The organism is Bacteroides sp. AM54-2NS, from assembly GCF_003602935.1.
Lineage (GTDB): Bacteria > Bacteroidota > Bacteroidia > Bacteroidales > Bacteroidaceae > Bacteroides > Bacteroides xylanisolvens.
The window spans coordinates 1-52,147 of sequence record NZ_QTMZ01000042.1 but is presented as its reverse complement, the minus strand read 5'-3'; the positions used below and the strand labels follow the sequence as shown (position 1 = coordinate 52,147).

General features: G+C 40.7%; 34 protein-coding genes and 8 pseudogenes. 20 read left to right on the top strand and 22 right to left on the bottom strand.

The features are described from left to right. The coding region (locus DXA05_RS20435) for a DNA replication protein DnaD (protein ID WP_128859565.1) at positions 1–597 on the top strand (597 nt) is incomplete at its 5' end. 127 nt (positions 598–724) lie between these two features. Here DXA05_RS20435 and DXA05_RS20430 read toward each other — a convergent pair. Beyond that, positions 725–1,687 (bottom strand): glycoside hydrolase family 18 protein, encoded by a 963-nt coding sequence (locus tag DXA05_RS20430; RefSeq protein ID WP_120067776.1) that lies wholly within the window; start codon positions 1,685–1,687, stop codon positions 725–727. A 273-nt stretch (positions 1,688–1,960) separates the two neighbouring features. On the opposite strand from DXA05_RS20430, the pseudogene DXA05_RS20420 reads away from it, so the two are divergent. The 4 genes and pseudogenes from DXA05_RS20420 (at position 1,961) to DXA05_RS20405 (ending at position 6,554) form a co-directional block, all read left to right on the top strand. After that, positions 1,961–2,829 (top strand): annotated as a pseudogene (locus DXA05_RS20420) (helix-turn-helix transcriptional regulator). 211 nt (positions 2,830–3,040) lie between these two features. After that, positions 3,041–3,745, top strand: a complete 705-nt coding sequence (locus tag DXA05_RS20415) for a succinate dehydrogenase/fumarate reductase cytochrome b subunit (protein ID WP_004298481.1) — start codon at positions 3,041–3,043, stop codon at positions 3,743–3,745. A gap of 37 nt (positions 3,746–3,782) precedes the next feature. Next, on the top strand, positions 3,783–5,762 hold the full coding sequence (locus DXA05_RS20410; protein ID WP_004298483.1) for a fumarate reductase/succinate dehydrogenase flavoprotein subunit: 1,980 nt from the start codon (positions 3,783–3,785) through the stop codon (positions 5,760–5,762). A 36-nt stretch (positions 5,763–5,798) separates the two neighbouring features. Continuing rightward, entirely contained in the window at positions 5,799–6,554 is a 756-nt protein-coding gene (locus tag DXA05_RS20405) for a succinate dehydrogenase/fumarate reductase iron-sulfur subunit (protein WP_004298485.1), read from the top strand. 624 nt (positions 6,555–7,178) lie between these two features. Here DXA05_RS20405 and DXA05_RS20400 read toward each other — a convergent pair. The 13 genes and pseudogenes from DXA05_RS20400 to DXA05_RS20330 all read right to left on the bottom strand — a co-directional run bounded on the left by DXA05_RS20400 (position 7,179) and on the right by DXA05_RS20330 (position 21,530). Then, on the bottom strand, positions 7,179–8,018 hold the full coding sequence (locus DXA05_RS20400) for an AraC family transcriptional regulator (RefSeq protein WP_128859564.1): 840 nt from the start codon (positions 8,016–8,018) through the stop codon (positions 7,179–7,181). A 264-nt stretch (positions 8,019–8,282) separates the two neighbouring features. Next, the gene (locus tag DXA05_RS20395) at positions 8,283–9,248 is read right to left on the bottom strand and encodes a fimbrillin family protein (RefSeq protein WP_118407087.1); all 966 of its coding nucleotides are present in this window, start codon (positions 9,246–9,248) and stop codon (positions 8,283–8,285) included. 54 nt (positions 9,249–9,302) lie between these two features. Continuing rightward, a pseudogene (locus tag DXA05_RS20390) lies at positions 9,303–10,261 on the bottom strand (DUF5119 domain-containing protein). Positions 10,262–10,318: 57 nt separating this feature from the next. After that, a complete protein-coding gene (locus tag DXA05_RS20385) occupies positions 10,319–11,596 on the bottom strand; it encodes a DUF3575 domain-containing protein (protein WP_128859563.1) in 1,278 nt (425 codons plus the stop codon). Between the two features lie 415 nt (positions 11,597–12,011). Further along, positions 12,012–12,365, bottom strand: a complete 354-nt coding sequence (locus DXA05_RS20370; RefSeq protein ID WP_128859569.1) for a HepT-like ribonuclease domain-containing protein — start codon at positions 12,363–12,365, stop codon at positions 12,012–12,014. A gap of 16 nt (positions 12,366–12,381) precedes the next feature. Beyond that, a complete protein-coding gene (locus DXA05_RS20365) occupies positions 12,382–12,675 on the bottom strand; it encodes a nucleotidyltransferase family protein (protein ID WP_055234474.1) in 294 nt (97 codons plus the stop codon). Positions 12,676–12,889: 214 nt separating this feature from the next. Beyond that, positions 12,890–14,176 carry a hypothetical protein gene (locus DXA05_RS20360; RefSeq protein WP_087317421.1) on the bottom strand — a complete coding sequence of 429 codons (1,287 nt, stop codon included), beginning with the start codon at positions 14,174–14,176 and terminating at the stop codon, positions 12,890–12,892. A gap of 12 nt (positions 14,177–14,188) precedes the next feature. Then, positions 14,189–15,796, bottom strand: a complete 1,608-nt coding sequence (locus DXA05_RS20355) for a hypothetical protein (protein WP_087317438.1) — start codon at positions 15,794–15,796, stop codon at positions 14,189–14,191. Beyond that, complete coding sequence (locus tag DXA05_RS20350) at positions 15,793–16,800, bottom strand: hypothetical protein (RefSeq protein WP_087317423.1); 1,008 nt, start codon at positions 16,798–16,800, stop codon at positions 15,793–15,795. Before DXA05_RS20350 ends, DXA05_RS20355 begins: the two co-directional genes overlap by 4 nt. A gap of 68 nt (positions 16,801–16,868) precedes the next feature. Continuing rightward, entirely contained in the window at positions 16,869–17,450 is a 582-nt protein-coding gene (locus DXA05_RS20345; RefSeq protein WP_004298500.1) for an LPP20 family lipoprotein, read from the bottom strand. Positions 17,451–17,480: 30 nt separating this feature from the next. Next, positions 17,481–19,357 (bottom strand): annotated as a pseudogene (locus DXA05_RS20340) (LPP20 family lipoprotein). Positions 19,358–19,368: 11 nt separating this feature from the next. After that, the gene (locus DXA05_RS20335; protein ID WP_055234485.1) at positions 19,369–20,631 is read right to left on the bottom strand and encodes a DUF6175 family protein; all 1,263 of its coding nucleotides are present in this window, start codon (positions 20,629–20,631) and stop codon (positions 19,369–19,371) included. Then, on the bottom strand, positions 20,628–21,530 hold the full coding sequence (locus tag DXA05_RS20330; RefSeq protein WP_284515635.1) for a penicillin-binding protein activator LpoB: 903 nt from the start codon (positions 21,528–21,530) through the stop codon (positions 20,628–20,630). Before DXA05_RS20330 ends, DXA05_RS20335 begins: the two co-directional genes overlap by 4 nt. A gap of 347 nt (positions 21,531–21,877) precedes the next feature. Here DXA05_RS20330 and DXA05_RS20325 point away from each other — a divergent pair, with 347 nt between their 5' ends. Then, positions 21,878–22,273 carry a helix-turn-helix transcriptional regulator gene (locus DXA05_RS20325; RefSeq protein WP_004312261.1) on the top strand — a complete coding sequence of 132 codons (396 nt, stop codon included), beginning with the start codon at positions 21,878–21,880 and terminating at the stop codon, positions 22,271–22,273. A gap of 169 nt (positions 22,274–22,442) precedes the next feature. On the opposite strand, the pseudogene DXA05_RS20320 reads toward DXA05_RS20325, so the two are convergent. Continuing rightward, positions 22,443–24,216, bottom strand: a pseudogene (locus DXA05_RS20320) (oxaloacetate decarboxylase). A 307-nt stretch (positions 24,217–24,523) separates the two neighbouring features. Between DXA05_RS20320 and DXA05_RS20315 the strand changes: the two are divergent. Both DXA05_RS20315 and DXA05_RS20310 read left to right on the top strand, forming a co-directional pair. After that, on the top strand, positions 24,524–25,651 hold the full coding sequence (locus DXA05_RS20315; protein ID WP_128859560.1) for an ATP-binding protein: 1,128 nt from the start codon (positions 24,524–24,526) through the stop codon (positions 25,649–25,651). 100 nt (positions 25,652–25,751) lie between these two features. Further along, a pseudogene (locus DXA05_RS20310) lies at positions 25,752–26,940 on the top strand (AAA family ATPase). Between the two features lie 223 nt (positions 26,941–27,163). Here the strand turns inward: DXA05_RS20310 and DXA05_RS20305 are convergent. The 4 genes and pseudogenes from DXA05_RS20305 to DXA05_RS20290 all read right to left on the bottom strand — a co-directional run bounded on the left by DXA05_RS20305 (position 27,164) and on the right by DXA05_RS20290 (position 32,576). After that, positions 27,164–29,646: pseudogene (locus DXA05_RS20305) on the bottom strand (DEAD/DEAH box helicase). 87 nt (positions 29,647–29,733) lie between these two features. Continuing rightward, a complete protein-coding gene (gene dprA, locus DXA05_RS20300; protein ID WP_165861540.1) occupies positions 29,734–30,855 on the bottom strand; it encodes a DNA-processing protein DprA in 1,122 nt (373 codons plus the stop codon). Then, a complete protein-coding gene (locus DXA05_RS20295) occupies positions 30,852–31,253 on the bottom strand; it encodes an acyl-CoA thioesterase (RefSeq protein ID WP_128859559.1) in 402 nt (133 codons plus the stop codon). Before DXA05_RS20295 ends, dprA begins: the two co-directional genes overlap by 4 nt. A gap of 33 nt (positions 31,254–31,286) precedes the next feature. Next, positions 31,287–32,576: a peptidase U32 family protein gene (locus DXA05_RS20290; protein WP_074704331.1), complete on the bottom strand. Its 1,290-nt coding sequence runs from the start codon at positions 32,574–32,576 to the stop codon at positions 31,287–31,289. A gap of 124 nt (positions 32,577–32,700) precedes the next feature. Between DXA05_RS20290 and dusB the strand changes: the two genes are divergently transcribed. Continuing rightward, positions 32,701–33,696, top strand: a complete 996-nt coding sequence (gene dusB, locus DXA05_RS20285; protein WP_128859558.1) for a tRNA dihydrouridine synthase DusB — start codon at positions 32,701–32,703, stop codon at positions 33,694–33,696. Positions 33,697–33,785: 89 nt separating this feature from the next. Here the strand turns inward: dusB and DXA05_RS20280 are convergent, their stop codons facing one another. Both DXA05_RS20280 and DXA05_RS20275 read right to left on the bottom strand, forming a co-directional pair. Continuing rightward, positions 33,786–34,751: a phosphatase PAP2 family protein gene (locus DXA05_RS20280; RefSeq protein ID WP_128859557.1), complete on the bottom strand. Its 966-nt coding sequence runs from the start codon at positions 34,749–34,751 to the stop codon at positions 33,786–33,788. Continuing rightward, a complete protein-coding gene (locus DXA05_RS20275; RefSeq protein WP_128859556.1) occupies positions 34,742–35,749 on the bottom strand; it encodes an NAD(P)-dependent oxidoreductase in 1,008 nt (335 codons plus the stop codon). The genes DXA05_RS20280 and DXA05_RS20275 overlap by 10 nt, the downstream gene beginning before the upstream one ends. Before the next feature lie 44 nt (positions 35,750–35,793). On the opposite strand from DXA05_RS20275, the gene DXA05_RS20270 reads away from it, so the two are divergent. From DXA05_RS20270 to DXA05_RS20220, 11 genes and pseudogenes are all read left to right on the top strand, one after another. Further along, positions 35,794–36,396, top strand: a complete 603-nt coding sequence (locus DXA05_RS20270) for an RNA polymerase sigma-70 factor (protein ID WP_128859567.1) — start codon at positions 35,794–35,796, stop codon at positions 36,394–36,396. Positions 36,397–36,458: 62 nt separating this feature from the next. Then, positions 36,459–37,622, top strand: a complete 1,164-nt coding sequence (locus tag DXA05_RS20265) for a FecR family protein (RefSeq protein ID WP_128859555.1) — start codon at positions 36,459–36,461, stop codon at positions 37,620–37,622. Between the two features lie 151 nt (positions 37,623–37,773). After that, positions 37,774–41,363: pseudogene (locus tag DXA05_RS20260) on the top strand (SusC/RagA family TonB-linked outer membrane protein). A gap of 23 nt (positions 41,364–41,386) precedes the next feature. Further along, entirely contained in the window at positions 41,387–42,955 is a 1,569-nt protein-coding gene (locus tag DXA05_RS20255) for a RagB/SusD family nutrient uptake outer membrane protein (protein WP_128859566.1), read from the top strand. Between the two features lie 22 nt (positions 42,956–42,977). After that, a complete protein-coding gene (locus tag DXA05_RS20250; RefSeq protein ID WP_008023438.1) occupies positions 42,978–43,874 on the top strand; it encodes a putative zinc-binding metallopeptidase in 897 nt (298 codons plus the stop codon). 12 nt (positions 43,875–43,886) lie between these two features. Beyond that, positions 43,887–45,203 carry a DUF4302 domain-containing protein gene (locus DXA05_RS20245; protein ID WP_008023439.1) on the top strand — a complete coding sequence of 439 codons (1,317 nt, stop codon included), beginning with the start codon at positions 43,887–43,889 and terminating at the stop codon, positions 45,201–45,203. Positions 45,204–45,210: 7 nt separating this feature from the next. Then, positions 45,211–46,251, top strand: coding sequence for a BACON domain-containing carbohydrate-binding protein (locus DXA05_RS20240; RefSeq protein WP_128859554.1), 1,041 nt, complete (start codon positions 45,211–45,213; stop codon positions 46,249–46,251). A 3-nt stretch (positions 46,252–46,254) separates the two neighbouring features. Continuing rightward, a complete protein-coding gene (locus DXA05_RS20235; protein WP_128859553.1) occupies positions 46,255–47,388 on the top strand; it encodes a fibrobacter succinogenes major paralogous domain-containing protein in 1,134 nt (377 codons plus the stop codon). Positions 47,389–47,424: 36 nt separating this feature from the next. Continuing rightward, a pseudogene (locus tag DXA05_RS20230) lies at positions 47,425–48,572 on the top strand (FISUMP domain-containing protein). A 350-nt stretch (positions 48,573–48,922) separates the two neighbouring features. Next, positions 48,923–51,079, top strand: coding sequence for a ribonuclease R (gene rnr, locus DXA05_RS20225; protein WP_008023447.1), 2,157 nt, complete (start codon positions 48,923–48,925; stop codon positions 51,077–51,079). Between the two features lie 189 nt (positions 51,080–51,268). Further along, positions 51,269–51,748, top strand: coding sequence for a pyridoxamine 5'-phosphate oxidase family protein (locus DXA05_RS20220; protein ID WP_004317010.1), 480 nt, complete (start codon positions 51,269–51,271; stop codon positions 51,746–51,748). A gap of 120 nt (positions 51,749–51,868) precedes the next feature. On the opposite strand, the gene DXA05_RS27950 is transcribed toward DXA05_RS20220, so the two are convergent. Then, entirely contained in the window at positions 51,869–51,991 is a 123-nt protein-coding gene (locus DXA05_RS27950; RefSeq protein ID WP_255299338.1) for a hypothetical protein, read from the bottom strand. Positions 51,992–52,147: the final 156 nt, after the last annotated feature.

Below are 52,147 nucleotides of genomic sequence, written 5' to 3'. Positions count from 1 at the left end.
ATTTTGCTGACGTCAGCAAATGGTTATATTAGGTTCAGCGCTGAAAGAGAAGTAGATAACATCTTTCTGACCCGTTATGCCTGCTATCTGGTAGCACAAAATGGAGATTCTCGAAAGCAAGAAATTGCCTTTGCTCAAAACTACTTTGCAATACAAACGCGCCGTGCAGAATTAGTAGAGCAACGTTTAATAGAATATGAACGTGTCCAAGCACGTACCAAACTAGCCGAGACAGAGAAACTTCTCTCGGGTGTTTTATATGAAAGAGGAGTTGACAATCAAGGATTCGCCATTATACGTTCCAAAGGAGATAAAGCACTGTTTCACATGGACACCAAAATGCTAAAACGTAAACTTGGCGTACCTGATAGCCGACCATTGGCTGATTTTCTTCCGACCATCAGCATAAAAGCCAAAGACTTTGCCGCAGAAATGACCTCTGTGAATGTTCAGCAAAAAGACCTATACGGACAAACTGCCATTGAAAATGAACATGTTGACAATAATGTCGCAGTCAGAGATATGCTTGTTGGTAGAGGCATATTTCCTGAACAAATTCCTGCAAATGAAGATATTGCGGCAAGGGTATTTCTCTAAAGAAAAACGTTTTAACACATTCTTTATAAATCTGATTTATAATCAAGGAGGGGAGGAACCTATTAAAAAGAGCCTGTTAGACAGCATCTACAAAAAGAATCTACAAGCAGCAGTCGTGCGAACTAAGTCATTCCCTCAATTCTTCAGTCATTGTTTTTAGTAATGACCTGCTGTCACTTAATGGCAAATCCGTAGCTAAATCCCAACTCATCATACCTTTCAGCTTCTGTTCCTTTGCATAACGGGTTTTGATACGAATGTTATCCTGACCGTCAAACACATAAGTATCTCCCTGATAGATCACTTCATTCTGTGCAGGACTCGTAACCAATCCATTCTGTACAAAATTGAAATAAGCCTCTGTCTTCTTTGAATTATCTTTGGTCGCCCCATAAAAAGGAACTCCTGCCACCAGTTTTTCCTTCGGAATGCCATACTCCAATACCATCTGTATATCCGAACAATATTTCTCTATCGGAAAGCGAACCGGTGAAGGACCATAGCACTGAAGTGAAATAAAATCAACTGCTTCAATAGCTTCCTTACTAATCTTATAACAAACAGGATGCAGAGATACACTGAAAAGATACTTGTTTCCCAACACTTCCCGCATCTTCAGGATAGCCAAACTATAATCTTTATATTCTTTCTCATTTTCTGCCCACTCAAAATCAAGATCAATGCCATCCAGTTTATTCTTTTCCAGTACAGTCTTTATGTTCTTTGCAAACGTCGTACGAGCGGCCTCATCGGCTATCATCGCTTTCCATTCGCCACTGGAAGCTCCCAAACGTATTTTCACTTTTGTACCTTTTACTTTTGCACGAACCGATTTAATCAAACCTTCCCAAGTGGTCACCCCTTTTCCCTGAAATGCACGTGGATTCTCAAATGACAATGATCCGTCTTTATTAGGATGAACATTCAAGAAAATAAGGTCGTCACTTGCCCGCAAGCTTTCTGTAGAAATACGACCACGGTTGTAAAAATTACCCCGCACATAAGAACTGACCATATAGTCTTGTTGTGCAAACAATGATAATCCAACAAACACAAAAAGGAAGAATACAATTTTTCTTAGCATTAGCATAATGATTGATAATTAAAACATTTAGATCGCAAAAATACGCATATCAAAAGCAAACAGATGTTCAAAAACAACTATAATACTTCCAAAAATCAACATAAAGTTTTCTATTCAGAAATTTACAACAGATAAATATTGAATTCTCTAACATCATCCAAAGGGATAAGAATAATATTTGCAGGTTTCTACTAAAACATAAATAAAAGAAAGAGTTCCATTTTCCGCAAAAAAAGCCTATCTTTGTTCCGTTAAGATAATAAATCACGCATAAAACTCATGCCAGGAGATTCATTTTGCATACAATATACCAACTGTACGGGATGTCCAAAAAATGTTGAGAATATCCTTGTATATAGAAACTTACCTAAAGGAGAGCATATCCCCAAGGATAAGTGTACGCAGAATTGTATGCTTTTTATGATAAAGGGCGAATTACTTATCAATAGCGAAGAGCATCCCGGAATAACGTTACGCGAGAAACAAATTGTTTTGCAAGCTATTGGCTCCAAGGTCGAAATACTGGCACTGACAGATGTTGAATATGTTGTCTACTGGTTCAACGAACTGCCTTTGCTTTGCGAAGACCGATATAAGGAAATGATGGAACAGGCGGAAGCTCCTTTGACCTACACTCCACTGATTATGAGTGAAAGGCTTTACCACCTTGTCACCAGTATGCCCGAATTCCTCGCTGAGGAAAACCCTTGCAGCAAGTATATCGACTTAAAATGCAAAGAACTGGTTTTCTTGATTACTAACTTCTATCCGCTGCCCCAACTGGGTTCATTCTTCTATCCGATCAGCACTTATACGGAAAGTTTCCACTATTTCGTCATGCAGAATTACAGCAAGGTGAAGAACGTGGAAGAATTTGCGCATCTGGGAGGATATACGACCACTACTTCCGCCGACTATTCAAAAACCTCTATGGTGTGCCCGTATACGAATGGATACTGGAAAAGAAACGGGAAGGAATCCTGGAAGACCTACAGCACACCAAAATGCGAATCACTGAAATCTGTAACAGATACGGATTCGACTCTCTGTCTCATTTCGCACACTTCTGTAAAGACTCTTTTGGCGATACCCCACGCGCTCTACGCAAAAAAGCAGCCGGCGGTGAGAAAATCGGGAAAGTACAATAAACAGCCTCATCCTACTAATGTGCCAATCAGTTGCACCATGCGTACATACTGGCTGGCATATTGACACATTGGCGCATTGATCCATTATTAAAGAATTATTTCTTTAATTCCTTGCTCAATCAATCTATTTCCCCTATTTTTGCAGTCCGTAAGAGGTGTAAAACGTCGAAATTTTAGTTCTAACAATTAAATAATTTAAATTCAATCATTTATGTGGTTAAGTAATTCATCTGTAGGAAGGAAAGTGGTGATGAGCGTTACCGGTATCGCCCTTGTCCTGTTTCTAACATTTCACATGGCGATGAACTTGGTTGCAATCATCTCGGCTGATGGTTACAACATGATTTGTGAGTTCCTGGGAGCAAACTGGTATGCGTTAGTGGCTACCGCAGGACTAGCCGCTCTTTTTGTGATTCACATCATCTACGCATTCTGGCTGACAATGCAGAATCGCAAAGCGCGTGGTAGCGAACGCTATGCAGTGGTTGACAAACCAAAAACTGTAGAATGGGCATCTCAAAACATGTTGGTGCTGGGTCTGATCGTTATCGTAGGTCTTGGTTTGCACCTCTTCAACTTCTGGGCAAAAATGCAGTTGCCGGAACTGATGCACAACATGGGCATGCACGCTGATACACTGACGCTGGCTTATGCCGCTAACGGTGCTTATCACATCCAGCAGACTTTCTCTAGCCCGGTTTACGTAGTTCTTTACCTCGTTTGGCTGTTTGCTTTGTGGTTCCACCTGACTCACGGTTTCTGGAGCTCTATGCAATCACTGGGATGGAACAACAAAGTATGGATCAATCGTTGGAAATGTATTTCTAACATCTATTCTACGATTGTTGTACTCGGTTTCGCACTGGTAGTAGTGGTATTCTTCGTGAAAACACTGATTTGTGGCGGTGCTTGCTAAATAGTAAATTGTAAATGATTAAATTGTAAATAATATTATGATCAAGATAGATTCAAAAATTCCAGAAGGCCCGGTGGCTGAGAAATGGACCAACTATAAAGCTCACCAGAAATTGGTGAACCCCGCTAATAAACGTCGTTTGGACATCATCGTTGTGGGTACGGGTCTGGCAGGTGCTTCTGCCGCTGCTTCACTTGGTGAAATGGGTTTCAGAGTATTCAATTTCTGTATTCAGGATTCTCCCCGTCGTGCACACTCTATCGCTGCACAGGGTGGTATCAATGCTGCAAAGAATTATCAAAATGATGGTGACTCCGTTTACCGTCTGTTCTACGATACTGTAAAAGGTGGCGACTATCGTGCCCGTGAAGCAAACGTATATCGTTTGGCTGAAGTGTCTAACGCTATCATCGACCAATGTGTAGCGCAAGGTGTTCCTTTCGCTCGCGAATATGGCGGTACACTGGATAACCGTTCTTTCGGTGGCGCACAGGTATCCCGTACTTTCTACGCTAAAGGCCAGACTGGTCAGCAGTTGCTGCTGGGTGCTTACTCTGCATTGAGCCGTCAGGTAAACGTAGGTACTGTTAAACTGTATACCCGCTACGAAATGCAGGATGTTGTCATCGTTGACGGACGTGCCCGCGGTATCATCGCAAAAAATCTTGTAACAGGCGAATTGGAACGTTTCGCCGCTCACGCTGTAGTAATCGCTACTGGTGGTTATGGTAACGCTTACTTCCTGTCTACTAACGCTATGGGTTGTAACTGTACAGCTGCTATCTCTTGCTACCGCAAGGGTGCTGTATTCGCAAATCCTGCATACGTTCAGATTCACCCGACTTGTATTCCGGTACATGGTGACAAGCAGTCTAAGCTGACTTTGATGTCTGAATCTCTCCGTAACGACGGTCGTATCTGGGTTCCGAAGAAGAAAGAAGATGCTGTAAAACTCCAGAAAGGCGAAATCAAAGGAAGTGATATTCCGGAAGAAGACCGCGACTATTATTTGGAACGCCGCTATCCGGCATTCGGTAACCTGGTTCCGCGTGACGTTGCCAGCCGTGCCGCTAAAGAACGTTGCGACGCTGGTTTCGGTGTAAACAACACAGGTTTGGCCGTATTCCTCGACTTCTCCGAAGCTATCAACCGTTTGGGTATCGACGTTGTTCTTCAACGTTATGGTAACCTCTTCGATATGTACGAAGAAATCACTGACGTTAATCCGGGCGAACTGGCTAAAGAAATCAGTGGTGTGAAATATTATAACCCGATGATGATTTATCCGGCTATCCACTATACAATGGGTGGTATCTGGGTAGACTACGAACTGCAAACCACTATCAAGGGTCTGTTCGCTATCGGTGAATGTAACTTCTCCGACCATGGTGCAAACCGCCTCGGTGCTTCTGCATTGATGCAAGGTTTGGCTGACGGTTACTTCGTATTGCCTTACACTATCCAGAACTATCTGGCAGACCAGATCACTGTTCCTCGTTTCTCTACCGATCTTCCTGAATTTGCTGAAGCTGAAAAAGCAGTTCAAGCTAAGATTGACAAGTTCATGAGCATCCAGGGTAAAGAATCTGTTGATTCTATCCACAAGAAACTGGGTCATGTCATGTGGGAATATGTAGGTATGGGACGTACGGCAGAAGGCCTGAAGAAAGGTATCGCCGAACTGAAAGAAATCCGCAAGGAATTCGAAACGAACTTGTTTATCCCCGGTTCTAAGGAAGGTATGAACGTAGAGCTTGACAAAGCAATCCGTCTGTACGACTTCATCACTATGGGTGAGCTTGTTGCTTACGACGCATTGAACCGTAACGAAAGTTGTGGTGGTCACTTCCGTGAAGAATACCAGACTGAAGAAGGAGAAGCAAAACGTGATGACGAAAACTTCTTCTATGTAGCATGCTGGGAATATCAAGGTGATGATGAAAAGGCTCCGGTATTGCACAAAGAACCGCTGGTATACGAAGCTATCAAGGTTCAGACTCGTAACTACAAGAGCTAATCGGTGAAGTTAAACATTTAAAAGAATTAGAAGAAAATGGATAAAAATATATCATTTACACTGAAGGTATGGCGCCAAGCTGGTCCGAAAGCTAAAGGTGCTTTTGAAACCTACCAAATGAAAGATATCCCCGGTGATACTTCCTTCCTCGAAATGCTGGATATTCTGAACGAACAGCTCATCAGCGAAAGAAAAGAACCGGTAGTATTCGATCATGACTGCCGCGAAGGTATCTGCGGTATGTGTTCTCTTTACATCAACGGACACCCGCACGGTCCTGCAACAGGTGCTACTACTTGCCAGATCTATATGCGTCGTTTCAACGACGGTGACACCATCACTGTTGAACCTTGGCGCTCGGCTGGTTTCCCTGTCATCAAAGACTTGATGGTAGACCGTACTGCATACGACAAGATTATGCAAGCTGGTGGTTATGTAAGCGTACGCACAGGTGCTCCGCAGGATGCTAACGCTATCCTGATCGCGAAACCTATCGCTGACGAAGCTATGGATGCTGCTTCTTGTATCGGTTGCGGTGCTTGTGTAGCTGCATGTAAGAATGGTTCTGCTATGTTGTTCGTTTCTGCCAAAGTCAGCCAGTTGAACTTGCTGCCGCAAGGTAAACCAGAAGCTTTGCGTCGTGCAAAAGCTATGTTGTCAAAGATGGATGAACTGGGATTCGGTAACTGTACAAACACTCGTGCTTGTGAAGCTGAATGTCCGAAGAATATTTCTATCAGCAACATCGCTCGCTTGAACCGCGACTTCATCATCGCAAAATTAAAAGACTAGAAATTGCTAGATTTCAATAGCGAGAGCTTAATTTGATTAATGACAGAATCCCCTGCCGGCTAGTTCGACAGGGGATTTCTTTATATATGAGTAGATCACAATTATTATTAATACGGATCAGTAACATGAACTTTTAATTCATAAGTTTCACCGATTTCACCTTATAGCCAAAACTGGTATGAATGAGAGAATTACGGGTGAAAGCGAGGACTGAAATAAGGTAAAATCATTCGTTACCGCTTTCACCTGTCTTATTAAAATATCCCTTGAGCTAAAACAATTATCATTATAGCTAATCCGGATATGCTTATAGCAAATCCGCTTTCAGGTATTAATGAGTGAACTGTACGGATGTAATACTTTGGCCGCCAAGTCTTAACACCTTAGTTCTCATGTGTTAATACTTGAGTTGTTGCATCTATATATCCAGCATCTTGGAGCTATATATCCAACACCTTGGAGCTATATGTCCAACAGTCGGTATGAATAAACTCAATAGGTGAAACCAAGAAGGTTCAGTTTCACCTGAATTTCTCCCTTGCTTTCACCCGCTGTTACCTTATTCATCGGCATTTAGAGAATTGGGTGAAACCGGTGAACCGCAATTATCTTACATAGTTGCATTTATGAAATGTCTTGCCTACGTAAATTACGTGGAGAGGCACCAAAAGATTTCTTGCAGAAATTAGAAAAATGGGGTAAAGATTCAAAACCATATTTATAGCATATCTCCGAAATGCTACATTCAGAGTTGTTCAAGTCGTCCCAAATGCCCTCTTTACGTCTCGCCAGCATCCATTCATAAACAGGTTCATGAAAGACGTTATTGAAGATACGACGGAATGTACTAAGAGTATATCCACCCAATTGTGCCAGTTCTTCCACTGTCTTTACTTTCTTATAGTTTTGAATAATGAAATATTGGAAACTGTTTACATATTTAGAGAGTGGATGCACCAAGCTCGAAAGATCATAATCGGAATAATAGTATCCCAACACGAACGCTAATTCTTTTCGTTTCAGAGATAGCAAATCCCGACAGACTTTATCCCCTTTCAAATAAGTAATAGACCCATTGAGGAAATATTGTAGTTCTGGAATTATTTTTAATGGAGTATAAATAAGTGGAGGAGATACTTCCTTCATGATATGATTGAAACGGAAATCACAAAACAGTTCGGGCTGAATAAAACGATAATAAATGCACTCACATTCAGTCATAGCAAGCATCTCAAACATAGAACCAATAGCCTGAAGAATAAATTCACCTTCTTTAAGCATAGTCCCCGCATATTCTTTACTATTGACCAGTATTTCTCCCTTCATCAAAAAAAGGATAAGATTTTCTTCACACTTTTGAGCCGGTTTATGAAAACCACGCCGATAAATCACATGAGTAATGGCATTACTCACCGCTTTTGGACATATTTGACAATCCCAGGTTCCTTGACAAATAGATGGCATACGCTGACTGTGTTTGTTTTTGTTTATGCTGCCAGCAAAAATATATGAAATCTTTCATATTGCCATAAAAAAAGAGAGAAAAGTGAAAAAGAGGTTAGGTAAGAGAAAAAAGGTATCCACTACAAAAATGTAAGTAACATATAGAATTAAAATTCCCAGTCTTTTTCTGGAGAAACTAGGTTATATTTTCTATCATAATTCCAAAACACAAGAAGAACCGATGTAACATACAAATTACATCGGTTCCATAGATTTAATCTTGTGTTAGTCAACAGTTGGAGTTACAGGATCTTCAGCATCCCAACTAGTAACAGTTGCAGTGATACCAACTTCTTGAGCACCAATAGGCAATGTTAGTTTATATAGTATTTTCTTTCCAAACGCCCATGCAGCAGTACTTGTCAAAGATACTTCCTTACTATTTTCAGCAATCTTACTTCCATCTTTCTCTACGGTATATTCTATAGATATTTTTGCATCAGTAAGAGCTTGCGGTATTAACATCAACGCATTACCTGCTTTTACAGCTGTCTTATCATCTGAAAAATCCCCAAGTTCATATGCATAAGAGACACTTGTCTCTGTACCTGCAGTCCAAGTCCCTGCGTTAACACCTGCATATGTAAATGTTCCACTTCCCTTAATTCCAGTCAATTCCACTTTAGATATAGTATAGGTATAACCAGCCTCTTTTGTCACCTCGATATTTACTTGAGTCAATGCATGTTTAAAAGTTAAAGAAACATCTGTTGCTGCTTCATTTGTCTTCTTTTGAGCATTTGCCACAGATGCAATCACTAAGTCCTTTTGAAGGGCAGCTGTATTTCCCACTGTATAAGTAAACTTAGGATATCCTTTATCAGTAGTACCATTCGGAGCTGTATATGTAACTCCGTCTTTTGGAGAGTATGCAAAAAATTGCAGTTTTTCTGCAAGAGGCCAATAATATGGACCTCCAGATACCGTCCATTTAAAATCCGAATAAGTAGCAGAACCATTTATCCATGGTGTCGAAAGAGTCACCGCAGCACTCATCTCCTCTGCCTTCGTATTATACGCATAAACCTGAAAGCCAGAACTCTCTAAACCGCCTGTATCCAGTTCAGTAGCTCTAGTTACCGCCGTATTAAAATTAATTTCGGCCTTCTGTGAAGGGGCTTCAAACTCTTCATTCTGTGAGCAACCCGTAATTGCCAAAGCAGCTGTTACTGCCAATAAAATCTTCTTCATAACTGTATTTTTTTAAGTTTATAATATTGTTATATTTTGTTTATAGCATCTATTTCATTTCACGGGTAACTCAACATTATCTTCGGGTCCCCATCCATCAACATTGCCACCCATTCCTCCACCTCCATCAGGATTCGGTGGTGTTTCCGGCTTATCAACTTCAATCTTATCATCAGGCGGTAACTCAATCTCCGGTGGTGGGGTTGGTTTTCCATCTTCCCCTGTTCCAGCATTTTCAAGTGTACCTATTATTTCAGTAACATCAATTGTTGCTTCCTGAACTGTATTATCTGTTTTGATAAATTTCAATATTAATATTATAGCATCTTTCTCACTAGAAGTTTCCCTCTCTGATATTGACATTCGCGTCGGCATTGTCATTTCCTTTACTTGTTTGAAAGCGGTGAAAGATGCCGTTACCTTATTGTCTCCCTTCTTTACCTCAAAGTAGATAGGTTGTGAGCTACACACTCCACGACCTTTGCCTATACAGTAACAATCGGATAATCCATCAATGCTCCCTACCACTGTTGCAACATACTCCAAACCTTTAGCCTCTACTGCAAAAGAATATTTCTTCACCACAGATTCCATCTTCCAGTCTAAATGAAGCACTTCTTCACTCTTCTCTATTTTCAGCTCATCTATATTCAATACATACAACGAATCGGGTGACCAAACCATCTTTTCCATTCCTGCAATCCCCAAATCATTGCAATATTCTGTATAAGCTTCTATAGATTCATAGGACTCTTCTCCTCTAATTCGTATACGATCCGAGTTAAAGTTATAACCCATAGTTACTACCGAATACCATCCCGGAGGAACTTTCATTTCTCCGCCTCGCACCGAAAGGTATTTATCTACTTTCCTGCCATCTCCGTTCCTCGGATAAAAAATCACCCGAACTCCCTCCGGCAGTTGATCTGTCACTCCATCCCAATCCAGCTTTATATCTACCCCACTTACGGATAATCATCCAATATATCGCGACGGCTACATCCAGTTAGCATCAGCAGCGAGGACAAAAGCACAAGAAACCTGTATCTTGTATTTCGCATTACGCCCTCCTATCTCTTTGTTGTTATCAACCATACCAAAGAAACTTTCGCCTTGGTAGGACCAATAAAGTTATAACGTCCACTATTTGTCCATACAATATCTCCCTCATAAGGAGTATATTTTTTATATTCTGTTGTCAAATACCCTATGCCAAGACTGAATTCAAGGGAAAAATGCCGTGCCAACTGCCGTGCATATCCATAAGTCACTCCCGCAGCTCCGTAATACTTACCTTGATAGCCATCTCCACGCAGCTGGAAGTCATATATCCCGCCTTCAGCATAAAGTCCGATAAAATGTCCGGTCAATCGGTCACGCTTCTGACGGTTTCCCAGCCAACAACGTCCTTCCATCCCTCCCGAAAGGAGCTGATAGCAGAAATCATGTTTGCTATTCAGCCACCACGGACATTTATATTCAGTATTCAAAGACCACCTCTTGCCTATCGGAATTTCCACTTCTATATTTGGCGCCAATGCCAAATCATATAACAGATTATTCTTCACTGCAAGTACAGTTTGGCTTTTCACCGGCCCTTCTGCCTCCGATATATCGACCTCACAGGCCTGTTTTTTTTCACTTTCTCCCACAGGCTTATCAGGTTGATCTTTCGGAAGCGCCTCTTCCTGCTTTGAAACAAACAACCCGGAGACAGAAGATACCGGTTCAAAAGCCTCTTTACCTAATTTCGAAGTTTCTCCGACAATCGTAATAACCGATCTCCGCAGTTCTGGAAAGATATTGTGAACAATGTATCGGTAAGCAATTCCCCGATTCAATTTTCGCAACAGTTGCTTCCGTTTATTGACATCATTCTTATGATAATCAATCAATATCAGCACTTCTTCCCGATCTGGTAAGTTAGAGTCGGATGCCACCAACTTACGAAACTCCGACCAATCCTCTCCCCCTGAAAAAAAATGAATCTTATCAACACTAACATCCGAATTATACCGTTGTAAGAATTCCTTTATCGAATCATTTCTCCGAGCAGCCAAACTTCTATTATAAGATTCATCACCATCAGGAGAAACAAAAGTTTCCACATTCAGCGCTGTTATATATTTCGTATTTAAATTTCCGAGAAGCAAAGAATCTAAAATTATAATTACCTGATTATTATTCTTATAACTAAGATCCACTTTCGCTTCATTCGCATCAAAATATATCACTGCCCGCCGGATTGTATCATTCGCAACAGCGAAAAATGGAATCGAAGCATACCCACTTTCTGGAAGGCTTAATAAAGCCATAAGAATAGTCAATATATAGATACCATGTTTCATTGTCGTTCGTTTCTGATAACAAATATAGAAGTTAGAAAACAAATCGAATCATACTTTTAGAACAAAAACAAAGGCATGAAAGGTTCTGTGAAACGATTGAAACTATTTTGCAAGTTTTGAGAGTTTAAGGTCAATAATAAACAGAAAAAGGAAGTTCTGACAGGCGGCTTTTCCACATACACATGGATGCCAAGCTTCATCTCCTCTATACAAATCGGGAAATAACTATGATCGGGAGTCGCCAGGAATTTTCTACGAGATATTTTATCCCCACCCAAAAATTTCATTAAAGAAATCATGTATCAAAGTGGGTTTATGAATAGATCACATTTCTATAAGGAGTGTACAAAGCGGATGGGAGTGGCACCTAAAGACTACCGTTTGCATAATAAAAAATAGAAAAGCTACAAAGGTCTCATATACTAGCAGCAATATCATTCCTGATCTGCTGAATTGCAAGAAGCAATCCAGGTAGATGCACTTTTACTATTTTAAAAATTTCTTCGGGGTCAATAGATAAATATTCATGAGAAATAATATTGCGCAGTCCAATGATGCTCCTCCATGGAGTACCGGCATAATTTATCAATAATTCATGATTAGTCAGGTTATCTATATTCTTAACAGTCTCACCTATGGTTTGCAAACGCATACAAGTCGCATCAAAAATATCCATCTTATCAGGAGAAGCTAAGAAATCATTTACAGAAATGACACTACCACATCTTTCTATAGTTGTATTAATACGTTCTTCTACAAAAAAAAGCATATCCAATATGTCAGCATTAGATATAGATTACATCTTTCTCTATATGATTGCGAAATAAACTACGCATAATTGCGGTTAAAGACACGACATCCACTTTTGCATTAAAACGCTCTTCTAATGACTCTTTTATTTCCATTCGAGTAAAATAATCCGGATCTTGAAGCTTTACACAAATATCAATATCACTATCCTCTTTCTGCTCACCACGAGCCACAGAACCAAAAAGTCCCAACTTTTCAATTCCATATCTCTCCCCAAATTCTTCCTTAAAATTCCGGAGAATAGCGATTATTTCATCTTTTGTTTTCAATTGACACTATTGTTATAATGTAAATATTAAAATTTATATTGGAATTAGCAAGTTCTTAATCATATTTTGTAGTATCACTAATTAAAAAAAGATGCACAGGTCATCGAATTTTCATCGATCCCCTGTACACCTACTACTCTAAATTCTACTTCAAAACATAAATAGCCTAATTATGCTGCCGATCCATTATTAACAACCATGTTAGTTTTATCCATCAAAAGTACAGAACATAATTACGTAAATAGTTCAGAAGTGCCCAGAACGCCATCATCATTGCCAATACAAACAAAATGACAAGTCCGATTGCCAAAGCAATCCAATGTTGTGAATGATCATCAGAATATTCTTTATGACCATCATTAAACTTGTATATTGTCCGCACTGTCTGCGCTCCTGCCAATAACCCGAACACTCCGGCAAAAATACCATTATGAATATTTCCACCGCCACGAAGTGCCCGCTTATCAATTAAGAATTGAGGCGTCCTGCTCGCTACCACATACAAACCGGTAGCTATTAAAGTAGAAAACATCATACCGACTCCCATCATCCAATACATCAAGATACCCACAATGACACCTAACCAGATTAATTTCTTGGAACCATCAAAATGACGTTCTTCACCACTATTAATCACATCAGTCAATGAGTTTAAGCGTTCTATGACATCAGCATCAGTAGGACACATACCGATAACCTGATCAATCAAAAGAACAGATTTCTTAATTTGCTTCATCTTTGTCGGCTTTCTGAATTCATCATCATCTGTTTTTTCAATCACCGTCCAAGTAGCAAATGCCTCATCCATCAGCTTCCACGCCTCCGTTATCTCTTCATCCGTCATTTTCTCCGGCATTCCGGCTGCAAGGCGTTTATTCAACATTCCTTCTACCGTAAAAACCTCTTTATAACGTGCGCCCTTATACCATACAAAAAACATATGCCCCACAATAAATAAAACAACGGCAATATACAAAATCAGTTGGAGAACAGCCAATATCTTTACTCCCAAAGGAACTCCGTCATCCGCCGCAGCATCAGCTATTGCATCAGCTCCACTACCGCTTTTTACAAGTGTCAATCCATTAAAGGCAGCATCTTTTCCGCCTTTATCAAGTCCGGAAAACGACAACTTATCATCTTTATAAACGACTTTGCATTGACCGGAAATCCCGGCATCAACCTCCGGACGTCCGCCTACAAAAGAAAGAGTCAGTTCATTCCCGTTCATACTCTCGACGTAAAACTCATAAGTTGCCATCAAAGATTCCCTTCCACCGGGTTCCAGCATATTCACTTCCATAAATCCATTGCATCTGGCATTCTCATTATAAGGATTCAATTGCCAATTACCATCACAATTCAATGTGAACGCAACCTTTAAATCGCCTTCTTTATTTGCTCCTAGCCAGTCACCGCTAAAAACATCTTCCTGCGCAAATGCAGTCATCGAAATAACCATCATTACAATGGCACACAAATACTTTTTAATATTCTTCATAATATAATAAAATTAATATTTCAACACCTTGGCTGCCACATTCTTAAATTGCGACATGGCAAGCCCGATAGAAGCTCCAATATAAGTAGGATCACAAATAATGTACTTCTTTCCGCTTACAGTTATATAATCTCCGTCAATGTTTTCATCAAAACAGACCGCTGTTGCCATGTGATTGGGATATTCCAACAATACAACATCAAGCCCCATAAGAGTACGTACCAAATAAGAGTATAACACAGCACGGTCTTCGCAATCGGAATAAGGATAGTAGAACAGCTCATCCACAAAGAAAGGCTTCTCATAACCAAACTGGTCACCATCTGTCTTATAATCAAAAGCTGTCTGCACGAAATTAATCAGTATATTAGCAGCTTCCGATTGTTTTTTCCCTTGTATGGCAGCTTGCAATGATGGAAGCACCGTCTGTTGTACTTCCTGACTGACAGGAGCTCCCACATAGACAGAAAAGTCACATTGCGGATAATCCTTATAGAAGGAAATAAGTCCCGAATTTACTTTCGAACAGACTTTGACGGATGGATAAGCTTTCGCTTGCAATGTTTTCTCCACGTAAGTTCCTGAAAAGGATTGAGGAGTAGTGATATTCATATTTACCGGGTTCTTCGCATTGGCGAAATCACGGTTGTAAGTGTAAATAGAATTAGTTTTATCCGGGGTAGTATCAAACCTGTAATAGTTTACTCCATTCAAAGTAATAAAACAGGTAGCATAAATCATGTTACTCGAAGCATAGAATAAAGTAAGGCGGTTATCCATACGCGCCACCTTAACCCTATATCCCGATTGAGAAAGGAGAAACATTTGCATAAGAGCTATTTCATCGGAATGAGTACTTCCACATAGTTCAGTAGCAACTTTCCTCGTTAACAGCAGATAGCCATAGTCATTCAGGGCATTATCCTTTTTAAAAGCCAGACAGTCGTCTATCAAAGGCTGATAGTTGCTACGCGATAACGTCTCCCATCCGGCAGAAATATCTTTCTCTGCAATCCCTTTTAAAGTGAGCCGGTTCTTCAATGAAGCATTGACAACACAATCTTTACTGTAGAACGAAAACTCTACACCGGAAAGTGAGCGTTTGGCCGGAACGGTTTCTTCAGGCTTCACTTCCGGTTTTATTTCAGGGAGCACCGCAGAATCCTTTTCCGGTTCTACAGCCACATCTTTACCTCCCGGTATAACCGGAACCGGTGTTTTCCCTTTTGAAGGAGAAAATGTCGCACTTGGAGTCACTGTCGGAATGGGGAGTCGGGTCACCTCCCCTACTTTAACCTCTTGCGGTTTTGTTGCCGGCTTCTTATGGTCAAAGCTGACCGGTTTTACAGGCTCTGGTCTTTGAGGACGTACCACCGGCTTCTGCAAATCATACTCTTTCCAGGTTTCTTTCAGGAATTCGGCAAATTCCTTATTCTGTTCGCTCACAAAATCATCAAACTCTTTTTGCTGCTGCTTCACAAAATCATCAAACTCTTTTTGCTGCTGCTTCACAAAATCGTCAAACTCCTTCATGTCTTTATCTATTTGCGCAAAAAGACTAAACGGCAAACACAATGAAAAAACTACCATAGATAGTATTCGTATCCTATTTTTCCTCATTTCCTTATTATATTTTGTTGTTCTGTTATCTGCCAATCTACACACAGCTTATTATTCCGTATATCTTTGATAAAGGGGAAAATGGACAAGACGGCGACAACCTTCTCCCGATACAAACCACAACCGGAATCAGTGCCACCATTAAAACGATCGTCCACCTGCTTGACATTTACATCAGAAAACGGATATAACAACAGCGCCTTCACTAAAGAAGACATATAGGCATTCCAAAAGGCATTCCTCATATCCATCTTCTCCAATCCGTCCTGACCTCCGGAACCGGCATCTTCATACCAACAGCCTTCTTGTGAAGAACAAATTTCAACTCCGTTCAAATATGAAATTATTTGAGGAGATGACTGTGTTCCCTTAAGCTGAAACCATGACTGGTCTGATTGCTCCCTACAACTATCCGATTCCAACAATAAATTGAATTTCACCTCTTCTTCCTCAACCCTTTCTTTCGTAAACAAAAGCATCAACTCACTAACGGAATGATAAGAAAAATCGCAACTATCATTCGATGGAGTAAAAGATACCTCCAGAAATTTCTCTCCAAATATAGAAGTATATTCATGCTCAATCCGGTAGGAAACATGTTGAACGGGATGTTCGATCACTCCCAGTACAAGCATTTTGTTTCTTTGGTCTTCGTATGTATTACTGGCAGTCTCCATGGTGGAAAAAACATCCGAGAGAAGTCTCAATTGTACCCCTTGCTGCAATGAATACAGATAAGCCGCTCTTTGCAAAGCAAGCATCCTTGCTGCTTCGGATTTCATACGAGGATCAGATATACCAACTACCCGGCCTTTCCGTTGAGAAGCAAACACCCATTCCGGCAAAGTCTCCCGCTGTCCCGGTCTCCAGTCATAAGATTGGTTATAAACTGTATCAACAGGCATTGCCTGTGAAAACACATCAATACCGGGAGACAAAAGCAACTGGATAATAAAAATAACTACCCAATTATATCTTATATCCGACAAATTAAGTTTCATCATTCAATCTTCAAATAGTTGGGTAGTTATTAAAGAGATCATTACTATCCGCAATGTTTTAAACAAGCTGCTTATTGGGCGTTTTTACTCATTTCTTCTTCAAATACTTTTTTGAACTTTTCATATTCAAAGTCAATGCGCAATTTGTCATCATTCTTAATACGATTTGCCATAGCATTCATGATTTCCTCTCCTGCCAGTTCAAGAGAGACATATACTTTGTATTTACCATCAGGAGTCTTCATGGTTTTTTCACAAATTACACGCGTACCGCTCAATTCCTGTTCCACTACCGTACGGGTCAATGATTGATAACGACTTTTGCTTTCATCATTTTCACCTTGCTGATAAGAGGAAACATAACTATCAGTTACCGATTTCACTTTTGCATTGATAGCAGTAGCAATTTCAGCCCGGGCCTCCGTCATCGCTTTTTTCTTTGCAATAGACATATCCGTAGAAAGTCCCATCGAACTAGCTCTAAAATACTCTTTGTTCGTTTGAAATTCCGGTCCCGAACAAGGAACATTAATTTCTACGTCCTGTTGCACTGCCGGTTGCTGCACTGTTTGTGTTACAGGTTTTGAACTACCGCAACTTGTCATAACAACAATGGTTAGCAATGCTGTTCCCAATAAATTAATTCTTTTCATTTCAAGTCTTTTTTAATGTTAATATATGATTCATTTCAAGCCTCTCAACTTCACTATATTATTTTTGAAATCCTTCAATTGCAGCAGTGCCACAGATTGCAACTTACTTACCTCAATAACCATCTCCGTAGGCAGATCAGGCACAATGAGCGCAGTGACTCTGCGGTCATTGAACTTAGAACCCAGTTTGAGACTGACAATCGGAGATTCTTCACCTTTTTCGTTTATAACCGTCAGATTTCCATTATATAAGTCCACTTCGCAATCGTCAACATTTGTATTCACAATCTTAAGATGTATCCTCGATTTGTCTCCCAAAGTTGCAAGTTTGTCAAATTCAACAAAGACACCATCCAACCATTCAACCCGATTGCCTTTTGATTCTCTGGTTTGGCGGACTTAACCGGAGCCAAAGGAGCAGGAATAACTTCCGGCACCACAACAGGGACAGATATAACCGGATCAGCTCCTTTTTCCGGTACGGAAGGACCGACTACCAGAACAGGAACATCCGGCAACATCTTCTGTCTTTCCGAAATCTTTCCGGTTCTGTCGAATGTTATTTTCTTCAATTCACGTGCAAACTCCCGGTTCAGCCGTTTTATCAATTCACGCGCCGCCATATTCTTGCCTTGAGAAGCGGACTTATTTTCAGGTACTAATGTCCGTTCATCATTAATAGAATAATTCAACATGGTTTGCCCCGTCCGGTTATTTTCTATTTTAATCCCCAACGTAGAAAAGAATTCGATGAAGTTGTACAGTTCACCCGGAACGGTATTGCCTTTACGACACTTATTGTCCAATGTAACGATAATGTCGGCTTCAGAAGGAGATGCAACTACGTTAAAAAAATGATTGTTCAGCAAACTCTTCACAGTTCGTTCCACCGCCTCTATATCGCTCTGCGCACTTCTAACATAAGCAGAAGTCTGTGTCTGCGCGGTGTTGACAGTCAACGTTGCTCCGGGAAGAGAAGAAAGCATTTGTTTGAATAAAGCTGCATAACTTCCCTTCCGGAACAAACTGAACACATCATCAATTAATGAAATTCCAATTTCTTGCTGTGCCTGTTTAGAAGTAATATTGCGCACATAAAGAGCGGCAACTCCCGATTTGTCGGTGGGAGACATGGAAGACAAATCTCCCGACCCGGAAACAAACTCGGCTTTCAACCGGATATTCCTTAACGGATTTCCATTACGGTAAACACCTATAGCAATAGGCTCCCTTATACCTTGAAACGGCGTGACTGAAACGGTTGCCGGATTCAGAACAATCGTTATTCCATCAAATACTCCAGCCAAAGCCGCATATAGTTCAGTCGCCAAATTAATTGTCTTTCCTTCGTAAGAACAGAACAACTCCTGATTAAGCACCGGGCGTATAGCCTCCATTCCATTTGAGAATAATTCAATGGCAGTCATTAAATCTCCCTGTTGTAAAGTAATGTGTCCCTTATACCAAAAATCGAAGCCGTTACGGATTGCCTTCTGACGACGTGCTTCCACCAAGGCCGCATAATCATCCTTATTCAGTTCATAATAAACCCAATACTCATTGTCACTTCGCCAGGAATCCACCAGACGAAAGTTCTCTATTTCCGCCCGGGCTTCTGTACGAATACTTTCTGCGAAGATTTGTTTCACATTACCATCGTCCTCCAACGTATTCAACAAAGAATTGGCGGCAATCACCACTTGAATTTCAGATACAAGGTCAGACAAAGCGTTTTGCTTTGCCTTTTGCTGATAATCTCCTTCCGATATTTCAGCCATTCCTATTCCGATGTAACTTAAACCACTAACAGGATGCTGTTTCACCCAGTCAGGACGGTTCGTTTGTTGACCGGAAAGCTGAAAGCAAAACCATGAAATCACAAGAATAAATAAAAGCCAATGTTTCATACGTCCTTGATTTATTGAATAGTCAAATAGATGGTACTTCCATCCACTCTGTGTTCACTATCTATTCCGGAATCATTCAGATAATTAACCAGATTATCCGCAAACGTGATGCAATCCATCGGCAAGCCGTCGCTATCCTTTGCCGGAATCTGTATCGAATCAAATATCAGACTATCATCCACAGCACCTTGAATATGGTAGCGTCCTCCCTGAGCATTCTTCCTCACCCAGTTGCGTATATGCGCCGAAAGAGTAGTGCTCCCGTTTATCCGGCTGTTCATCGTATTGACAGCGTTATCAGCAAGACTAACCCGAAGAACTATCGTATTTCCCTGTTGGACTCTCCGAGCAAACTCCTTTGAAATATCTTTCAGAAAACCATCCAAAACATCCTGTGCCGCATACGCACATAGTTTGTCCACATCTGTTGTCCTAAAGCGGTTCGTCCAGCTTTTCCGGCTGGCTAAATCAATTCCTGTAGCGGTCTCACGAGCAGTCATAATCAATGATACCCTACTACCTGAGGTTGCCGATATATCTTTCTGCAAATCAACAATCACATATACATCTGCCCCCGAATTCATCAACAACTGTTTATCATTGGAATCAGCATTCTTACTCTCCCATTCAGAAGCACGCAGAGTACCTGCCTGTTTTCCTTCGGCAGCTACCGTCTTCACACCAAGTTTGACGAATCCTTCTTTTACCGTACTTACCGCTACGCGAAGATCAAAATCATTTTTCAGGATACCGGCATACGAACTCCGGTCATTACTTTTATAAGGAACCACCATAATGGTTGGAAGAGCAACCTGTTGCCGGGTTTCTTCCATCGACATCTCCTCCATGGGCTTTGTCATCAATTTGTTCCGTATCAAATCCTTTTTAAGTGCACCCAGTAAAATTTGGGCCGTAACCGTACCCTTATAAAGTCTGGAAGATTGTCGCACCGGTTCTTCGACCGTCTCATAATTTTTCACAAAAAGCATATAGCGTGAATTGAAAAACTGGTTCATATAGTACGAGTCTTCTTTCCCAACCAGCGGCCGACCGTTTTCTACTCCGTCAATACCATTCAAGAAGAGAGCGTTGAAAATCGACTTCAATGCCATAGAATATACATCTTTCTTCTTTTCTGCTATTCCGGAGGCTGCGATAACAGCCAAATTATTATCTGCTTTCACGCAAGACAGATCATTGGAGTATAGCTCCTGTGCTGTGAGATGAATAGTATATGTCGCCAGCAGGCTCAAAAGTAGTATTCGTAGTTTCATTTTCTTTTTGCTAGGAGAAAAGTTGATAATTGAAATTGATTATAGTGACAAAAAGGTATCTTCCTCGAAATGATAATCAACTTCCTTTCTTCCTTGGTAGCTCTCATGATTTCTTCCCCACCTTTGCTGACACTGCACAAAGAACGTGCCCCGCTCAACACTTCTTTCACGTTTAAGCGACCGATTTCTTTCAATGACAGTTCACCGGCAATGTCCATCTCTATGTAAACAGTAAACTTCTGTCCTTTCTGTATACCTCTTTTTGTTCCAAGATCAACGTATACAGTTTGTGCTTTATCTTTCTTTGTGCTTTCCACTTGCACAATCGTACCTTGTATCTTAAAATTCTCGTTAACAAAGTCATCCATACTTATTTTGGCATAATCCAACGTTTTAATGATTGCCTCTTCAGGAGTATCTCCTATACTTCCCGTCAACCCTTCATGAGAGAAAGCCTGGGTACCTTTGAGCGTACCATTAGAAGGATCCACAATCTTTAATGTGTAAGAAACACTTCCTTTATAATAGGGCTTTCCTTTACTGTCCGTTTTTTTAATGCCCTGCATACTTGTAATGTTCCCCTGAATCAGATATTTAGCTCCCAACGTCGTCATAGCCTCGCTTCTGGCAACAACATCTCCCATAGCGGAAGCTTCCTGACGCCGCCTGGCTTCGGTTTTCAATGCTTCATTAGAATCAACGTCAATCAACACGACACGATTCATTTCTTGAATACCTTCAATAATTTTATTACGCAAAGCTTCTGCTAAAATGTTGTTTATACTGCCAGGACGGGAAAAATAATCAATGTAAACGCTTTCTTTTCCATCTTCATTAGTTTGTGCATAACCTAACATCGAAATTAAGCAGATTGAGAACAATAGTAAAATCTTCTTCATGTTTGTTTTTCTTTTATTATTAATGAAATGTTTGTTTTTTAAGTGTTAAGAGTCACTGCGTGTTTCTCCGGTTGCAAAGTTAAGCACACATCAAGATCAATTGTATACACAATATTTACTACAACTATCCATTAAACGCATAGTATTATCCAAATATCAACGAGAAAGGAAAATATAAAAGGAATATTGCAGTATGTACGATAATATGAAGTATTTTTCTCTCATTCAAAATCTTTCCATCATTGTATTTTCTTCAGTTCCTTTGAATAAGTATAAAATAGCATTTGTTATATCCGCTAAAATTGTTACATTTGTCGAATAAAAATTGCTTCCCAACAACAATATACATGGAAACGGATTTAAAAAAGATAGTAGGACATCGGCTGCAAATGCTTCGTATGGAAAAGAATCTTACTCAAGAACAAATGGGAGAAAAGTTGAACCTGTCAACAAGTGCCTATTGTAAGATTGAGTATGGTGAAACCGACCTCACATTAACAAGGCTGAACAAAATAGCAGAAGTGCTAAATATGTCTGCATTGGAGCTATTTAATAAAATAGATGGAAATGTGTATGTCAATAATACAGGTACAATCGGGACAAATATCGGAGTCGCGAAAGATTGTAGCACTGTCCGCATCGAAGCTGCAGAGGATCTCCGTGAACTAATCAAGGCAAACAGCCGGTTTATCGAGATATTGTGCAAACGCATAGAACTTTTAGAGAATAAAGTACTGGTATAGTAACATACTCATAGAATTATTACATTAAGGTAACAATAATGAGAATGCACAGATCACCGATTAGTTATCGATTTTCTGTGCATCACTACTATTTTAAAAACACTTTTAAGACACCCTACTAAAATTCTTTATTAGGTGTAGCTTATACCCCTAACTCTTATAAAAAGGCTTACGCAAAGATATCACTGCGTAGAATATAACCGATTACATCTCCTTTACGTACATTGGTACCTTGTTGCGCACATATTTCCACCACACGTCCGGTAAATCCGGTCAGAATCTTTTCATATTCTCCCCATGGGGTAGAAAGATAACAAAAGACTTCATCATGCTGATATTTACGTCCGATGAATGGAGCAATGGATGGTCCCTCTACGGACTTCCCAAAGTACCTGCCCGTTATCAGGAGCAATGACCGGGTCTGCTTTGGCACGTTTCAATTTCTTAATTTCCTCTTCCGAATATCCGTTCTTTGCCATTGCTGCATCTTTAGCATGTTGTAACTCTTCCTCAAAACGCTTTTTGGCAACCCCGGACTTATAATCACGATACTGGCGATCGTGCATGGCCAGTTCGAAAAGTTCCTCGTCATCCTCTCCATATTCCCAGCCATTTTCATCCATTTCCTTTCGATATTCATCCAAAGCATCCGGATAATTCAACTGCGGGTCGGTATCGACAAATTCATATCCTTTAGATTCCGCCAACTCTATAATCTCTGGAGCGAGCTTACCCGGAAGACGTCCACTTTTACCCAGAATCATATCCCAAGTGTGGTTATCTATCATTGTCCAGCGATCTTCCCCTTTTACCTGCTGCATAAGATTCATTAATGCAACATTCTTCACATACTGGCTGAAAGGAGTCACCAAAGGAGGATACCCCAGCTTAGGCCATACATATTCCACTTCATCAAAAAGCATCACAAGCAAATCATCCAGACTAAGTTCCGGCTCATTCTTACTCCTTAATATCATATTGATACCGGAATGTACTCCTTTCAAGTCTACCATCATGGAACCCATCATACCACCCGGCAAACCACATTTCAGTAGAAGTGAAGACATGTATTTATTGGTAGGATCCATAAAATAACCCAGAAAATCATCAATGAATTTTTGCGTCATAGCACGAGCTTTCATATATGCTTTCATATTTATGTCGGGAACCTGGAAGCCTAAATCTTTCAACATAGCCTGCACAGAGATTACGTCCGGATGCACTTTGCCCCAAGACATCGGTTCCATAGCCACATCAATGATGTCCGCACCATTTTCGCAAACCTCAAGGATAGAAGCCATAGACAATCCCGGTCCGCTATGACCATGATATTGAATCAATATATCCGGATGTTTCTCCTTGATAGTCCTGACCAATTCTCCTAACATACCCGGACGACCGATACCCGCCATATCCTTCAAGCATATTTCAGGTGCACCGGCCTCAATCAGTTGATCGGCAATTCGGACATAATACTCAACAGTGTGTACGGGAGAATAGGTGATACAAAGAGTTGCCTGCGGAATCATACCTGCTTCCAAAGCATATTTAATAGAAGGAATGATATTTCTTGTTTCGTTCAGTCCACAGAAAATGCGTGTGATGTCCACTCCTTGCGCGTGCTTGACTTTATACATCAATTTACGCACATCTGCCGGAACCGGATACATACGCAACGCATTCAATCCGCGATCGAGCATATGCGTTTGAATACCCGCTTCTTTAAAAGGTGCGGTAAAAGCACGGACAGCCTTATTAGGATTTTCGCCGTACAACAGATTCACTTGCTCAAAAGCACCGCCATTCGTTTCAACTCTGGCAAAACAGCCCATCTCAATAATCAAAGGAGCGATACGGACAAGCTGATCAACCCGAGGTTGATATTTACCGGAAGATTGCCACATGTCCCGATAAACAAGACTGAATTTAATTTCCTTTTTCATCATAGCCAATAATAAGTGATTTTTTCTTCGGTTAACTTCACATATACAAATATAAAGGTTTAAACTGACATATAGTCAAACAATCACCTTAAAAAATAGATATAAAGAGATGTTTAATATCATAATGCAAGAAAACCACCTCTATATAGATCCATTCACTATAAATAACAAATCAAATTGTTTTATGTTCGCATTTATTCTTTTAAGAATACTAACAAGTCTGTTAGTAACAACATTGTTAGTAACAAACTTGTTAGTATTTCAAAGAATCACTATATTTGCCCAATAAGAATAATAAAGAATAGTTATGGAAAAGCCGTTTGTTTTTGGTGTAGCCACTTCCGGAGATAACTTTACAGATCGCGAAAAAGAGACTCAACGTTTACTCCTAAACTTTGCACATGGTGTAAATACAGTGCTTATTTCTCCTAGAAGATGGGGAAAAACATCACTAGTTAAGAAAGTAGCCCAGCTATCACAAGATAACAAGAGAAAAGTGGTCTACATAGACATTTTTTCCTGTCGCACCGAAAATGAGTTTTATCGTCTCTTTGCCACTTCTATCTTAAAACAAACTTCTTCCAAATGGGAGGAATGGATAGAGAATACTAAACAATTCCTCTCACACATCAATCCCAAAATCTCTATCGGAGCAGATCCGATGAACGATTTCTCTATATCATTCGAGTACAACATGCAAAATAATACGGAGAATGACATCTTACAGTTACCCGAAAAAATTGCAATAGAGAAAGGAATACAGATAGTCATTTGCATTGATGAGTTCCAACAAATTTCGGATTTCGAAGATTCCAAAACGTTTCAGAAAAAGCTACGTAGCGTATGGCAATTACAACAACATGTCTCATATTGTCTTTTCGGAAGTAAAAAGCATTTAATGAACGAACTTTTTGAAAAGAAGAATTTACCATTCTATAAATTTGGAGATGCTATCTATCTCGCAAAAATAGAAACAAAATACTGGATTGAATATATATGCAAACGATTTGAAAATACAGGAAAACACATTTCTCCCGAACTTGCAGAAGAAATCTGCCGCCTTGTAGACAACCATTCGTCTTATGTACAGCAACTTTCCTGGCTACTTTGGATACGTACCATTAATACAGCAACCACAGAACAACTTTCTTATGCATTGGAAGACCTACTCGACCAAAACAATATTCTATTCCAAAGTGAAACAGAAAACCTTTCTGCCTATCAAATGAATTTTCTAAAAGCAATTGTTGATGGAATACACACTAAATTCAGCAGCAAAGAAGTCATTTCAAAATACAATTTAGGAACATCGGCCAATATTGTCCGCTTAAAAAATGCATTACTACAAAAGGAGCTCATAGAGACAAATGGAAAAGAGATAGTTCTTGCAGATCCAGTATTTGGAGTATGGTTTAAAAAAGAAATGCTTTACTGACATATATACAATAAAAGATGCACAGATTGCCGATCATAAATCGATTCTCTGTGCATCACTACTACTCTAAAGACACTTTTAAGACAAAACTAACTAAATTATGGAAGAATATATAATACTGCGCAGAAAACGTATCCCATACGGCATGATGAACTTCGCAGTAATCCGCCGCGACGACTGTTATTATGTGGACAAAATCCGGTTTATCCCCATGATAGAAGAGGCAGACAAGTTTTTCTTCTTTATTCGCCCGTGCCGTTTCGGCAAAAGTCTTACAGTAAATATGTTGCAACATTATTATGATATACTTGCCAAGAATAAGTTCGATGCCCTGTTTGACGACCTTTACATCGGAAAACACCCTACCCCCTGACCGGAACAGGTATTTGGTGCTGTATCTCAACTTCTCCGGAATAGTCGGTGAACTGCACAACTACCGAAAGAGGCTGGATGCGCATTGTGGCACCACCTTTGAGAACTTCTGCAAAATATATGCCGACTATCTGCCACAAGATACGGTGGACGAATTGATAGAAATAATAAAACCCTAGTATGACAACTACTGCTTTACGGAAGAATGTTATGGCGAAACCACCATGTACAACTCAAATATGGTGCTCTACTTCGCCAAGAATTATATTCAACGAGGCAAAGCACCCAGGGATCACCAACCCCGACAACTTTGTGAGCCTGCTCTATTATTTCGGCATGCTTACTATCAGTGGTATGTATGAAGGAAAGACTAAACTTACCATCCCCAATCAGGTAGTCCGCGAACAAATCTACACCTATCTGCTGAGTACTTATGACGAAGCCGATCTCAGTTTCAGCGGTTACGAGAAGAACGAACTGCCAGCACCCTTGCCTACCACGCTAACTGGAAAGCCTATTTCGGTTATATTGCCGACTGCCTGAAACGTTACACTTCCCAACGCGACAAACAGAAAGGTGAACTTTTTGTCCACGGCTTTACGCTTGCCATGACGGCACAGAACCGCTTCTACCGTCCCATTTCCGAACAGGATACACAGGCAGGATATGTCGATATTTTCCTCTGTCCGCTACTGGATATCTATTCTGGCATGAAGCACAGCTACATTGTAGAACTGAAATACGCCAAATATAAAGACCCCGAAAGCCGTGTGGAAGAACTGCGTCTGGAAGGGATTACACAAGCTAACCGCTATGCAGAAACCGAGACGGTGAAGAATGTGGTCGGTGCCACACAACTTCATAAGATTGTGGTGGTGTATAAGGGAATGGATATGCCGGTATGTGAAGAAATTTAAAGCAAACTCAGCAATAAAGCTATACAGAATCTCGAACATCACTGGGAATGGAAGCATATTGTGCCCGTTAACAGTGAAAATCCGTAAAAGAATTCAAAAGAGAAACAAATACAACAAAATTATTTGGAAAGGGCAAGAAGAAGGCTTATATTTGTCATGTGATTTTTTTCATAGTATTAGATTTAAGGTTAACAAAGGTTGGAGCAAGGCGTTGCTCCTTTTTTTATGTCTTATTCCCTGCCGCCAACAGTTTCCCGAACAAATTCAGAATCCCCGCTACACTCTCTTTATCAGATACAGGTATCCGAATACTAGTCCGACCTGTCTCCTTATCTTCCTCTACAATAGAATCAACCAATCTCTGAGTAGCTTCTGGCGAACTAAGCGTACGTGCCAGTCCGCTAAGGAAAGAAAATCCCTGCTGAAGCAATTGCTCCGGATTATTATCTGCCGCAGATACAGAAGACTTCTTTTCCGTACTCACCTCTGTTACTCCTTCTTCAGGTGTTTCTTCCTCAAGCAATGCCAATGAATCCGTGTCCGTCGTTTGCAAAACAGCCGTTTCCTCCACAACTTTCTCTTCATTATCATTCAAATCAATACTGCAGCCCGCCATACGATTATGCGCTCCGTCCACTTCTTCAGACGGTTCGGCCACCACCTTGAGACTATCCATCATCTTGTCGAACTTGCTGTTTTCCAAGAAGATGGTATCTTCACCATTATCAAGGATACCCTCAAAAAGAGAAGTTTTGAAGTTGAGGGTAGACAACATCCTCTCTTCAATAGTCTGGCTGGCAACAAGATTGATAACCTGGATATTCTTTTTCTGACCGATACGATAAATACGGGCAATACGCTGCTCGAGAACGGCCGGATTCCAAGGCAGATCGAGATTGATAAGTATAGACGCAACTTGCAGATTCAGCCCTGTACTTCCGGCATCAGTTGACAGAAAGACGCGGCTTTCCGGCAGTTCGGTAAAGTTATCCGTCAGATTTTTACGGGCTTCGGAAGGAATCCCCCCATGAAGATACTCATACCGGACACCTAAAACGTCCAGTTCTTTCGCTATCAGACGAGTCATCCTCTCCCATTGGCTGAAAATAACCACCTTCTCATCTCCACTCTCAAAGACATTCCTGAGAATATTCAGCGTTTCCTCCACCTTCGTATCATAACGGGTTTTCTGGTCAAGAATATAAGTGCTGTCGCAAAGCATACGCATCTGGCTAAGCATCAACAATAGCCGCTTCCGGTCTTTCTCACTCAGGAAACGGGTTTTCGTCCATTTGAATACTAGTTGCGACACGATAGACTGATATTCATCATGCATATTCCTCTGTTGCTCAGTCATCGGCACAAACAGAACTTTATCCATCCGCCCGGGCAACTGGAGAGCTACATCTTTTTTCCGGCGGCGAATCAGTACGTTCTTCATCTGCTCGCCAATGGCATTCAGATTCTTGTAAGAAACCACCTTACCCGTATCCGACCGGACAACAGTCTGGTCAAGAAACTGATAATAAGGTCCCAAACAAAACTGGTCGACAAACTGCATGATGGAATAAAGTTCCTCCAACTTATTCTCCAATGGAGTACCGGATAAAATAACCGAATAATCCGACTCAATATGACGGGCTGCTTTGGATATTTGAGTATTCCAGTTCTTCAGACGCTGCACTTCATCCATGATAAGGAAATCAGTATGAAGAGACTTCAAGATTTTAATATCATTGCACACACTGTTGTAAGACACTATCTTATAAAATTCTTCCGCTCCATATAGCACTTTCCTGGTCAGGTGATTTCCTTCTACCACAATAGCCTTGGCATCGGTAAAACGCTCTATTTCCTTTTTCCATTGATATTTCAATGATGTAGGGCATATAATCAGAGCGGAAGATATAACTGATGCTTCCTCATCAGTTCAGCCGTTCCAATAGCCTGGATAGTTTTGCCCAGTCCCATTTCATCCGCGATGATAGATTTTCCGGCACGAAAAGCAAAACGGATTCCTTCTTTCTGATAAGGGTAAAGTTTTGTTTTCAGCAATGTGTCCAATGCTGTGTCCGAAGCATAGTCCGGTAGCAATTGCGACCGCCGCCGCAAATCACGCTGTTCAAGTATAAATCCCAGTGCGTCGGGATACCAACGGAATGTGTTATTCAGGCGGGTAGCAGCCCTCAAGAATTCAGTTATCGAGTCAATGGCGGCAGGGCGCATCACTCCGTCGGGAGTAAAATAAGGACTTGCCAGTTTGCGGAACTCCTCCTCATTGTCCGTACCGATTCGCAAGCAAACTTTACGCTCTCCCTGATAAGACAGGTATACGGAAGAATACGGTGGCGTGACACGGCAAACTTTACGTCTTTTCTCTCTAATCCATAGTTTGACTCCTTCCAAATGTTTGCAAGTACCCAATTGGCTTGCCTTAAAATCCATACACGAACAATAATTCCAAGGACTCTGATGTCCTCTATATACCACATTATATTCATTGCCGGATGTAGGATTTATCACCGTATAATAACCGGGATATTCTTTTTTGTCTCTCTCAGATATTACAAACTTCTCTTTCATTGCCGCCTGCCTCCGCAAAGCAATCTGCCAGTCTTGCAAAGTCATATTGTCCGGTCGATAATGATAAGAAACTTTATTCACCGTGCTTTTCGTCTTTTTATCTGCTTTTGTCTTTTTTGCCATGCTCATTGTACCTTCGAAATTTTGCCAAAAATACGAAAAGGTTTCTGTTTCTCCACAATATAAAGTATACAAATTATCAGGAAATTACTATAATAACTGGTACATTCCCCCTACCAACACACGAACTACACCTTTCATTTCAAGCTCGAAAAGAATCGTATTCATTTTCTGCACGGGAATATCCGCTTCAACTACTAATGTATTAATCTGTAAATCACCTCGTTTCTCAAGAATTTCAATAACCTTTTGCTCCTCTTCAGACAAATCAAGAAAAAGACTACGCTGCACATTTGCCACTTTTGCCGAATGAGCACTAACCTCCCAGCCCATAGCCTTCACAAAATCTTCGGCTGATAATAACAAAGAAGCTCTGTTTTCTCTGATTAACAAGTTGCATCCTTTTGAATATTCATCATTCACGCGACCGGGGAAAGCGAAACAGTCGCGATGATAACCTTCGGCAAGTTCGGCTGTAATCAGTGAACCGCCTTTCTCTGCTGATTCAATGACAATTGTAGCATCACACATGCCGGCAACAATACGGTTTCGACTGATAAAATTATGGCGGTCGGGATTGGTGCCGGACAGAAATTCGGTCAGTAATCCCCCTTTTTCAAGCATGTCAACAGCTGTTTTCCGGTGGACATGAGGATAAATACGATCCAGCCCATGAGCTAAAACACCTACTGTAGGTAATTCATTGGCCAAAGCTTCACGATGCGCATGAATATCGATTCCATAAGCAAGACCGCTGACTACAAGCACTTCAGGACAAAGTGCTTTCAGATCCCGCAGAAAAGAGGCGCAGATTTGTGTCCCATAATCAGTAGCATTACGGGTTCCTACCATATTCAGGATATGAAGGGAATTTAGATCGGCATTTCCTTTAAAGAAAAGAACGACAGGAGCATCTTCACATTCCCGCAAACGAGAAGGATAAGCCTCATCATGAAAGGACAGACAAGAGATCCGGTTCTTCCGGATAAATTCATATTCTTGTTCAGCGCGGAGCACAGCTTGCGGACAATCCAATGCCTCTATCACCCGTTGACTTACTTCTGGAATACGTTCCGGTATTTCTTTGCGCAGACGGAAGACATCAACGGCATTACCCATTCCATCTATCAAATGTTTTGCTCCTATGTGCCCGATACCGGGCACCATTGTCAGAGCAATACTATAAATTTGTTCTTCTTCGGAGCTGTTCATTTCAGGTAAGGCGCAAAGACATTATCGAACAATTCGCTGTCACTTAAACGTCCGTTTACCACACATACCGTCTCAACAGTGGATTTCACTACTACTTTATTATCATTCTTACGGAAGATATCCTGATAAAACACATATTTGATACCTTCCTTTTTCATATATAGTTTCGAGACAAACTCATCTCCGCTTTTCAATGGAGTCTTGAATGCCATACTAATACGTGCCACTACCGGATCAACTCCCTGCTCATGAAGTGCAGCAAAACTGATACCCACCGAAGTCAGAAACTCGTGACGGGTATGTTCCAGATAGTGCTGATAATTGGCATTATTGACAATACCTTGAAGGTCACATTCGTAATCGCGAACCTTCATTTCCAATTCATAGATATAGTTCATTTAAATTGAGAATTAAAAGTTGAGAAATAACAGTTAGCCTCTTTTTTGCTCAATGTCGAGTCCTTTGAACTTCCTCAATTCTTCGGTCGATACCAGTTTATACAGCTTGTCACTGGGACGTATCTTATCCGATTTCATGGAGAAATGCTGTCCCTTCTTCACTGTTTGCACAGATTCCAAGTCAACACGAGCTTCTTCCAAAGTCATAAATAGGGCACCGGTAGTCGGCCCTGTAATGAGAAGCTTATCGCCTACACTTACTTCAGCCGCTTCTACCAGGAATTCGGAAACTCCGATATTAGAGAAGTATTTGACACCTTTACCTACATAAATCTTACGTTCCGTAGCTGCCGAACCATAATTCCTGGTCCATTCGCCCAAACGCTGTCCCAAGTAATATCCATCCCAGAAGCCACGGTTGAATACGGTTTTCAGGCGTTCATCCCAAGCCGCAATCTTTTCATCGGTGAATGTTCCATCCAAATAAGCCTTGATAGCTTCTTTGTAACATTCAACCACTGTACGTACATATTCAGGTCCACGGGCACGGCCTTCAATCTTGAATACACGTACACCGGCATCCAACATTTTATTCATAAAATGGATGGTCTTCAAGTCTTTGGGAGACATGATATATTCGTTATCAATATCCAGTTCCACATCCGTTTCCTTATCACGAACCGTGTAAGAACGACGACATACCTGCATACAAGCACCGCGATTGGCCGAATGATTCATCTCATGTAAAGAGAGATAGCATTTACCCGATACTGCCATACAAAGCGCGCCGTGGCAGAACATTTCGATACGAAGTTGTTCGCCGCTCGGACCACAAATATGTTCTTCCTGTATCTGACGATAAATCTCGGCCACCTGTTCCAGATTCAACTCACGGGCCAATACTACCACATCTGCAAATTGCGCATAGAATTTCAAGGCCTCCGCATTGGAGATATTCAACTGGGTGGAAAGATGCACCTCCTGTCCTATCTGACGGGCATAATTCATCACTGCCACATCAGCTGCAATCACCGCAGAAATTCCCGCTTCCTTGGCTGCGTCGACAATGGTATGCATCAGAGGGATATCTTTATCATAGATAATCGTATTGACCGTCAGGTAGCTCTTCATCCCGTGCTCGTCACACGTACGGGCTATTTCCCGCAAATCATCAATCGTGAATGTATTAGCCGAACGGGCACGCATATTCAGGTTTTCTATACCGAAATAGATAGAATCGGCACCTGCCTGAATGGCCGCAGCAAGAGATTCGCGCGAACCCACAGGAGCCATTATTTCAAAATCTTTCAAACTAAGACTCATAGAATATATACTTATTTGTATCAGTTAAGCAAATGAATGCGTACAAAGGTAGGCTTTTTTCCGTATTTTTGCAGCGAAAACAAGAAGTTACTTCAATCATAAACAGTAAATAGCAGATTCATATATGAAGATAGACCAAATAGATTTAGGAAAACACCCCATCTTACTTGCCCCGATGGAGGATGTAACCGATCCGGCTTTCCGCCTGATGTGCAAGAAATTCGGAGCAGATATGGTGTACACCGAGTTTGTATCGAGTGACGCACTGATACGTGCTGTCAGCAAGACTGCACAGAAACTAAGTATCAGCGACGCAGAACGTCCTGTCGCCATCCAGATATACGGGAAAGATACAGAGACAATGGTGGAAGCTGCCAAGATTGTAGAGCAGGCACAACCTGACATTCTGGATATTAACTTCGGATGTCCCGTGAAAAGAGTAGCTGGAAAAGGCGCTGGAGCAGGTATGCTACAAAATATCCCCAAGATGCTGGAGATCACCCGTGCTGTCGTAGATGCGGTGAAAATACCCGTAACAGTGAAGACTCGTTTGGGATGGGATGCAAACAATAAAATAATTGTAGAATTAGCGGAACAGTTGCAAGATTGTGGCATAGCCGCATTGACTATACATGGCCGTACCCGCGCACAAATGTATACCGGAGAGGCGGATTGGACACTGATAGGCGAAGTGAAGAATAATCCGAGAATGCATATTCCCATTATCGGCAATGGAGACGTGACCAGTCCTCAACGCTGTAAGGAGTGTTTTGACCGTTATGGAGTAGATGCTGTGATGATCGGTCGCGCCAGCTTCGGTCGTCCATGGATATTCAAGGAAGTAAAACACTATTTAGAGACAGGTGAAGAATTACCTCCACTTAGTTTTGAATGGTGTATGGAAGTACTTCGTCAGGAAGTGGTAGACAGCGTTAATCTGCTCGATGAGCGTAGAGGTATTTTGCATGTACGCCGTCATCTGGCCGCAAGCCCTCTATTCAAGGGAATCCCTAACTTCCGCAACACACGTATTGCGATGTTACGGGCAGAAACAAAAGAAGAGCTTTTCCGGATATTTGATGAAATCACTTCCCAACGCAAAGAAAATCCGGAAATTTAAATCAGCACCTATTATATCTATTCTTCAGGAACTTGTACTTGTTCCTGAAGAATAACATGATCTAATTAAAACGTCAAGGTCTTTGGTTTCTATTTAAACATCGGCTGCGCAAACCACTTTTTGAACATCCAGGTTACGACTACATACAATAGGAATGCAGAGAAGAAACCAACAATGGCATCAATCACATAATGCGCCTGAATATATACGGTAGCCCCACAGAGCAACATATAGAAAGGTATAAGACAGGCAAACAACTTCTTGCTGCCACGCCAAGCCATAATCATCAGAATAGTAGAAATGCCTACATGCGAACTGGGGAATGCCGCCGTAGGGCGTTCACCCACTTGCTGCGAGCCTTCCACCAAACTATAAAAAAATCCGTGCTGATAGCCCGGTCCGGGAAGCAACTCCTGATTATAATTGAAATAATCATCAATAGCAGGGAAAATACCTTTAGATACATTATCAATACCAATGGCAGGAAAATAGAATTGAGGGCCTGCAACAGGAACGAATATATAAATCAGATAGTAAATAAAGAAAGAAGTGACAAGCACAAAAGACATCTTCTCGAACCACTCAAATTTATAAATGAAATAGAATAGAGCCACAATCAGCATCATCGGATAATAAAAGAAATATCCCATATTGAATGCCTCGCTGACTATAAGATGTGGAAACGTATGGCAGAACCAAATAGCAGGCTGACCATTGAAAATAAACTGTTCGGCAGTTGCAAATACATGATCTAAATTCGGAAAGAAACGATTGAACTCGAAAGTATCCGGATACCAGTAAGACAGCAGACTCATCTGAATAACAATACGCACAAACGCCGAAAATTTACAGGGAGCAAGACGATAAAGATACATCAATAAAAAAGTCATTGCCGCGATCATCGCCCTATCCAGCAACATGTGCCATGGATGATCCATCCGCTGAAACAGGAACAGAATCAATATGGAAGTCAACAGATTATAAATCAATGTAATCTTTTCCACAGCAAACAACCCTTTCCGGGTTTCTATGCGCTTAAATAAGTCTAAAGCCATCCTTCATTTTTATACCAGGCAATGGTTTCCCGAACTCCCTTTTCCAAATCATATTCGGGCACATACCCCAGTTCATCCATTACCGGGGTTATATCGCATTGCCAGTTGCGTTGTTTCATTATCTTATATTTATCCGAATTCAGGGTACTGCTCCTCCCGGAACGTGTAGCAATGAATTCAGCGAACAAAGATATAACTTTTAGCACAATTAATGGACATTTCAAGTGAAGAACAAACGGATTACCCAATTCTTTTTGTATCAGATCCGAAAAGGCACGGCTTTTATAAACTTTCCCGTCTGTCAAGAAATACGCCTTACGAACTACTTTTTTCTCTATTCCTAGGAAAATAGCCTGCACAATGTCTTTTACATACACAAAAGTCAAATCCTGACGACGGAAACCGACCGAGAAATCAACGTGTTTCTGGATAGACTTTGCCATCAGATAGTAATCAGCTTCACGAGGTCCATAGACTCCTGTAGGACGATAAATGACATAAGGGAAACCGGGCATACTCTGAATATACAACTCCGCTTTCAGTTTACTCAATCCATAAGCAGTATTGGGTACCGCAGGGTCGTCCGCTTTTATCGGAGTATAGTCCTTCTCACGTACAGGTCCGAACACACTCAATGTACTGATATAGATAAACTGTTTCGGAACCATATTCAGCTCCTTCAACGTATCGATAAAATATTTGGTCTGAAGATAATTTACATAGTCAAAAGAGTGCTTGTCGGGGCACTTTGTAACACCGGCACAATGAATGATATAATCAAATTTGTTGTAAGTGCCTTTATGCCCGGAGAGTTGGGCACGAAGTTCATTAGGGTGCGCAAAATCCAGTTCCAGAAAGTGGATTTTCCGGTTTTTCAAATACCGCTTGCTACTCGTAGAACGAATCCCGGCCCACACACCAAACTTTCGCTTCAACGCTTCCTCCACGATGAAACTGCCGATAAAACCACTCGCGCCTGTAATTAAAATACTCTCCATTATTACTTTTCAGGTCCTACATGAATATTAATTGAAAAAATATGATGCCACAAAGATACGATAAATATAAAATAAAAGCCATTTTGCTTTTCTCAATTATTATTTGTTTATTTGCAACGCGATTTATTTACTATTCAACACTTTTAAAGCACGTGGAAGATAAGGCCGATTTTGATTTTCTTTTTAAAGAGTACTATCCTCAACTTTATTATTATGCATTTCACCTGATTAATAATATGGAGGCTAGCAAGGATATCGTAAGCGACGCCTTCGAATTTATTTGGGCCAATTATGCAAAAATAGATAAAGCCACGGCTAAATCTTATCTATACATTTACGTTCGCAACAAAAGCATTGACTTCCTGCGACATCAGAATACACATGAACAGTATGTACAAATCTATTCCGAACTGACCAAAAGTTATGTTGAAACGGAATATCTGGAGCAAGATGAAAGAATGATGCATATCAGCAAGGCAATGGAAAAACTGACTCCACATACCAGGCATATTTTAGAAGAATGTTATATTCAGCGCAAGAAATATCAGGAAGTAGCAGAAGAATTAAATATCAGTGTCAGTGCAGTCAGGAAGCATATTGTGAAAGCATTACAGGTGATACGTGAAGAATGTGCAAAAAAATCATAAATCAGGTATCTTTATTTTATGATTAAACGTAATATAAATAAGTATGATACAGTCAAACAGTGATGAATAAAGATATTGACAATATAAATAATACAGATGAATCTGTAGAGAAGGCGCTCGACATCATGGAGAGTTCTTCAGAGATAAACGACGAACAGCTGCAGGAGATGCTTAAAGATAAAGAAGTCCTGCAAGCTTGTCGCGACATCATGGATAGTAGTCTTTTCCTACAACAAAAAGGAGGAATAGAACTTCCTAATGTAGAAATGGAATTGGAGCGATTCAAGAAAAAACAACATTCGACACGAATGCGTTCCAATCTCTGGAAGATAACTATCGGAATAGCCGCCATGATTACCGTTCTATTCGGGAGTTACTATTTAATTAATAGCCTGACAACCCCTGCACTCGAACCAATCACTGTATTCACTGCTGATACTACTCCCCAACATATTGTTTTGCAAAAAGATGACGGAGAAAAAATTGTGTTAGACGAACCGCAGTCAAACAATCAAGTCCTGCCTAAAACCGCCATCGCAAAGTCTGAAAAAAAAGAGCTGGATTATAGGCAAGTCATCTCAACAACTACACAGACACATGTACTTACCGTACCACGAGGTGAAAGTTTCAAAGTGGTATTATGTGACGGCACAGAAGTCTGGCTGAATGCTAATAGTAATTTTGTTTACCCTACAGCCTTTATTGGCAACGAGCGTATCGTTACTTTAGAAGGCGAAGCTTATTTCAAGGTGGCCAAAGACGCCAAGCATCCCTTTATTGTAAAAACCAAGACAGTCCAAACCCGCGTTCTCGGCACGGAATTCAATATACGTAGCTATACTCCCGAAGATACTCATGTAGTACTTATTAACGGGAAAGTAGAAGTAAGTAACACAAAAGGAGGATCATATACCCGACTATATCCGGGAGAAGACGCACACCTGCAATCTGATGGAAATTTCGTTCTAACAGAAGTAGACTTAGACTCTTACGTCTATTGGAAAGACGGCTATTTCTATTTTGACAATATTACATTGAAAGATATTATGCAAAACTTAGGACGCTGGTACAATGTAAACATAGAATTCAGAAACAAAGGAGCAATGACGTATAAAATGCACTTCATATCCGATCGCACTAAAGATTTAGAGCACACAATCTCATTGCTTAACAGAATGAAAAAAGTCACTGTCACCTTGCAAGGCAATACGCTTACCATAGACTAGGTTTTTATTGCATAAGTATAACAAATCTATGCAATAAACAACAAAATATCACTTTTATTAAAAAATAAATCGCAAAAGGGGTATCCATTTTCTTTTCTCATACGCATTAGTTATATAAACATATCCAAATAGTGTTATTAAAAACAAACGTATGAGAAATAATTGGAACTTATTTATTGTGTGTTTTCTATGCGTATTGTGCTTCCAGCCTTACCAAGTTAATGCTCAAACGCAATCACAAAAGAAAATCACGATTGAGATTAGCAACGAACGATTGCCATCCGTACTTAAACGTCTGGAAAAACTCTCCGGCTACAAAATCCTATTTACGTATGACGATGTCAAGAAATTCACCGTTTCCGGCTCTGTCAAAGATAAGAGTATAGAGCAGACTCTCGATATTATCTTAGCCAATAAGCCACTAGAATACCATATTGAAGATCAATTTATCACAATTACTTCCAAAGGTCCTTCCAAACAAGCGAAAGTATTCAATGTAAAAGGAGTGGTAATTTCCGGTGATGACGGACAGCCTCTCATCGGTGCAACTGTTGTCATCAAGGGAAGCAAGTCCGGTGTATTAACAGACATAGACGGAAAGTTTTCGATAGAAAATGTATCCAATAAATCCCTGTTACAATTTTCTTATATAGGAATGAAGCCACAAGATCTGACTCCTACCCCAACTATGAATGTTACATTAATGCCTGATGTACAAACTTTATCAGAAGTAGTAGTAACAGGTATGCAAAAAATGGATAAACGCCTGTTTACAGGAGCAACCAAACAATTGTCCGCAGATGAAGTGAAACTAGATGGTTTGCCTGATATCAGCCGTGGACTTGAAGGACGCGCCGCAGGCGTATCTGTACAAAATGTTTCCGGCACGTTTGGTACTGCCCCGAAAATCCGGGTACGCGGTGCCACATCTATTTTCGGTAGTTCAAAGCCATTATGGGTAGTAGATGGAGTCATCATGGAGGATGCTATTGACGTAGGTCCGGATGACTTATCTTCAGGAGATGCAGAGACGCTAATCAGTTCAGCCATTGCCGGGTTGAATTCAGATGATATCGAGAGCTTTCAAATATTGAAAGACGGATCAGCAACCTCTATCTATGGCGCACGAGCCATGGCAGGGGTTATTGTAGTAACAACCAAGAAGGGAAAAGCCGGCGTTAGCAAAATGAGCTATACCGGTGAATTTACAACCCGTATGATTCCCAGTTATAAAGAATTCAACATTATGAATTCGCAGGAACAAATGGGAATCTACAAAGAGATGGAGCAGAAAGGATGGCTTAATAACAGCGATACTTACCGTGCCAAAGATAGTGGTGTATATGGACGTATGTATCAATTAATCAATCAATATAACCCGGTTACAGGACAATTCGGACTTGCCAACACACCGGAAGCACGTAATGCTTACCTGCGCGAAGCGGAAATGAGAAATACCGACTGGTTCAATACCTTATTTTCCAACAACGTTACACAAAACCATTCGGTCAGCATCACTTCCGGAACTGAAAAGTCTTCATTCTATGCTTCATTAAGTGCGATGTCAGATCCGGGATGGTATAAACAAAGCGAAGTAAAACGTTATACTGCTAATTTAAATACAACATATAATATATATAAGAATTTATCTATAAACCTGATCTCCAGTGCTTCCTACCGTAAACAGAAAGCCCCCGGGACACTAAGTTCAGAGGTTAATGCAGCAAGTGGAGAAGTTACCCGTCAGTTTGACATCAATCCCTATTCGTATGCACTAAATACATCACGTGCACTAGATCCAACAGTTGACTATACAGCCAACTATGCACCGTTCAATATCCTCCATGAATTGGATAACAATTATATGGATTTGAATGTAGCTGATGTTAAGTTTCAAGGAGAAATAAAATGGAAAGCACTTCCGGAGTTAGAGCTAAGTGCATTAGGAGCAGTCAGATATCAGGCTTCTTCACAAGAACACAATATCAAAGATCACTCGAATCAGGCAACCGCTTATCGCACAGGAATGGACGACGCTACCATTCGTGACGAAAACAACTTATTGTATACCAATCCGGATAATCCGTATGCTTTGCCTATCAGTATACTACCGGAAGGAGGTATCTACCAGCGTAAGGACTATCGTATGTTGGGGGTAGACTTCCGTGCCACAGCATCCTGGAATCATTTATTTGCAGAAAAGCATATAACCAATCTTTTCGCCGGTATGGAAGTAAATGATTTGAAACGTATGCAGAATTATTTTCAAGGATGGGGAATGCAATATACAATGGGTGAAATACCATCGTATGTATATGAATTCTTCAAGAAGGGCATTGAATCCGGTGAAAGCTATTATGGATTAAACCATACAACAACAAGAAGTGTAGCAGGCTTTGCCAACGCAACTTATTCTTATGATGGACGTTATACAGTAAACGGAACATTCCGCTATGAAGGCACCAATCGCATGGGAAAAAGCCGTTCTTCCCGCTGGCTTCCTACATGGAATATGTCAGGAGCATGGAATGTACATGAAGAAAATTTCTTCAAGACATTCAGCTCTGTACTGTCACACTTAACATTCAAAGCATCCTACTCTTTAACAGCCGATAGAGGACCGGAATATGTGACCAACTCACATGCCATAATCACTAGTTATTCACCATTTCGTCCTTTCACCAGCGGACAGGAAACAGGACTTTATGTATCTGATCCTGAAAACAGTGAATTAACCTACGAAAAAAAGCATGAGTTGAACATCGGTGCCGACATGGGATTCTTAGACAACCGGATCAATTTTTCGATCGACTGGTATAAACGCAACAACTATGACCTGATTGGTATTACCCCGACACAAGGAGTAGGCGGTTCTATCTACAAATATGCCAATATAGCTTCCATGAAATCACATGGTATCGAGTTCACCATCTCAAGTAAGAATATCCAGTCGAAAGACTTTTCATGGCATACAGACTTCATCTTTTCCAAAGCAAAAAATGAAGTTACGGAACTGATGCCCGTTCCAGCGTAATGGATTTAGTTTCAGGTTACGGTTTTGCCCGTCAGGGTTACCCAGTACGTGGTTTGTTTTCCATTCCATTTGTCGGTCTAAATTCAAATGGTATCCCGATGTATAATATCAATGGAAAAATAACCAGTACCGATATTGATTTTCAGACACGTGACAACATAGACTACCTAAAATATGAAGGTCCTACTGATCCTACCATAACAGGAAGTTTTGGTAATATTTTCACTTATAAAGCATTCAAACTGAATGTATTCATCACCTATTCATTTGGTAATGTAGTACGTTTGAATCCATGTTTCAGCTATCAATACAGCGACTTATCTTCTATGCCACGCGAATTCAAGAATCGCTGGACAGTGCCAGGTGATGAGAAACGCACGAATATCCCCGCTATTATCTCGAAACGCCAATATGAAGATAATAAAGATTTAATGTATGCATATAATGCCTACAATTATTCTACAGAACGAATTGCCAAGGGAGACTTTATCCGTATGAAAGAGATATCCTTGTCCTATGACTTCCCCCAATCATGGATTGCACCAGCAAAGATATCTAATTTATCTTTGAAACTTCAGGCTACCAATTTATTCCTGATTTATGCAGATAAAAAACTCAACGGACAGGACCCGGAATTCTTCAATACCGGTGGAGTAGCTTCCCCTGTACCTCGTCAGTTTACATTGACTCTTAGATTAGGATTTTAACCATTCAGATAATTATAAAAATGATGAAATACAGAAACGTCTTATATACAACACTCATTTCAGCTCTATGCTTGGGAACAACTTCCTGTAGTGACTTTTTAGATGAAATGCCGGATAACCGAACCGAATTGACTACTGAAGAAAGTATTACTAAAGTTCTGGTATCTGCATATCCTATGACTACCAACTGCCACATAGGAGAATTTTACAGTGACAATATCGATGAAAATAGCAGAGCATACAGCTACCTTTTTCGATTAAACGAACATTTGTACCGTTGGCAACAAACGACTGAAGAAAATCAGGACTCTCCTCATGCTTTATGGAATGACTGTTATAACTCGATTGCATCAGCCAACCAAGCCTTGGCGGCTATTGAGCAGATGGGAAATCCTCAATCATTATCAGCCCAAAAAGGCGAAGCTTTGATATGCCGTGCATACAATCATTTTGTATTAGCTACCACATTCTGCAAAGCGTATGGTACAAATGGGGACAAAGACTTGGGTATACCTTACATAAAAGAACCGGAAACATCTGTAAATCCACAATACTCACGCGGAACAGTTGCTGAAGTATACAAAAATATTGCAGCCGATTTAGAAGAAGGGCTACCTTTAATTGATGACAATATTTACTTACGGGTAAAATATCATTTTAATAAAAAGGCCGCTTATGCATTTGCAGCCCGCTTTTATCTATATTATACACAACCGGATTTTTCCAACTGTCAGAAAGTTATCAATTATGCCAATATAGTACTCGGTAATAATGCGTCCCAATATTTACGTGACTGGGCTGCATTAGGAGCTTTATCTCCCAACAAAAATATACAGCCGAACGCTTATGTAGATGCAGATAACCGTGCCAATCTAATGGTAATATCAGCAGCTTCATATTGGCCATTGGTTTCCGATCCGGGTTATGCCAACTGCGAGAGATATTGCATGAACAATATTACTGCTTCGGAAAGTTGTAAATCCGAAGGTCCATGGGGAGATCAGTCAAGTTATCATCAGATCCCATTTTCACCCGGTGGCTCTATAAAGAACGGATTCCGCCGCTTAGTAATCTATCAGCAATTCACGTCGGGCAACAGTTGGGTCGGCTATATGCTGTATCCTGCTTTTACCACCGATGAAGCATTGCTTTGCCGGGCTGAAGCCTACACGTTACTAAAACGTTATGACGAAGCTGCCGCCGATATAGATGCCTGGCAGAAAGCCTTTACAAAAAACACCCAAACTTTGACCAAGGAGACAATCAATGATTTTTATGCCCGACTAAAATATTACACGCCGGAAGCTCCGACAGTAAAAAAGGAATTGCATCCGGATTTTGTAGTAGAAAAAGGAATGCAGGAGAATCTAATACATTGTATTCTACATGCAAGACGTCTGCTAACCTTAGAAGAGGGGCTTAGATGGCAAGATATAAAACGCTATGGCATTATAATCTACCGCCGCTATTATGAAGGTTATACCTTGGTGAATATCACCGACAAGATGGACACAAATGACCCCAGACGTGCAATTCAGCTACCGGCCAGTGTCATTACAGCAGGTATGCAACCAAATCCAAGAAATGACTAAATAACTTTAGGAGGAAAAAAATATGAAGAAATACATCATATATAGTTTAATCATGACATTGACCTGTGGACTGGGTGCTTGCAACAATGACGAAGACGTAGACAAAGCAAACAGCATTTTCTCCACAGAAGAAGTAGATCGTAGCCCATTCGACAAGTGGATATTAGGCAATTATACCCATCCATACAACATTGCATTAAAATATCGCATGGAAGATAACGAGAGCGACATGACACACGTATTAGCACCTGCCGAATACAAAAAGTCTGTGGTACTGGCCAAAATTATCAAACATGTGTGGCTGGAAGCATACGATGAAGCAACAGGCAATCCGAACTTCTTACGCCAATATATTCCTAAGACAATCCACTTTATCGGTTCCCCCGCCTATGAAGACAATGGAACTATGGTATTAGGAACAGCTGAAGGCGGCATGAAAATTACATTATACAATGTAAATGACATCAATCCCGACCAAATAGATATTAACCTGTTAAACGACTACTATTTCCAGACAATGCACCATGAGTTCGCACATATTCTGCATCAAACTAAAAACTACGATCCGGCCTTTGACCGTATTACGGAAAATGCCTACATCGGTAGCGACTGGTATATGGTGGGAGCCGACCGCAATGCATGGCAACAAGGATTTGTCACTCCTTATGCAATGAGTGAATCACGTGAAGATTTTGTGGAGAACATCGCAGTGTATGTCACAAATACCAAAGACTACTGGAATAACATGCTGCAAAATGCCGGTGAAAACGGCCGTGCACTCATAAAGCAGAAATTCGAAATAGTCTATAGTTATATGGAACAAACCTGGGGAATCAATCTGGACGAATTACGCGAGATTGTTCTACGACGCCAGGATGACATAGCAAACGGCTATGTAGACTTAAGTATTATTGAATAAAATATGAAAATTATGAAGAAATATCTATCCATATACACACTTCTGGCATTGGCCTGCATTGTTTTGCAATCTTGTCTTTTCTCCGAAGAAGAAATATTCGACGAATCATCTGCCAATAGAGCCACAGCCGATGTAATCAAATGCCAGGAGATTCTTAAAGATGTGCCGAACGGCTGGAAACTGGAATATTACATAGGAAGCAACTATTCTGCAGGTGCAGTCACTTTACTAATGAAATTTGACGGGAAGCAGGTAGAAATGGCTTCGGAAACAGGCGCAGAAAGCTATAAACCGGGAACTATAATAACCTCTCTGTATCAAGTAAAATCGGAACAAAGCACAATGCTCACTTTCGACTCATACAACCCACTGATCCATATGTTTTCAGGTCCTTTAGGCCTGAACATGAACCTAGGAGGGGATTACGAGTTTATTATAATGAGCGCAACTCCCGACAAAGTAATTCTGCAAGGAAAAAAATACAAAAACATAATGGAGATGACGCCTATGCCCAAAGATATACCATGGCGTATTCAGATTGAAGATATCATTAACATTGAGAAAGATGCTTTTCTAAATACATACCGCATGGAGAAAGGCGGACAAGTACTGAATTACTTTATACGCAACAATGGCACAATGGCTACATTCTCCGCTTACAGCGCCGATTATAGTAGTGCAAGAAGTTTACCCTATATCTACACAGAAAAAGGATTAAAGTTACAATCCCCGTACAATGTCAACGGACTTGAAGTCCAAAACTTCAAATGGGATAGAAAGTCCAGACTATTTGTTTGTACCGACGCAGGAGCAACTGACATCGTACTTAAAGAATATTATCCCGAAAACTATCTACAATATGAAGACTATATCGGTACCTACACTGCAACGATTGACGATTATGACGAAGGGCCAACTTCGCAATCTGTAACCATCTCTCCTAAAGTCAGAGGAGAAAGTTATACACTGAAAAGTATTGGCGGATTCAACTTCACCCTCCAGTATGACAAAGCCAGCGGAAAACTAGTTTTAGATTCACAAAGTATAAGTTCGACTTCTTCATCGTCTTATTACTTTGCGTGCGCGGCAGGTGTGGAAGGCTATGCCCACACAGAATTAAGTCTGCCATCACGCCTACGCAACGGATTGATAAATGTGACGACAAACAGCAACCCTTTCACTTTTTACTTTGCGGATAAAGCAAGCCAGGAAATTACATCATTAATAATCTGGGCTTATTCATCTGATGAATATTCAACCTCCGGACTAATGGGTTACTGGAGCTGGTATAACTCAATCTTAATGGTAAAAGAAAACGAAAGTAATTAATACGATTATGAGAAAGCTTTTTAATATATTCTTATTTGTACTTTGCATCGTAGCAATAGCGGGATGCAACGATACGGAAAGCAGCGAATCCAAGTTAGAAATCAAAGCTGTAAATACTAATTTCCAAGCTACCGGCGGAAAAGGATACATACAACTTCAGTCAACAGGGAATATAACAGCAGATGTTGACGTCGATTGGTGTGTGCTGAAAGAAGTAAATCCTAATGAAGTGGTATTCGAAGTAAAAGAAAATACCGGGTACTCCGGTAGAAATGCTTTATTGACAATCAGTAACGGAGTAGAGACAGAAGCATTCAACATCAATCAATCCGGAGCTGTTTTCATCTTCGGCAAAGACGAATGGATGCTCCGTACCGACAATAAAGCAGCTACTCTGCCAATAAAACTACAAAGTTCTTTCGATTATACAATAGACATACCCGCAGAAGCTCAAGAATGGTTGTCATTTGAACAGAATGCGAAGGGAATAAATTTCAAGGTAAAAGAAAATACCTCCGGAAAAATGAGAGGAGCTATTGTCAATGTGGCAGCAAAAGACAGATCGGCTTCTTATCAGGTAATACAATATGATGTTGACGAACTTACCGGAACCTGGCAAGGCATGTTTTCAGACGGGCAAATGAATTACGGTTTGAAAGATGTCAGCATTGAAAAACAGGAAGACGGAACATACCTGCTTTCAAACATTCTAACCGGATTGCCTTACAAACTGAAAGCAAAAGCCATAGACAATTGCCTGGCTTTTGGAGCCGGTCAAAACCTAGGAGTCTTCGAGGACAATTTATATCTCTCATTCGAAATTCTTAGCTCTGACCTATATTATGTAAAAGATCCTTCTGTAACAATCTCATTAGGCCCCGTAATGTTAACAGACGGAACATTCGTTTTCGCTTTTTCCGGAATAAAAGAGAGTGATCCTTTCGGTTTTGTTTTCCGGGTATATGAAGATGCAAAACTACAGAAGGTTATAGACAATCTGTCCATTTTTATTAATTGTATTCTATTTAAAGAAGACATAATCCAATAACATATGAAAAAGATACTATTAACTAGCTTTATCGTGGCATTAGGATTACTTGGTGCAAGCTGTAAAGATGACAACAGCACCGCAGGCGGAGGAGGAGAAATACTTCCGGACCAACAGGTAAGCTGTGAGATATTTATGCCGACTAACGGAGAAACCGTTATAATATCAGACAAACTGATTATCAGAGGAGAAGGAACGACTAACTATGGTAAAATTATCTCCGCTGAACTTAAAGTAGGAGGAGAAGTTATTACCGACATAAGTTCGGTTCCATTCTACTATGAATACACTTTCCCCAAGGAAGCTGAACCAGGAAAGTTGAAAATTGAATTAGCAGTCAAAGGAGATCATGAAGGCAGTGCTTTGGCAACTATTACTGTCACAACAGAACTCGGTGACAGACCTGCACCACCTCAAATCGGAGAAGACCTCACAGATACACGTGATGGAAATGTATACAAGACGGTACAACTTGCAGACCAGTTATGGATGGCAGAAAATTTACGCTATTTACCGGAACAGAATTTTGATATATCGTCAACAGATCCCAAATATTATGTCATGTTCGACAGTGATATCAAAACAGAATTGGGAAAAGCTTATTTGAAAGCTTATGGAGCCTACTATAACTTACCTGCAGCACTTCAAGGCGAAACAGCGTTAGGAGAAGATGAAACACGGAATATAAAAGGTGTTTGTCCTGACGGATGGCATATTCCTTCACAAAAAGAATGGCAGACATTATCTAAATATGTTTTAGACTCCGGCATGGCCGCTATCATGAATGATGGTCAGGTAGACGAAACAGCCATAGCAAAAGCTTTAGCTTCAACAACAATGTGGATGCTGCCGGAATATACAGAAATAGAACCTCAACCAACTTGGGTTGGCGTAGAAATGGAAAAGAATAATGCAACCTTATTCAACGGTTTACCCATCGGATTCCGTGCATGTGCAGGTGACGAAGACTGGATGCATACCTGCTACAGTGCCGGCTGGTGGAGCTCGACAGCCGGAGTACAAATGGGACCTGAATTCGGTATCACCGTACGTTTATGGTCAGACCTCCACACATTTGTAACCAATGCAGAATTCAATCCCGGAGTAGGTCTTCCTGTCCGTTGCATCAAAGACTAACTATTATATTATTACTCACTAAATATAAATACATTTATGAAAAAATTTGGATTCTTTTTATTCGCAGTCTTAGGACTAATTGCTTGTAGTGACGACAACAACGACCCTACTCCCGAGCAACATGTAACATGCTCCATATCTGCACCTGCTGAAGGAGCTACGGTAAACATTGCAGAAAAAATGACAATCAAAGGAGAAGCTACGATTGACTTTGGTGAAATCTCAAACGTCACATTAAAAGTAGGAGGCAAAGCTATATCAGAAGTTACCGCAGTGCCTTTTAGCTATGACTATACGTTTGAAGCCAACCAAGCTGAAGGAGCACTGAAAATTGAATTAACTGTCAAAGGCGACCAAGGCACTACGGCAACAAGTGAAGTTAATGTCACATTACAAAAAACAAAACCAACTCCTGAACCGGAAGAAGGAAAAATGATTGACCCACGAGACAATCATGAATACAAAATTGTTACGATTGGTGAACAAATATGGATGGCAGAGAACTTGGCCTATTTACCATCAGTTAGCAAACCGGAAGCTGCCGCTACTAGTGATGGAGATCCACTCTATTTTGTTTTCAACTATGATGGCGAAGATGTAAATGCAGCTAAAGCACGAAAGAATATAAAACATACGGAGTCTTGTATAATTGGTATGCCGCTATGAACCAAAAGAATGCAACAGGTGGAGATGCAGAAGCCATACCAAGTGGTATCCAAGGAATCTGTCCTAGCGGATGGCACCTGCCAAGTAAAGCAGAATGGAAAAAGCTAGAAAGTTTTGTTGCTAGTGAATTAGCACCAGTTGAAGGTAACGTATGGACAGATGAGGATGGAAATAAGTACTCTGATAAAGATTGTAAAAACGTCTGGTCAGCATTAACAGGAAAACTTGATACTGACGGTTGGGGAGAATCTGGCATGATAGATGAAAATCCTGACCTTGCTAATGGCCCGCGTGATACCTATGGCTTTAATGTTATACCTGCTGGACAATGCTATCATAGTGGAGGTTTTGAAACACCTAAGTCAAAGAGTAGAACAGATTTTTGGAGTACAGACCAAGCTACTTATGGAGCAGGAACTGTATATTTCAGTAATATGAGCTATGGATTAGGTTATTCTTCTGATAAAGGAGGAATACAAGAAAAACGCGGTCTTTCGGTACGTTGCGTAAAAAATTAGTTATAAACAAGTATTCATCAATTAGTTCATTACAGAATTAATAAATTCTCTCTTAAAGATAAGGGAAGCGTGTCAAGAGATATACTTCCCTTTTTATGTGCCTCTCTACACAGGAAATAGTGAAAATGCAATATGTAATTATGACCATAACGAAGGTATTCTAATTTTATTCTCTCTCTCTTTATAAACCCGACCAGCCTCCTTTTCCGAATTGATTCAGAAAAGGAGGCTTTCTGTTTCAAAATCTATGAAATATCAAGTAACACAAAAAGTTTTGTCCTCATTCAGAACTATCAAGTCCAAAAATTTGTTTACTTTGTAGGTTGAACTACTAATAAATTCCATATAATATGGCAAAAAAGAAAGAAAAGAAAGAGAAAAAGGCCGGCAAAAGAATGAGTAAGAAAGAGCTGGCAGCATTATTAATAGACTTTTTCCATGCCAAATCCAGCGAGACCTTGAGTATGAAATATATATTTTCAGAACTGCGTCTCACCACCCATCCGCAGAAAATGCTATGCGTCGATATATTACATGACCTTTTAGCTGACGATTATATTTCCGAAATAGAAAAAGGAAAATTCCGTCTCAACAATCATGGAACGGAGATGACAGGCACTTTCCAACGGAAAAGCAATGGTAAGAATTCATTTATTCCTGAAGGAGGAGGCGAACCGATATTTGTGGCCGAACGCAATTCGGCACATGCCATGAACAATGACAAAGTAAAAATTGCTTTTTATGCCAAACGGAAGAACAGAGAAGCAGAAGGAGAAGTAATAGAAATACTGGAACGTGCAAACGATACTTTCGTCGGCACACTGGAAGTAGCCAAGTCATACGCATTCCTGGTGACAGAGAACCGTACACTTGCCAATGATATTTTCATTCCGAAAGATAAGCTGAAAGGCGGTAAAACCGGAGATAAAGCCATTGTGAAAGTAACCGAATGGCCGGACAAGGCTAAGAATCCTATCGGACAAATAATAGATATATTAGGTCAGGCTGGTGACAATACCACAGAGATGCACGCTATTCTTGCGGAATTCGGTCTGCCGTATGTATATCCGAAAGCAGTAGAAACAGCAGCAGACAAGATTCCTGCCGAGATTTCAGCAGAAGAGATTGCCAAACGCGAAGATTTCCGTAAGGTAACAACTTTCACCATCGACCCGAAAGATGCCAAAGACTTTGACGACGCACTTTCCATCCGCAAACTGAAAGACGGATTATGGGAAGTGGGTGTACACATTGCCGACGTGACACATTACGTAAAAGAAGGAGGAATCATCGACAAGGAAGCAGAAAAACGAGCAACCTCCGTTTACCTGGTAGACCGTACCATTCCGATGCTTCCCGAACGGCTGTGTAACTTCATTTGTTCACTCCGCCCGAACGAAGAAAAACTAGCTTTCTCCGTTATCTTCGATATTACGGAAAAAGGAGAAATTAAAGACTCACGCATCGTACATACGGTTATCAACTCCGACCGTCGCTTCACCTATGAAGAGGCACAACAAATCATAGAAACAAAAGAAGGAGACTTCAAAGAAGAAGTGCTCACATTAGATACCATTGCCAAAGCACTGCGCGAAAAACGTTTCTCTGCAGGAGCCATCAACTTCGACCGCTACGAAGTGAAGTTCGAGATTGACGAAAAAGGAAAACCAATCAGCGTTTACTTCAAGGAGTCAAAAGATGCTAATAAACTGGTGGAAGAATTCATGTTGCTCGCTAACAGAACAGTGGCAGAGTTTGTAGGTAAAGTGCCCAAAAATAAAAAGCCCAAAGTGCTTCCCTACCGTATTCACGACCTGCCCGATCCGGAGAAGTTGGAGAACTTGTCACAGTTCATTGCCCGCTTCGGCTACAAAGTGCGCACAAGCGGAACGAAGACGGATATCTCCAAATCCATCAACCACTTATTGGATGACATTCACGGAAAGAAAGAAGAGAACCTGATAGAAACCGTATCCATCCGCGCCATGCAGAAAGCACGTTACTCAACCCATAACATCGGTCACTACGGACTAGCTTTCGAATATTACACTCACTTTACTTCTCCCATCCGCCGTTTCCCGGACATGATGGTACACCGTTTGGTGACGAAATATATGGACGGAGGACGCAGCGTATCCGAAGCTAAGTACGAAGACCTCTGCGACCACAGCTCGAACATGGAACAAATTGCAGCCAATGCCGAGCGTGCTTCCATCAAATATAAACAGGTGGAATTTATGAGCGAACGTCTGGGGCAGATTTACGACGGTGTAATCTCCGGCGTAACCGAGTGGGGACTTTATGTAGAACTGAACGAAAACAAATGTGAAGGTCTGGTCCCTGTTCGTGATCTGGATGATGACTACTACGAATTCGACGAGAAGAACTATTGTCTTCGCGGACGCCGCAAAAACAAAATATACAGTTTGGGAGACGCTATTACTGTTCGGGTAGCTCGTGCCAATCTGGAAAAGAAACAATTGGATTTTGAATTAATAGAAAAGTAAAAGTTTGAATATTCAAGCAAACTGAAAAGCTCATTCACCCCTGATAACATTAGTACAGAAATACGATTGATTAGATAAATCTGTGAAAGTAACGAGAAAAAAGTTCGCATAGATTTGTGTAATCAGTCGTAAGTCTGTACTTTAGCGTATCATTTTGATTATTCTTACTATTATAACATTCATATATCCATGAAGACTGTCATTATCGAAGACAAACAACGAATCGAGTCCATTATTCTGCATTGCGATGCCTGTTTTGTGGGCATTACAGATTTAGAAGGTAATCCCTATGTAGTTCCCATGAACTTCGGTTATGAAAATGGTATCATATATCTGCATTCAGGTCCCGAAGGCAGCAAGTTAGAGATGTTGGAACATAATAATAATGTATGCATCACTTTCAGCCTTGGACATAAACTTGTCTACCAACACGAAAAGGTAGCCTGCAGTTACAGTATGCGTTCCGAAAGCGCGATGTGTCGGGGGCAAGTGGAATTCATCGAAGAGATAGACGATAAACGCCGTGCACTGGATATCATCATGCGACATTATACAGACAACGCATTCAGCTATTCCGATCCTGCCGTACGTAACGTAAAAGTGTGGAAAGTAGCCGTCCGGCAGATGACAGGAAAAGTCTTCGGTCTGCGAGCCAACGAAAAGCCATAAAACAGTTTCCGGCTTTCGGCTAATGAATTTAACTTCATGCTCCACACCCGTTTAAGAAACGAATTCAGCATTCAAGAAGCATGACGGAGTATCTCCAAGCAAATTTCTCTAAACAAAAGTTTAGAACACTTTTACCCTCACACCCTCATCCTCTGCTTGTATCTCTTTATCCATCGGCATTACAGGTGTGAGGGTAAAGGTGATAGTAAGTGAGGGTAGGCAGTTACCCTCACCCTGTTTCATTCTAAATGTTGTCCTACTTCCTTGTATTACGTAGGAAGTGCAACCGATATATATCTATTATCCCTTCATTATCCATCCGTTAAACCACCGATATAGTTAATTCACCACAGCCGTGGGGAGATCTTCCCACAGCTGTGGTAACTTCTCTTCACGCTG

What these genes read in the sequence shown, in the direction of transcription:
- DXA05_RS20430 (WP_120067776.1), bottom strand. Translation starts at nt 1,687, where the DNA reads ATGCTAATGCTAAGAAAAATTGTATTCTTCCTTTTTGTGTTTGTTGGA.
- DXA05_RS20415 (WP_004298481.1), top strand. Translation starts at nt 3,041, where the DNA reads ATGTGGTTAAGTAATTCATCTGTAGGAAGGAAAGTGGTGATGAGCGTT.
- DXA05_RS20410 (WP_004298483.1), top strand. Translation starts at nt 3,783, where the DNA reads ATGATCAAGATAGATTCAAAAATTCCAGAAGGCCCGGTGGCTGAGAAA.
- DXA05_RS20405 (WP_004298485.1), top strand. Translation starts at nt 5,799, where the DNA reads ATGGATAAAAATATATCATTTACACTGAAGGTATGGCGCCAAGCTGGT.
- DXA05_RS20400 (WP_128859564.1), bottom strand. Translation starts at nt 8,018, where the DNA reads ATGCCATCTATTTGTCAAGGAACCTGGGATTGTCAAATATGTCCAAAA.
- DXA05_RS20395 (WP_118407087.1), bottom strand. Translation starts at nt 9,248, where the DNA reads ATGAAGAAGATTTTATTGGCAGTAACAGCTGCTTTGGCAATTACGGGT.
- DXA05_RS20385 (WP_128859563.1), bottom strand. Translation starts at nt 11,596, where the DNA reads ATGAAACATGGTATCTATATATTGACTATTCTTATGGCTTTATTAAGC.
- DXA05_RS20370 (WP_128859569.1), bottom strand. Translation starts at nt 12,365, where the DNA reads ATGCTTTTTTTTGTAGAAGAACGTATTAATACAACTATAGAAAGATGT.
- DXA05_RS20360 (WP_087317421.1), bottom strand. Translation starts at nt 14,176, where the DNA reads ATGAAGAATATTAAAAAGTATTTGTGTGCCATTGTAATGATGGTTATT.
- DXA05_RS20355 (WP_087317438.1), bottom strand. Translation starts at nt 15,796, where the DNA reads ATGAGGAAAAATAGGATACGAATACTATCTATGGTAGTTTTTTCATTG.
- DXA05_RS20350 (WP_087317423.1), bottom strand. Translation starts at nt 16,800, where the DNA reads ATGATGAAACTTAATTTGTCGGATATAAGATATAATTGGGTAGTTATT.
- DXA05_RS20345 (WP_004298500.1), bottom strand. Translation starts at nt 17,450, where the DNA reads ATGAAAAGAATTAATTTATTGGGAACAGCATTGCTAACCATTGTTGTT.
- DXA05_RS20335 (WP_055234485.1), bottom strand. Translation starts at nt 20,631, where the DNA reads ATGAAACTACGAATACTACTTTTGAGCCTGCTGGCGACATATACTATT.
- DXA05_RS20330 (WP_284515635.1), bottom strand. Translation starts at nt 21,530, where the DNA reads ATGAAGAAGATTTTACTATTGTTCTCAATCTGCTTAATTTCGATGTTA.
- DXA05_RS20325 (WP_004312261.1), top strand. Translation starts at nt 21,878, where the DNA reads ATGGAAACGGATTTAAAAAAGATAGTAGGACATCGGCTGCAAATGCTT.
- DXA05_RS20315 (WP_128859560.1), top strand. Translation starts at nt 24,524, where the DNA reads ATGGAAAAGCCGTTTGTTTTTGGTGTAGCCACTTCCGGAGATAACTTT.
- dprA (WP_165861540.1), bottom strand. Translation starts at nt 30,855, where the DNA reads ATGAACAGCTCCGAAGAAGAACAAATTTATAGTATTGCTCTGACAATG.
- DXA05_RS20295 (WP_128859559.1), bottom strand. Translation starts at nt 31,253, where the DNA reads ATGAACTATATCTATGAATTGGAAATGAAGGTTCGCGATTACGAATGT.
- DXA05_RS20290 (WP_074704331.1), bottom strand. Translation starts at nt 32,576, where the DNA reads ATGAGTCTTAGTTTGAAAGATTTTGAAATAATGGCTCCTGTGGGTTCG.
- dusB (WP_128859558.1), top strand. Translation starts at nt 32,701, where the DNA reads ATGAAGATAGACCAAATAGATTTAGGAAAACACCCCATCTTACTTGCC.
- DXA05_RS20280 (WP_128859557.1), bottom strand. Translation starts at nt 34,751, where the DNA reads ATGGCTTTAGACTTATTTAAGCGCATAGAAACCCGGAAAGGGTTGTTT.
- DXA05_RS20275 (WP_128859556.1), bottom strand. Translation starts at nt 35,749, where the DNA reads ATGGAGAGTATTTTAATTACAGGCGCGAGTGGTTTTATCGGCAGTTTC.
- DXA05_RS20270 (WP_128859567.1), top strand. Translation starts at nt 35,794, where the DNA reads ATGCCACAAAGATACGATAAATATAAAATAAAAGCCATTTTGCTTTTC.
- DXA05_RS20265 (WP_128859555.1), top strand. Translation starts at nt 36,459, where the DNA reads ATGAATAAAGATATTGACAATATAAATAATACAGATGAATCTGTAGAG.
- DXA05_RS20255 (WP_128859566.1), top strand. Translation starts at nt 41,387, where the DNA reads ATGAAATACAGAAACGTCTTATATACAACACTCATTTCAGCTCTATGC.
- DXA05_RS20250 (WP_008023438.1), top strand. Translation starts at nt 42,978, where the DNA reads ATGAAGAAATACATCATATATAGTTTAATCATGACATTGACCTGTGGA.
- DXA05_RS20245 (WP_008023439.1), top strand. Translation starts at nt 43,887, where the DNA reads ATGAAGAAATATCTATCCATATACACACTTCTGGCATTGGCCTGCATT.
- DXA05_RS20240 (WP_128859554.1), top strand. Translation starts at nt 45,211, where the DNA reads ATGAGAAAGCTTTTTAATATATTCTTATTTGTACTTTGCATCGTAGCA.
- DXA05_RS20235 (WP_128859553.1), top strand. Translation starts at nt 46,255, where the DNA reads ATGAAAAAGATACTATTAACTAGCTTTATCGTGGCATTAGGATTACTT.
- rnr (WP_008023447.1), top strand. Translation starts at nt 48,923, where the DNA reads ATGGCAAAAAAGAAAGAAAAGAAAGAGAAAAAGGCCGGCAAAAGAATG.
- DXA05_RS20220 (WP_004317010.1), top strand. Translation starts at nt 51,269, where the DNA reads ATGAAGACTGTCATTATCGAAGACAAACAACGAATCGAGTCCATTATT.
- DXA05_RS27950 (WP_255299338.1), bottom strand. Translation starts at nt 51,991, where the DNA reads ATGAAACAGGGTGAGGGTAACTGCCTACCCTCACTTACTATCACCTTT.